This window comes from Geobacillus sp. CCR (genome assembly GCF_052906625.1).
Window position 1 is genome coordinate 56512 of the sequence record NZ_JBREBQ010000010.1, and the last position, 43116, is coordinate 99627.

The 43116-nt window shown below is 53.1% G+C and carries 45 protein-coding genes, 1 rRNA gene and 1 pseudogene (1 of these 47 only partly in view); 32 read left to right on the forward strand and 15 right to left on the reverse strand.

Annotation, left to right across the window (positions count from 1 at the left end):
* The 8 genes from ACVBDQ_RS07195 to ACVBDQ_RS07230 form a co-directional block, all read left to right on the forward strand.
* Positions 1 to 671 carry the 3' end of a protein adenylyltransferase SelO gene (locus tag ACVBDQ_RS07195; RefSeq protein WP_446663122.1) on the forward strand. It extends 787 nt beyond the left edge of the window, so 671 of the gene's 1458 nt are visible here — the last part of the coding sequence; its start codon lies beyond the left edge, outside the window; it ends in the stop codon at positions 669 to 671.
* A gap of 80 nt (positions 672 to 751) precedes the next feature.
* Positions 752 to 1036: a hypothetical protein gene (locus tag ACVBDQ_RS07200; RefSeq protein WP_011229941.1), complete on the forward strand. Its 285-nt coding sequence runs from the start codon at positions 752 to 754 to the stop codon at positions 1034 to 1036.
* 112 nt (positions 1037 to 1148) lie between these two features.
* The gene (locus ACVBDQ_RS07205; protein WP_014194904.1) at positions 1149 to 1937 is read left to right on the forward strand and encodes a MerR family transcriptional regulator; all 789 of its coding nucleotides are present in this window, start codon (positions 1149 to 1151) and stop codon (positions 1935 to 1937) included.
* 249 nt (positions 1938 to 2186) lie between these two features.
* Positions 2187 to 3893 carry an ABC-ATPase domain-containing protein gene (locus ACVBDQ_RS07210; protein WP_110107427.1) on the forward strand — a complete coding sequence of 569 codons (1707 nt, stop codon included), beginning with the start codon at positions 2187 to 2189 and terminating at the stop codon, positions 3891 to 3893.
* A gap of 431 nt (positions 3894 to 4324) precedes the next feature.
* Entirely contained in the window at positions 4325 to 4693 is a 369-nt protein-coding gene (locus tag ACVBDQ_RS07215) for a DUF2294 domain-containing protein (protein WP_011229945.1), read from the forward strand.
* 333 nt (positions 4694 to 5026) lie between these two features.
* Positions 5027 to 6532, forward strand: a complete 1506-nt coding sequence (locus ACVBDQ_RS07220) for an NADH dehydrogenase subunit 5 (protein WP_110107425.1) — start codon at positions 5027 to 5029, stop codon at positions 6530 to 6532.
* Positions 6525 to 9137 (forward strand): DUF2309 domain-containing protein, encoded by a 2613-nt coding sequence (locus ACVBDQ_RS07225; RefSeq protein WP_047757543.1) that lies wholly within the window; start codon positions 6525 to 6527, stop codon positions 9135 to 9137. The genes ACVBDQ_RS07220 and ACVBDQ_RS07225 overlap by 8 nt, the downstream gene beginning before the upstream one ends.
* A gap of 151 nt (positions 9138 to 9288) precedes the next feature.
* Positions 9289 to 9606: a DUF3870 domain-containing protein gene (locus tag ACVBDQ_RS07230; protein ID WP_011229948.1), complete on the forward strand. Its 318-nt coding sequence runs from the start codon at positions 9289 to 9291 to the stop codon at positions 9604 to 9606.
* A gap of 84 nt (positions 9607 to 9690) precedes the next feature.
* On the opposite strand, the gene ACVBDQ_RS07235 is transcribed toward ACVBDQ_RS07230, so the two are convergent.
* Positions 9691 to 10890 carry an acyl-CoA dehydrogenase family protein gene (locus tag ACVBDQ_RS07235; protein WP_047757544.1) on the reverse strand — a complete coding sequence of 400 codons (1200 nt, stop codon included), beginning with the start codon at positions 10888 to 10890 and terminating at the stop codon, positions 9691 to 9693.
* A gap of 107 nt (positions 10891 to 10997) precedes the next feature.
* The gene (locus ACVBDQ_RS07240; protein WP_047757545.1) at positions 10998 to 12182 is read right to left on the reverse strand and encodes a CaiB/BaiF CoA transferase family protein; all 1185 of its coding nucleotides are present in this window, start codon (positions 12180 to 12182) and stop codon (positions 10998 to 11000) included.
* A 484-nt stretch (positions 12183 to 12666) separates the two neighbouring features.
* On the opposite strand from ACVBDQ_RS07240, the gene ACVBDQ_RS07245 reads away from it, so the two are divergent.
* Complete coding sequence (locus tag ACVBDQ_RS07245) at positions 12667 to 13497, forward strand: glycosyltransferase family 8 protein (RefSeq protein ID WP_011229951.1); 831 nt, start codon at positions 12667 to 12669, stop codon at positions 13495 to 13497.
* A 109-nt stretch (positions 13498 to 13606) separates the two neighbouring features.
* Here ACVBDQ_RS07245 and ACVBDQ_RS07250 read toward each other — a convergent pair whose 3' ends face one another.
* The 4 genes from ACVBDQ_RS07250 to ACVBDQ_RS07265 all read right to left on the reverse strand — a co-directional run bounded on the left by ACVBDQ_RS07250 (position 13607) and on the right by ACVBDQ_RS07265 (position 15857).
* Positions 13607 to 13792: a YfhD family protein gene (locus ACVBDQ_RS07250; RefSeq protein ID WP_011229952.1), complete on the reverse strand. Its 186-nt coding sequence runs from the start codon at positions 13790 to 13792 to the stop codon at positions 13607 to 13609.
* An 89-nt stretch (positions 13793 to 13881) separates the two neighbouring features.
* The gene (locus ACVBDQ_RS07255) at positions 13882 to 14010 is read right to left on the reverse strand and encodes a YfhE family protein (protein WP_078172606.1); all 129 of its coding nucleotides are present in this window, start codon (positions 14008 to 14010) and stop codon (positions 13882 to 13884) included.
* A gap of 130 nt (positions 14011 to 14140) precedes the next feature.
* Positions 14141 to 14695, reverse strand: coding sequence for a GNAT family N-acetyltransferase (locus tag ACVBDQ_RS07260; protein WP_047757546.1), 555 nt, complete (start codon positions 14693 to 14695; stop codon positions 14141 to 14143).
* Positions 14696 to 14939: 244 nt separating this feature from the next.
* Positions 14940 to 15857, reverse strand: a complete 918-nt coding sequence (locus ACVBDQ_RS07265) for a TIGR01777 family oxidoreductase (protein WP_014194913.1) — start codon at positions 15855 to 15857, stop codon at positions 14940 to 14942.
* Between the two features lie 93 nt (positions 15858 to 15950).
* Between ACVBDQ_RS07265 and recX the strand changes: the two genes are divergently transcribed.
* Both recX and ACVBDQ_RS07275 read left to right on the forward strand, forming a co-directional pair.
* Entirely contained in the window at positions 15951 to 16760 is an 810-nt protein-coding gene (gene recX / locus ACVBDQ_RS07270; protein WP_011229956.1) for a recombination regulator RecX, read from the forward strand.
* Between the two features lie 168 nt (positions 16761 to 16928).
* Positions 16929 to 17270, forward strand: a complete 342-nt coding sequence (locus tag ACVBDQ_RS07275; protein WP_011229957.1) for a YfhH family protein — start codon at positions 16929 to 16931, stop codon at positions 17268 to 17270.
* A gap of 75 nt (positions 17271 to 17345) precedes the next feature.
* On the opposite strand, the gene ACVBDQ_RS07280 is transcribed toward ACVBDQ_RS07275, so the two are convergent.
* From ACVBDQ_RS07280 to fdhF, 5 genes are all read right to left on the reverse strand, one after another.
* Complete coding sequence (locus ACVBDQ_RS07280) at positions 17346 to 17507, reverse strand: YpzG family protein (RefSeq protein WP_011229958.1); 162 nt, start codon at positions 17505 to 17507, stop codon at positions 17346 to 17348.
* A 67-nt stretch (positions 17508 to 17574) separates the two neighbouring features.
* A complete protein-coding gene (locus ACVBDQ_RS07285) occupies positions 17575 to 17736 on the reverse strand; it encodes a small, acid-soluble spore protein K (protein WP_011229959.1) in 162 nt (53 codons plus the stop codon).
* Positions 17737 to 17843: 107 nt separating this feature from the next.
* Positions 17844 to 18827, reverse strand: coding sequence for a metal-dependent hydrolase (locus ACVBDQ_RS07290; protein ID WP_011229960.1), 984 nt, complete (start codon positions 18825 to 18827; stop codon positions 17844 to 17846).
* Between the two features lie 512 nt (positions 18828 to 19339).
* The gene (locus tag ACVBDQ_RS07295; protein ID WP_011229962.1) at positions 19340 to 19828 is read right to left on the reverse strand and encodes a DUF1641 domain-containing protein; all 489 of its coding nucleotides are present in this window, start codon (positions 19826 to 19828) and stop codon (positions 19340 to 19342) included.
* Complete coding sequence (fdhF, locus tag ACVBDQ_RS07300; protein ID WP_446663123.1) at positions 19821 to 22784, reverse strand: formate dehydrogenase subunit alpha; 2964 nt, start codon at positions 22782 to 22784, stop codon at positions 19821 to 19823. The genes ACVBDQ_RS07295 and fdhF overlap by 8 nt, the downstream gene beginning before the upstream one ends.
* 266 nt (positions 22785 to 23050) lie before the next feature.
* Here fdhF and ACVBDQ_RS07305 point away from each other — a divergent pair, with 266 nt between their 5' ends.
* From ACVBDQ_RS07305 to mutY, 5 genes are all read left to right on the forward strand, one after another.
* On the forward strand, positions 23051 to 23398 hold the full coding sequence (locus tag ACVBDQ_RS07305) for a DUF2294 domain-containing protein (protein ID WP_011229964.1): 348 nt from the start codon (positions 23051 to 23053) through the stop codon (positions 23396 to 23398).
* A 67-nt stretch (positions 23399 to 23465) separates the two neighbouring features.
* Positions 23466 to 23720, forward strand: coding sequence for a hypothetical protein (locus tag ACVBDQ_RS07310; RefSeq protein ID WP_169740295.1), 255 nt, complete (start codon positions 23466 to 23468; stop codon positions 23718 to 23720).
* On the forward strand, positions 23659 to 24450 hold the full coding sequence (gene fdhD / locus ACVBDQ_RS07315) for a formate dehydrogenase accessory sulfurtransferase FdhD (protein WP_033024728.1): 792 nt from the start codon (positions 23659 to 23661) through the stop codon (positions 24448 to 24450). The genes ACVBDQ_RS07310 and fdhD overlap by 62 nt, the downstream gene beginning before the upstream one ends.
* 16 nt (positions 24451 to 24466) lie before the next feature.
* A complete protein-coding gene (locus tag ACVBDQ_RS07320) occupies positions 24467 to 25732 on the forward strand; it encodes an L-lactate MFS transporter (RefSeq protein WP_014194917.1) in 1266 nt (421 codons plus the stop codon).
* A 105-nt stretch (positions 25733 to 25837) separates the two neighbouring features.
* Positions 25838 to 26938 (forward strand): A/G-specific adenine glycosylase, encoded by a 1101-nt coding sequence (gene mutY / locus ACVBDQ_RS07325; RefSeq protein WP_020279373.1) that lies wholly within the window; start codon positions 25838 to 25840, stop codon positions 26936 to 26938.
* On the opposite strand, the gene ACVBDQ_RS07330 is transcribed toward mutY, so the two are convergent.
* Positions 26935 to 27159 (reverse strand): hypothetical protein, encoded by a 225-nt coding sequence (locus tag ACVBDQ_RS07330; RefSeq protein ID WP_011229968.1) that lies wholly within the window; start codon positions 27157 to 27159, stop codon positions 26935 to 26937. The genes mutY and ACVBDQ_RS07330 overlap by 4 nt on opposite strands.
* Before the next feature lie 60 nt (positions 27160 to 27219).
* On the opposite strand from ACVBDQ_RS07330, the gene fabL reads away from it, so the two are divergent.
* The 7 genes and pseudogenes from fabL (at position 27220) to nikC (ending at position 32451) form a co-directional block, all read left to right on the forward strand.
* The gene (fabL, locus tag ACVBDQ_RS07335; RefSeq protein ID WP_011229969.1) at positions 27220 to 27969 is read left to right on the forward strand and encodes an enoyl-[acyl-carrier-protein] reductase FabL; all 750 of its coding nucleotides are present in this window, start codon (positions 27220 to 27222) and stop codon (positions 27967 to 27969) included.
* 58 nt (positions 27970 to 28027) lie between these two features.
* Entirely contained in the window at positions 28028 to 28219 is a 192-nt protein-coding gene (locus ACVBDQ_RS07340; protein WP_011229970.1) for a gamma-type small acid-soluble spore protein, read from the forward strand.
* Positions 28220 to 28446: 227 nt separating this feature from the next.
* On the forward strand, positions 28447 to 28656 hold the full coding sequence (locus ACVBDQ_RS07345) for a YgaB family protein (protein WP_011229971.1): 210 nt from the start codon (positions 28447 to 28449) through the stop codon (positions 28654 to 28656).
* A gap of 134 nt (positions 28657 to 28790) precedes the next feature.
* Complete coding sequence (gene ntdP, locus ACVBDQ_RS07350; RefSeq protein ID WP_011229972.1) at positions 28791 to 29324, forward strand: nucleoside tri-diphosphate phosphatase; 534 nt, start codon at positions 28791 to 28793, stop codon at positions 29322 to 29324.
* Positions 29325 to 29633: 309 nt separating this feature from the next.
* Positions 29634 to 30461 (forward strand): annotated as a pseudogene (locus ACVBDQ_RS07355) (ABC transporter substrate-binding protein); the annotation flags it as partial.
* A 70-nt stretch (positions 30462 to 30531) separates the two neighbouring features.
* Positions 30532 to 31536 (forward strand): ABC transporter permease, encoded by a 1005-nt coding sequence (locus ACVBDQ_RS07360; RefSeq protein ID WP_014194923.1) that lies wholly within the window; start codon positions 30532 to 30534, stop codon positions 31534 to 31536.
* Positions 31537 to 31551: 15 nt separating this feature from the next.
* Positions 31552 to 32451: a nickel transporter permease gene (gene nikC / locus ACVBDQ_RS07365; RefSeq protein WP_446663124.1), complete on the forward strand. Its 900-nt coding sequence runs from the start codon at positions 31552 to 31554 to the stop codon at positions 32449 to 32451.
* A gap of 13 nt (positions 32452 to 32464) precedes the next feature.
* Here nikC and ACVBDQ_RS07370 read toward each other — a convergent pair whose 3' ends face one another.
* Positions 32465 to 33544 carry an FUSC family protein gene (locus ACVBDQ_RS07370; RefSeq protein WP_014194924.1) on the reverse strand — a complete coding sequence of 360 codons (1080 nt, stop codon included), beginning with the start codon at positions 33542 to 33544 and terminating at the stop codon, positions 32465 to 32467.
* 128 nt (positions 33545 to 33672) lie between these two features.
* Entirely contained in the window at positions 33673 to 34959 is a 1287-nt protein-coding gene (locus ACVBDQ_RS07375) for a glutamate-1-semialdehyde 2,1-aminomutase (protein ID WP_013146305.1), read from the reverse strand.
* A 393-nt stretch (positions 34960 to 35352) separates the two neighbouring features.
* On the opposite strand from ACVBDQ_RS07375, the gene ACVBDQ_RS07380 reads away from it, so the two are divergent.
* From ACVBDQ_RS07380 to perR, 7 genes are all read left to right on the forward strand, one after another.
* Positions 35353 to 36357 carry an ABC transporter ATP-binding protein gene (locus tag ACVBDQ_RS07380; protein WP_011229976.1) on the forward strand — a complete coding sequence of 335 codons (1005 nt, stop codon included), beginning with the start codon at positions 35353 to 35355 and terminating at the stop codon, positions 36355 to 36357.
* The gene (locus tag ACVBDQ_RS07385; RefSeq protein WP_011229977.1) at positions 36350 to 37141 is read left to right on the forward strand and encodes an ABC transporter permease; all 792 of its coding nucleotides are present in this window, start codon (positions 36350 to 36352) and stop codon (positions 37139 to 37141) included. The genes ACVBDQ_RS07380 and ACVBDQ_RS07385 overlap by 8 nt, the downstream gene beginning before the upstream one ends.
* 3 nt (positions 37142 to 37144) lie before the next feature.
* A complete protein-coding gene (locus ACVBDQ_RS07390) occupies positions 37145 to 37930 on the forward strand; it encodes an ABC transporter permease (RefSeq protein ID WP_011229978.1) in 786 nt (261 codons plus the stop codon).
* Positions 37931 to 38075: 145 nt separating this feature from the next.
* Entirely contained in the window at positions 38076 to 39029 is a 954-nt protein-coding gene (locus tag ACVBDQ_RS07395) for an L-lactate dehydrogenase (RefSeq protein WP_011229979.1), read from the forward strand.
* A gap of 169 nt (positions 39030 to 39198) precedes the next feature.
* Positions 39199 to 39603: a potassium channel family protein gene (locus ACVBDQ_RS07400; protein WP_011229980.1), complete on the forward strand. Its 405-nt coding sequence runs from the start codon at positions 39199 to 39201 to the stop codon at positions 39601 to 39603.
* 66 nt (positions 39604 to 39669) lie between these two features.
* Complete coding sequence (gene bcp, locus ACVBDQ_RS07405) at positions 39670 to 40146, forward strand: thioredoxin-dependent thiol peroxidase (RefSeq protein ID WP_011229981.1); 477 nt, start codon at positions 39670 to 39672, stop codon at positions 40144 to 40146.
* 224 nt (positions 40147 to 40370) lie between these two features.
* Entirely contained in the window at positions 40371 to 40829 is a 459-nt protein-coding gene (perR, locus tag ACVBDQ_RS07410) for a peroxide-responsive transcriptional repressor PerR (RefSeq protein WP_020279379.1), read from the forward strand.
* 24 nt (positions 40830 to 40853) lie between these two features.
* Here perR and ACVBDQ_RS07415 read toward each other — a convergent pair whose 3' ends face one another.
* The gene (locus tag ACVBDQ_RS07415) at positions 40854 to 41207 is read right to left on the reverse strand and encodes a YgzB family protein (protein WP_011229983.1); all 354 of its coding nucleotides are present in this window, start codon (positions 41205 to 41207) and stop codon (positions 40854 to 40856) included.
* Positions 41208 to 41582: 375 nt separating this feature from the next.
* Here ACVBDQ_RS07415 and ACVBDQ_RS07420 point away from each other — a divergent pair, with 375 nt between their 5' ends.
* Positions 41583 to 42446, forward strand: coding sequence for a nucleotidyltransferase-like protein (locus tag ACVBDQ_RS07420; protein WP_033845649.1), 864 nt, complete (start codon positions 41583 to 41585; stop codon positions 42444 to 42446).
* A 452-nt stretch (positions 42447 to 42898) separates the two neighbouring features.
* A 16S ribosomal RNA gene (locus tag ACVBDQ_RS07425) occupies positions 42899 to 43116 on the forward strand; the annotation flags it as partial.

The following is a 43116-nucleotide window of genomic DNA, read 5'->3' on the forward strand; positions in this document are numbered from 1 at the left end:
CGTGCGCGTTTATGGACACATACAGCCTGGAGACGGTGTTCAGTTCGATTGATACGGAAGGGCGGTATGCGTACGGAAACCAGCCGTACATCGGGGGCTGGAATTTGGCAAGGTTTGCGGAAAGCTTGTTGCCGTTGCTTGATGAGAATGAAGAAAAAGCGATCGCGCTTGCCCAAGGGGCGCTTGATGAGTATCCGAAGCGGTATCACCACCATTGGCTTAGCGGGATGCGGGCGAAGCTCGGCCTTGCCGAGGAGCAGGAAGGGGATCAGGAGCTCATTGCGGATTTATTGCGGCTGATGGAGGCGCATCGCGCTGATTACACGAACACGTTCCGGGCGTTGACGTTAGGCGAGTATACGGGAATGGCGCTGTTTGATTCCGCTGAGTTCCGGGAGTGGCAGGAGCGCTGGCAGACAAGGCTCAGCCAAGAATCGGTGTCAAGGGAAGAAGCGTATGAGCGGATGCGCCGCCATAATCCAGCTGTGATCCCGCGCAACCACCGGGTTGAAGAGGCGTTGGCCGCCGCGGTCCATGACGGCGACTACAGCGTGATGGAGCGTTTCCTTGAAGCGCTGTCTGACCCGTACGCCTACTCGCCGGAACAAGAGAAATACGCGGAACTGCCTCCGCCGTCCGACCGCCCGTACCGGACGTTTTGCGGGACGTAATGGTGATGGCGTTTTCGTTTAGCGGCAAAGGAGAAACGAATCACCTTTTGCATCGTCTAATTTGGATAGAGGTGGTGTGAGTGAAGCGAAGTGTTCTTCTCTTTGCCGTGGTGGGAATGTTGTTTGTATGTGATGCCGTCTTTCCTTCGCAATTGGCTGAGACGGACAAAACAAAAGAACCATATGCGTCGTTTCGCCAGCGTATCATCATCCGCGATTCGGTTGATCAGCCGCTTTCTCCTCATGTGAAACAAGCAGGGGCGATGGAAACAACTAGCGAACCACAGCTGTTGCCTAACGTCGATTTGAACCATTCGATTGTGATAACGAAGATGCCGCATATCGAGGAAACGAGGAAAAATTGATGAAAGGCATCGCTTTTAACAAATGAAACAGCGATTGTTCAATGGGGGGCTGGGCTTGAGCCCTTTTTTCTTTTTTCCTCTTTACTTTTACGTTGCGTCAAGGTGTATCGTCATGAATAGGGAGGTGAGGGAAGTGGAGTACACGGTGCATGAGCTGGCGAAACTGGCGGGGATCACGAGTCGGACGCTTCGATATTATGATGAGATTGGCTTGCTGAAGCCGGCGCGATGGAGCGAAGCCGGTTATCGGCTGTACGGGCCGCGCGAAGTCGATCGTTTGCAGCAAATTCTCTTTTATCGTGAACTTGGCGTCGATTTGGAAACGATCAAACAAATCATTCATTCCCCGTCCTTTGATGAATTGAAAGCGCTAAGGGAGCACCGCCAACAGCTGTTGGAAAAAAGACGCCATCTGGATGCGTTGATTGCGAGCGTTGAAAAAACGATTGCCGCTAAAGAAGGAGGAATCATGATGAGCGACAAAGAAAAGTTTGCTGCGTTCAAGGAGCAGCTGATTGAAGAAAACGAACGGAAATATGGAGAAGAAATTCGCCAGAAGTATGGCGATGAACAGGTCGATCGTTCCAACGACAGACTGCGGAAGATGACGAAGGCACAGTTTGATGAAGCGGAACGGCTCAGTCAAGATGTGCTTGAGGCATTGAAAGAAGCGATGCAAGATGGCAACCCGGCCGGAGAGGCGGCGCAACGGGCGGCGGATTTGCACCGCCAGTGGCTTGGCCTCTGGTGGGATCATTATTCCAAGGAAGCGCATGCCGGACTGGCGCGTTTGTATGTCGAGGACGAACGGTTCAAAGCTTACTATGACCAAGTGCATCCGGGAGCGGCTGAGTTTTTCAAAGAAGCGATTTGGATCTATACGGGGATGAAAGACCGTTAGGCAGCAGGCGGCTCGCCCTAAGAATAGGCGGGCCGCTGTTTTTGCTGGTGATGGATGAAGAGGATGGGTTTGCGGTACAATCAAAATGGTGCATAGGGGTCGTTTTAGAACAAAGGCAAGGACTGAACATTGCTATGGAAGTGTCACGCAGAATCCATTAGGCATGGCTGGGCATTCTTGGAGTTGGATCCAATTCTGAAAGGTGTCTGTTAGAAGTAGGAGTCAAGGGAAAAAGAAAGGGATGGTTGGATGGAAACACTGAGACAACGGCTGCGGTCGATCGACCAAAAAGGCTATAAGGCATATAAAGCGATCGAAGGTACGTATCGGTTCCCAACGTTTACGCTTGCAATTGACCATGTGCAAGGCGATCCGTTTGCCGAACCGTCCAAGGTGCGGGTGATCGTGCCGCGGGCGAAAACGGCGCTGGCAGCGGAGTGGACCGATACGAAACCGCGCCGCACTCGCTGTGAGGATTTGCTTTTGCGCCGCGTCCACCGCGAATTGCGGCAATGGCCGCTGCGGGCGCGCGGGTCGGGAAAAAGTGGACTCGTCTTGATTGATGCGCCGGGGCAAAAAGTGCTCGAGCGAACGGCGGTGCAAGTGGCTGACGAGACGATTACGGTTTGTTTATCGGTCGGTTTGCCGGCGAATGGACGGCGCATTTTGGCGAAAGAAGCCGAGGCCATCTTTTTCGAGCAAATTCCATCCGTCATTGAGCGAGCGGTGTACGGCCTTCGGGAAGAAGACATCCGCCCGGCGGTGGAGCTGGCCGATCAGCAGCACGCCATTCGCCGTTATTTGCGCGAGCATGGTTTGGTGGCGTTTGTCAAAAACGGTGCGGTTTTGCCGCGGGAGAGCGGAGTGAGCGACAAGCCGCTGCAACGTGGAGCGGTGCCGTTTCAAAGTCCGCCAGAGCTGGAGATTGCGATCCCCGTTCCGCATCGCGCTGAACCGATCAAAGGCATGGGCATCCGCAAAGGGATTACGCTGATTGTCGGCGGCGGCTACCACGGCAAATCGACGCTGCTTCAGGCGTTAGAGCACGGCGTGTATGACCATATCGCCGGCGACGGGCGGGAGTTTGTCATCACCGACAGCGGGGCGGTGAAAATTCGCGCCGAAGACGGCCGGAGCGTCGCCAGTGTTGACATTTCGCCGCTCATTGGCGCGTTGCCGTACGGCAAAGAGACAACGCAGTTTTCGACGGAAAACGCGAGCGGCAGCACCTCACAGGCCGCGAGCATGATCGAAATGATTGAAGCGGGGGCATCGGCGTTTTTGATTGACGAAGATACAAGCGCAACGAACTTGCTCATCCGCGATGGACGCATGCAGGCGCTCGTGGCGAAAGAAGCCGAACCAATCACGCCGTATATCGACAAGGCGCGTCAACTATTTCGCGATTACGGCATTTCGACGGTTCTTGTCGTCGGCGGGTTGGGGGATTACTTGGATATCGCTGATTGCGTGATCAAAATGGAGCAGTACGTCCCGTTTGATGTGACCGGGGAGGCGAAGCGGATCGCTGCAGAGATGCCGTCGGGACGGAAAGCGGAAGGCGGAGAGTCGTTCGGCCGCATTCGCGAGCGCATTCCCCTGCCCGAAAGTTTGAACAGCCAAAAAGGAAAAAAAGCAAAAGCCGTCGCGCGCGGACGGCACGTTATTCAGTACGGGCAAACCGATCTATTGCTTTATGCGCTTGAGCAGCTGGTCGATGACAGCCAGACTCGGGCGATTGCCGCGGCGCTGCTGTATATGGAACGAAAAGGATGGCTCGACGGGAAGAAAACCATCCGCCAACTACTTGATGCGATCGAAGAACAATGGGACCGTCAAGGGCTAGGCTCAGTTTCGTTCCGAAAAGGGAATCCGGGTGAACTCGCTCGCCCGCGCCGCTTCGAGCTGGCGGCGGCGCTGAACCGGCTGCGGTCGCTCCGGTGTATCCAGCAGTAGCCAGCTTGGAAAGGAGAAAGCCGGTTTGCTTTTTCTTGGCGACGTTTCCGTGCAGGTTGGATTACGGGGTTATTGGGGAGGAGGAATGGCTTGGTTTTTGTTTTTCCCAGCTGCAACAAAAAATAGGGCCGCAGGATGTGAGGCAAGGGCGTTTGTTTTCCCTGCTGGCCAACGGAACAACGGACGCTCTTGTTTCAACAGGGGCGGCCGTGTGCCGGTATCGACCCAGGCGCGATCGGTGCGGGGCCGCTGCTCTTGTTCCAATAGACGATGCCTCATGCCTCAGGCAAAACGCGAATGAATCCGCTTTCTGTCGGCGCCTTGCCCATTTTGCTCTAGCGCTATCCACCAATTACGGCTATAATAATGTTTATCAGTGCAACGTGGCGGATGGCGGCGGGAAGCCGCGGGTTGGTTAGGGGGATCAGGGCATGAACAAGTCAAAAGGTTGGATGGAATCGGAAATCAGCAAAGCGTTGACGAAATGGGAAAAAGATTTTCTCGGCCGCGGCTCGGTGTCGGTGAAAACCGATATTTTGCGTGATATGATTATCGTTTCCCTGCATGGCATCTTGACACCTGCTGAGTACGCTCTTTGTGAATCGAAGGAAGGGATGCTGGCGGTGAAACGGTCGCGGACGAGTTTGGTGGAATCGGGCGTCGATGATTTGAAGAAGATGATTTTGGAAATCACGGGTGAAAAAGTAAAAAGCTTTCATACCGATTTAAGCACCCGAACGGGTGAGCGGATTATTGTCTTTAAGCTGTTCAACGATTTGGAGAAACAGTTGACAAAATAAATTTTTCCATGACAAATCAACAAAGTTATTGTATAATTGAAACAACTTTTGTATAGTAAGTATAGAATAAAATAGTGGACGATGCTGTCGGGAGCCCTTCAAAAAACCTACGTGGGCTTAGGTTCGTTGAAGGGAAACCGACCGTCGCCTGCCGCGCGACAACGAACGGGAGATCTTCAAACAATCGAGCGATGATTGGTTGAAGGTAAACCGGCTATGGGCAATCGATAGGCAATGGAACGGCCTTTTTCGGCCGTTTTGCCTGATTGACATAGCCGGTTTTTTCTTTTTTCTCTCGAACGATGTGCAAGCAGATGAGGGGAGGAGATGGCAATGGGGAACGAATGGTTCGCATGGGGATGGCTGGCGGCGATTGCGGTCGTTTTCCTAAGTGCGATCGTGTGGCTGTTTCCGCGCGTGTCGGAACGATATGTGCATGTGCACGTTTGGCTGTTGCTGTTGCCGGGGGCGGCAGCGCTATTCGGATGGATCGGCGCCGGCGGCGCGGTCGACATCGGCCCATGGCGGTTTGATGCGACGAGCTGGCTGTCCGCCGTTTATATTTCGCTTCTCAGCTGGGCGATTCAACGGTTTGCGGTTCGCTATTTGCACGGCGACCGCCGCTATCGGCTGTATTTCTCGCTCTTGACATGGACGTCATTTGCCGCTTCGCTCACGTGGGCGGCCGGCGACTTGCGGTTGATCGCAGTGTGCTGGGGGCTGCCGCTTGTGGGGCTTGTGGCGTTGACCGCGTTGAAAAAAGAATGGGAGCCGGCTCAGTTCGTTGCCTGGCAGATGGGCATGCTGTTTTTGGCAAGTTGGATTGCTGTGGCCCTCACCGCTGTTTGGCTTGGGGCGAGAGTCGGTGAATGGACGCTCGTCTCGGCGTTGTCGGCGGAACGTTTAGCTCGTCTCGCTCTATGGGAAAGGGCGGTGATGAGCGGATTGCTCATGTTGGCTGCCGTCATTCCAGCTGGGCAATGGCCGTTTCATCGCTGGCTGATGGAATCAGCCGTGACGCCGACGCCGGTGTCAGCGGTGATGCATGCCGGTCTTGTCAACGCTGGGGGGCTCTTGCTTTGGCGCTTTTCTCCGCTCTTTAACGAAACGTGGGCGCATGTGGCGCTGTTTCTGATCGCTTTTGCCTCGATTTTGATTGGCACGGGCGTTAGCTTTGTTCATGTTGACTATAAGCGCCAGCTCGTCGGTTCGACGATGGCGCAAATGGGCGTCATGCTTGTGCAATGCGCCCTGGGCGCTTACGGGGCCGCAGTAGTGCATTTAGTGTTGCACGGGTTGTTTAAAGCGACGCTCTTTTTGCAGTCCGGGTCCGTCGTGCCGCGAGTCGGTCGGGCAGGATTACGAAAAACAGGCAGTTCGTGGCCGGGCGGCATCATCCTCGGCGTGCTGTTTGGGTGGGGCTTTTGGCAGGCGGCTCCGCACGAACCGGCCCGGTTGTTGAGCGCGCTTTTGCTTGCGGCCTCGGCAACGGTTGCCTGGGGACGGCTTACGGATTTTCGCGAAGGCCGTTGGCTGGGCTTTGCGGTTGTCGTTGCTTTGGCGTTGGCGTCCGAAACGGTGCGCCATCAATTTATGGCGCTGCTTCATAACGGGATGCCGTCCGCGTTTCTGCCGCCCGCTTCGTTCGAATGGCTTGTCTGCGCTCTGTTTGTTGCCGCGGCGCTGGTTGCTGTATGGATCGCGAACCGGCGCAGTTCCATGCTTGCCATTCAGCTGTACATGTGGCTTGTTCACCTTGGTGAACCGCGTCCGGCGGCGACCGAAGCACACCCGCGTTATTTGGCGTCCTATCTAAAGGAGGGGATGGCTCATGAGTAGAAGCGTCATATCACTTGAACGGTCAACGGAGGCAAAAAAAGCAGCCGCTTGTCCGCTCGAGGCGATCGTCAGCGAAGCGGCGAAGGTGATCGCTCCGCTTTGGCCGATTTCCGCGTTTATCGCCCGCCATCCGTGGATGGGGATGGAAAACAAGTCGTTTGTCGACGCGGCTGACCGACTGCAAGAAGCTTACGGCATCGACTTGTATCCGCCAATGGCCGTTTTTCATGCGGCGCTATCCAAAGGGGAGATTGACGTTTCCTTCATCGAGCGGCGTCTGCAACGATGGTTGGATGACGAGCCGCTTCCTGCGCCGCGCCATGAAGCGGAACGGCTATGCCGCGCCCTCCTTTGGAACGATGCGGTGCCCGAAGAAGCGCTTCAGATGCCGAAACTGATCGAGTTGGCCGCCGCTATGCCGCTGCGCTCTGTTTCCATCCGCACGCGGTCTGTGCGCCTTGGTTTGGAAAAGCGGTTGGATCAACAAATGATCAAATGGTGCAAGCTGTTTTACGATCGGGGAGAGGCGGTGTGGGCGCTGCCGCATCGTGAACACGGCTTTTACGGGTCTTGGCGTCGTTTGGCGCCTCTTGATCCGTCCTTGTCCAAGGAGGAGCGGAAACGGCTTTTCGATTGGCCTCACCATCCAGAGGAGGCGCTGCAACGGGCGCTTGAGCAGCTTGGGGTGCAGGATGAGGAAGCCGTGGCCTATTTAGAAGCGCATTTATTAGCTCTGCCCGGCTGGGCGGGGATGATGGTCTGGCAATCGCGCCGTGCAGGTGACGAAATCGGCGGGCTGATCAACTACTTGGCCGTTCGTTTGTCGCTGGAGTGGGTGTTCACAGCGCCCCATCTGCCGCTGAAGGAGGAAGAAAACGAAGACGATCGTGCGGTTGGGCCGCTGTTGGCCGCCTGGATCCACTGGGGCGGCATGACGCTGGACGACTGGCGGCGCCTTCCGCTCGAAGACCGCCAAGCTCGTCTGGTGTTCGCCGATCGGTTCTGGCGAATTGGCCGCCGCCATCTTTGGCTTGAGGCGTGGGAAGATACGTATGAAGCGAAGCTGAAAGAAGCGGTTCTCACCCGTCAACCTGAGGAGCCAAAAGAGCAGGCGGCAGCGCAGCTATTGTTTTGCATTGATGTGCGCTCCGAGCCGTTCCGCCGTCATGTAGAGGCGGTCGGCCCGTTTGAAACGTACGGTTGCGCTGGCTTTTTCGGCTTGCCGATCCAAACGCGCGTGCTTGACGGCGATGACGCCCATCCGTCTTGCCCGGCGATCGTCGCGCCGCGGCATGAAATCAACGAAACCGCTTCTCCCGAAACGGCGGCGCCGTACCGCCGGCGGCGCGATCTGTTCCGCTTTGTCGGCCGGACGTTTAAAAAAATCAAGCAGCATCTGCTGGCTGGTTTGCTGCTTCCGGAAATGAGCGGCCCTTGGCTTGGTTTGCATACGATCGCCCGCAGCGCAGCGCCGGCTTGGGCTGGGCAAGTCATTCATCAGGCGGAAATGTCGGCGCAACAAAAACCGAAGACGACGCTGTCGCTTGATTGCCAAGGGCATGACGAAACGACTGGGCTGCCGATCGGGTTGACAAAAGAAGAGCAAGTGCAATACGTAAAACAGCTTCTCGTGAACATCGGCCTGACGTCTTCATTTGCCCCGCTTGTCGTCGTCTGCGGCCATGAGAGCGAGACGACAAATAACCCGTATGCGTCCGCGCTCGATTGCGGGGCGTGCGGCGGCGCGGCTGGGGCGTTCAACGCCCGCGTATTCGCCGCGTTGGCCAACTTGCCGCACGTGCGGGATGGATTGGCGAAAGAGGGAATCGTCATCCCGGATGAGACAGTGTTCGTCGCCGCTGAACATATCACGACCGTTGACGAGTTGCGTTGGGTGGAAGTGCCGCCGTTGTCCGAAGCGGCTGAGGCGGCGTTTCGACAGCTGAAACAGGCGCTTGCCGGCGTCAGCCGCCAAGCCAATGCTGAGCGGATGGCGAAGCTGCCGCATGTCGGCGCCATGCCGCGCGATCCGGTTGCCGAAGCCCGACGCCGCGCCGTCGACTGGAGTGAAATTCGTCCGGAGTGGGGATTGGCGGGGAACGCCGCTTTCCTGATTGGGCGGCGGGCGTTGACAAAGGGCGTTCATTTAGACGGCCGGGTGTTTTTGCACAGCTACGATTGGCGCGAAGATCCGACCGGTGAGGCGCTGGCCGGCATCATCGCTGGGCCGGCCACGGTTGGGCAGTGGATCAACTTGCAATATTATGCTTCGACAGTGGCACCGAATTACTATGGAAGCGGCGACAAAACGACCCAGACGGTGACCGGCGGCATCGGCGTCATGCAAGGGAACGGAAGCGACTTGCTAGCCGGCTTGCCGTGGCAGTCCGTCGCCGCATCTGACCGTGAGTGGTTCCACTCTCCGCTTCGGTTGCTCGTCATCATTGAAGCGCCGTTTTCCTATATCGAGCGGTTGCTCGATGAAAACAGCGAATTTCGGCGCAAAGTCCAAAACGGCTGGCTCCGTCTCGCCTCGATTGACCCAGACAGCGGGGCGTGGGTGAACTGGGAGGCAGGCCGTCTTGCGTCGGTACAGCAGCGCTAAAAAGCAACGATATGCCGCTTGCCGGGTTTGTCTGGCCGGCGGCTTTTTTTCGTTGACTGCCAAATGAGGCAGGGAAAATGGATGCACGCCGCGAAATAAGATAGCAGCTGGTATAACAGCAACAGGAAAGACGAGGAAAGAGGGAAAGCGGATGAAAACGCAGTTTATCGCCGGTCATGCGCGGCTGCCGGCCGGAATGGCGGCGAAAAGCCTTTACGATACGCTGACGATCACAGCGGAAATTGATAAAAAATACGGGGTGATCGTGGAGGCATCATGCACACTGGCTACTGAACATGGGCGCGATTACGTGGCCCGCCTGCTTCGCGGCCATTCGCTGCGCGATGGCATCGACGGTCTGCTCGCCGAGCTTGACGAAGGGTATTTAGGGAAAGCCCATTCTGCTCTGTGCGCGGCGCTAAAAGATTTGTACAAACAATATTGCAAAATGGAGGAGAAAGAGCCATAAGCCGCTGCCCCTCATCGGTTGATGGGGGGCAGCGGCGTTTTGGTGCGGGTCAGCGGCTTGGCCGCCCATGATTTCGTTGGTGATTCAGTTTTCAGCCGGCCGCCATGCCGGCAGCGTTTTGCGCAGCGGTTTGTCTTGGCGGTAACCGAGCACATATTCGGCCTGCATGATCGTATGAATTTCCCGTGTTCCTTCGTAAATGACCGGCGCTTTCGAGTTGCGCAAGTAGCGCTCGACCGGGTATTCGTTCGAATAGCCGTAGGCGCCATGGATTTGCACGGCATCGTCGGCCGCCTGGTTCGCGTAGTCGCAGGCGATCCATTTGGCGAGCGATGTTTCTCTCGTGCAACGCCGGCCTTCGTTTTTGAGAAAGCCGACTTTGTAAACGAGCAGGCGGCTGATTTGCAAACCAGCTTCCATGCGGGCGATCATTTGCTGGACGAGCTGATGGCGGCCGATTTCTTTGCCGAATGTTTTTCGTTCGTGGCAGTATTTCACGCTCGCCTCAAGACATGCCATAATGAGGCCGACCGCGCCGGCGGCGACGGTGAAGCGGCCGTTGTCAAGCGCTGACATGGCGATTTTGAATCCTTCGCCTTCTTCCCCGAGCAAGTTTTCTTTCGGGACGCGGACGTTGTCAAAAAACAGCTCGCCCGTATTGCCAGAGCGGATGCCAAGTTTCCCTTTAATCGGGCGCGACGAAAAGCCGGGCATCGTCCGTTCGACGATAAAGGCGGAAATGCCGCGGTGCTTTTTCGATTTGTCCGTATAGGCGAATACGAGAAAATGGTCAGCGATGTCAGCGAGGGAAATCCATGTTTTTTGTCCGTTTAAAATGTAGTCATCTCCGTCGCGGACGGCTGTCGTCTGGATGGAAGCGACGTCTGAGCCGGCATTCGGTTCGGTCAGGCCGAATGCGCCGATTTTTTCCCCGCGCGCTTGTGGGACGAGATATTTTTGCTTTTGTTCTTCAGTTCCCCACTGAAGGAGCGTCAAACTGTTCAGCCCGGTGTGAACCGATACGGCGGTGCGAAACGCCGTATCGCCGCGTTCGAGCTCTTCGCAGACGATGGCAAGCGAGTTGTAATCCATGCCCATGCCGCCATATTTTTCGGGAATGCAGATGCCCATTAAATTGAGCTCAGCGAGCCGCTTGAAAATGTTGCGGTCAAATTCGCCGCGCTCATCCCATTCTTTGATATAAGGCATAATTTCTTTATCGACGAATTTGCGCACCGTTTGCCGCAGCATTTCTTGTTCGGGTGTAAAGTCGAAGTTCATCATCGTTTCCATCCCCCTATGCAACTGTTTGTTTTTCATGGTTTTCGTGTCAACGTTCGTTTCCCTTGTTTCAGCGGGCGCTGAAGCGGTTGAGGAGAACAACGGTTTATTCATTGGTTTTTGTCGTACGGACCGTTTTCAGCGGCCGGTTTGCCTTGCCATCCAGCTTCGACCTCGCGGTTATGCTCGCCGGCCAGCGGGGGCGGCAGCCGATAAGACACCGGCGTGTCAGACAGTTTCAGTGGGCTGGCGACAAGCGTTAACGGACCGACGATTGGATGGTGCACCGTGACTGTCATCTTGCGCGCCGCCGTTTGCGGATGGCGGAACAGTTCATCGAGCGTCTGCACCGGTCCGCATGGAATGCCTTTCTCGGCGAGAAGGCGCTGCCACTCGGCCCGCGTCCGCCGCTTGATTTCCTCGTTCAGCCGCCGGTTTAGCTCTTCGCGATGGGCGACTCGGCCGGGATTGGTTTGAAAGCGCGGATCGGTTCCAAGCGAGTGATCGGACAACAACGAGCAAAGCGCTTGAAATTGTCGGTCATTGCCGACGGCGATGACGATCGGACCGTCGCTTGCCATGTACGTTGAGTATGGCACGATGTTCGGGTGTTCATTGCCGAGCGGCTTCGGGACGTCGCCGGATAACAAATAATTGGCGGCGACATTGACAAGCGCACTCACGGCGCAGTCAAACAGTGCGAGATCAATTTTTTGCCCGCGCCCCGTTTTCTCGCGGGCCAAAAGCGCCGCTTCGATCGCGATGGCGGCATACAGGCCGGTGAACACATCCGTGACGGCGACGCCGACTTTGAGCGGGCCGGTGTCCGCAGTGCCGTTAATGCTCATCCAGCCGCTCATTGCCTGAATGATATAGTCGTAGCCGGCTAATGGAGCGAGTGGTCCTGTCTCGCCAAACCCGGTGATGGAGCAGTAGATGAGACGTGGGTTGAGGCGTGACAACGATTCATAGCCAAGTTCCCACTGTTCCATCGTTCCGGTCTTAAAATTGTGAATGAGGACATCAGCTGTTTCGGCGAGGCGGCGAATCGTCTCTTGTCCTTCTGCCGATTTTAAATTGACGGTGATGCTTCGTTTGTTTCGATTGACGGCGGTATAGTAAGCGCTCATGCCGTTTTGGAACGGCGGCCCCCAAAACCGGGTGTCATCCGACCCCCCGGGCGCTTCGACTTTGATGACATCAGCGCCTAAATCGCCTAAAATCATCGTCGCATACGGACCAGCCAACACGCGCGACAAGTCGAGCACGCGCACGCCATCGAGCGCTCCTGGCATCGATTTCCCTCCTTTCTGTTTACATGCAAAAAGCCGGTTCCTATACAGCGTGCAAGATAGGAACCGGCTTGAACGGACTGAGAAGGCATTCCGGCGCGGAGATGCCGTCAGGCCGTACAGTTCTTTTTGTGGTCGATGCATAAAAGCTGCCAACGCTGCCTGTCAGGCAACGGGGCTATCGGACAGATGGCAGGGGCCGTCCGGTCTGCACAAGCGGCCAAGCTGGCAGGAGACGGCTTATACGTTTATTATAGTGATTTGTTTGATAATTGTAAATAGTCGAACAAGAAATTCGCCAGCGAAAGCCGGCTGGCGAGGAGAAGATGCACGTAGCCGCGTGAATAGCTCTTCGATACAAATGAATGAAAAGAAATCGATCGCGCGGTCGGACAATTTGGCATGAAAAGAGCGCAACATTCACCTAAATTTCTATATAATTGTAGAGAAAGGGGAATCGATGACGCAAAAAAGGAAGTGATGGTGCGTGTTCCATGTGTTAGTGACGACAGACGCCAATTATCTTCCGCCGCTGAGAGTCTTGATGCATTCGCTGTTTTGCAACAACCGGCGCCCGTTTACGTTTTACTTGCTTTACTCGCGCATTGCCGAGGAAGAGATTCAGGCGCTTGGCGAGTTTGTTCGCCGGCAGGGGCATGAGCTCGTGCCGATTTACGTTGATCCGCAACTGTTTCATGATGCGCCTGTTTTCCGCCACTATACGGTGGAGATGTATTACCGTCTGGCGGCGCATTTGTTTTTGCCGCCAGACGTCGACCGTGTCTTGTACCTTGATCCGGATATTGTGGCGATCAACCCGATGGATGAGCTGTATGACATGGATTTCGAAGGGAACTTGTTCATTGCGGCTGAGCATACCCATTCGACGAAGGTGGCAAACTTGTTCAACAAGTTGCGGTTAAAAACGCCGAACGCGAAAGGGTATTTCAACACGGGTGTGATGATGATGAACATTGCGATGATGCGCGAACACGTTCGGCTTGCGGACATTTACCAGTTCATTCGCGACAACCGGTTCAAGCTTGTTCTTCCTGACCAAGACGTGTTAAATGGGTTGTACTGGGACAAAATTAAACCGGTCGACTGCTACCGCTACAACTACGACGCGCGCTATTATGACTTTTTGCAGCTTTTGCCCAACCCGAAACACGATTTAGCTTGGATTGAGGAAAACACCGTTTTTATCCATTATTGCGGCAAGGAAAAACCGTGGAAAGACAATTACAAAGGGGAGTTGGGGCGGTTTTACAAACGGTACAGCCAAGTGTTGGAGCTCGAGGGCGAGGCGACGGTGTAGCGCGGCTTGAGAGACGCGTTTCACAAAGAAAGTCTCTCACTCCAAGCAAAGCGAAGTGGAAGCGGTTCACAGGAAAAAGGCGCCCCATCAAAGCGGGCGCCATGTTCGATTACTGTTTGCGCTCTTGCCGGCGGATGCCAGCAGCGGCCGCGCGCGCCTGCGCCTCGAGGTCTTCATGGTCGGCAAATTCCGCCGAATATTCGACGTCAATGCCGTCAGATTTCAATTGTTTGGGAACCTGCGGCAAAGTTGCCTTGTTTTTGTCGCGCGTCCGTTGTCCGCGAGATCGGCCCATCGTCCATGCCCCCTATAAAGAAGTGTGAATCGTACGATTCATTCATTAGCATGGCATGGACGGCGCCGCCATATAAATAGCAATCATTTCTAATGGCGCGCTTTTTTGGCAGTGTAACCGCCCGCTTGGTCCGCCATTTTAAAATCGCGGGCATAGCTTACTTCTTGGGCGCTTGTCAACGTATGCTTCACTTTTTCACGTTTTCGTTTTTCCGCCATCGCTCGTTCCCTCGCTTTGCATCAATATTCCTTTAGTTCCATTTTGCGCAAAACCAGCCGTTTTTATGCGTAAAAAAGAGGATGTCCGTTTGGACAGCCTCTTTTTGCATCAGATGCGCTCTTGCGCGGCTTATGCCTCTTTGCGCTGTTCTTCATTGTGGGCAAAGGAAGGATGGCGCATTGTATAGAGCGTGTAGTTGTCTTTTGTAATTTCGTACAAATTGTATACATCCGCGCCGATTTGCTCGAGCAGCGCCCGCCGCGTTTCATTGGCCGGCGTGACGTACGGCAGTTTTTCCGCCGCTTTGATCGAGCGCACATTGACTTTGCGGATGCGCAAAAACACCGTTTCGATGGAAAGCTCATAAAACAGTTCGTGGAAAAACGCTTCCTTGGCGCGCTGATTGTAGCCGCGCCCGTGGTACGGTTTGCCAAGCCACGTTCCTAAAAAGCCGGCGCCGTCTTGAATGTCAAAGAGGCTGATCGTGCCGATCGGGTTTCCCCATTCGTCCAAAATCGTGCGCGAAATGAGCTCGCCTCGTTCTTCCGCCTCGATGAGCTGTTTCGTCATGAACAAAAACTCCTCATACGAGCCGGCTTTTTGGCGCACAAAAGGGAAGACATCCGGGTGCACCATCAGCTCGTACAGCGCATGACAGTCTTGCAGCTCGCGTTTTTTCAACATGGCCAATCCCTCCTTTGGATGCCGAGGGCAGCCTCCCAGCGGGAACCCACCCTCGAAATTTTTTTATTAAAACTTCATTAAAAAAATTTCGGGGTGGGAATCGAACCCACTAGGACCAGCGCGAGCGCTGGTGACGCACCATTTGCCTTCCCCTTGTTCCTGTCCGTATGCGATTATGACGACAACTAGCCTAAGGTCTCCTTTATCATACACGATCGGAAGAAAAAAGGGAATTGTTTTTTTGTTAATTTTTTTTGGATATTTTTTGTCGGTCATGGGGCAAAAGCAAATCGGTGAGACAGCCTTCCAACGTTGGAAACGAAAAGCGGAAGCCGTCTTGCAATAGCTTCTCTGGAATGACGCGTTGCCCTTCGGTGACAAGCATGCTCATTTCGCCAAGGAGAAGGCGAAGCGCCCAAGCGGGAACCGGAAGCCAATGCGGGCGGTGAAGAAGCCGGGCGGCGGTCAGTCCAAATTCTTCCATTTGTACTGGATGGGGCGCGGTGAAATTGATGGGGCCGGACAATTCCTCGTGTTCGATGATGTACGAGACCGCGCGCACGACGTCTTCAAGATGAATCCACGACAGCCATTGCCGTCCGCTGCCGATTGGGCCGCCGACAAACAGCAGATACGGCTTGATCATCATCGGCAAGGCGCCGCCATGTCGGGCAAACACGACGCCAAAGCGAGCGTAGACGGTGCGGATGCCAAGCTGCTCAATCGGACGGGCCGATGCTTCCCATGCTTGGACGGTCTGGGCTAGAAAGTCGCCGCCGTAATCGGTCGTTTGCTCGGTAAATGTTGCGGAGTCCGAAGTGCCGTAAATGCCGATGGCGCTGGCGTTGATAAACAACGACGGGGGGCGGGACAGTGAATCGATGCAGCGGCCCATCGCTTCGGTGGCGCGAAGGCGGCTGTCAAGGATGATCTCTTTTTGCTTCGCCGTCCAACGTTTTCGATTGAGCGGCTCCCCGGCTAAATTAATGGCGACATCGACAGCTTCAGGCTTTCGGTGGTTGTCGAAGGAAAGGTAATGAATGTTGCCTTCGGAAGGTTTGGGAGAGCGGGTGAAAATGTAGATCTCATGTCCTTGTTTGGAAAAATGGCGGGCGAGCGCCTGGCCGATCAGCCCAGTGCCGCCGTTGATGGCGATGCGCATCTTGATTCCCCTTCCATTGGTTTATTTTATGACTTCGCTTTTGGTGTCAGAAGTTCCTGCTTATGATACGATAAAAGATAAGGGGGACAAACAATGGGAACGATTGCCGACATTGCCGCAACCGAACAAAATGCTGAACGATTTTGGATTGTCGTGCACCGTGACGGCGCACCGTCGTTGAGATTGACAGTTGATCAAGATGTATTGCTTCAATTCCGCTTGAAAAAAGGGATGGAGATCAGCGACGACCTGCTTCAACATATTGTGTATGCCGATGAGGTGAAAAAGGCGTATCAACAGGCGCTTTACTTTTTGGCGCACCGGATGCGTTCGGAGCATGAGGTCGCCGCACACTTGCGAAAAAAAGGCGCTCCGGATTCGGTGATTGATGAAGTGCTCAAAAAACTTCGCGCCGAGCGGTATGTCGATGACGAGGCGTTTGCCGCCGCTTATGTGCGCACGCAAAAAAAGACGGCGGCGAAAGGGCCGCTTCTTGTGCGCGCCGAACTGGAACGGCTCGGCGTTCCCGACCGCTTGATCGAGCAGAGTTTGGCGGAGTATACGTTGGATGAACAGATGGCCATCGCCCGCTCGCTTTACGAAAAAGCGAAAAAACAGCGCCGGGATGAATCGGCTCGCGCGTTTTTGGAACGGGTGCGGCAGCAGCTGATGCGCAAAGGATTTCCGCATGAGGTGATTGCCGCCGTTTTGGCGGATGGCGGCACTCATACTGAACAAGAAGAACGGGAGGCGCTCAGTGTTCAGGCGGAGAAAGCGCACCGCCGTTATGCGCACCACCCGCGGCCGCTTTATGAGCAAAAGATGCGCCAAGCCCTGTACCGAAAAGGATTCGCACTTGACTTGATCAATGAATGGCTGCGCATGCACGGTAATGACGAGTGATCTCGAATGAAAGGATTTGAAAAAATGGGATATATTATCAGTTTTGTTGTTAAATGTTGATCACAAAATCGTTCCAGTTCCATAAATCAAGAGATGTTCTGAGCCTTTTGCCGAGTTCCATGTGGATGAAAACGATCCATCGGGAATGCTCAAAAAGGAGGCTTGCCTATGATCAAAGGAGAACAAAAACGGTACAGCGAAATGACGAAAGAAGAACTGCAACAAGAAATCGCCATGTTGACGGAAAAGGCACGCAAGGCGGAGCAGATGGGGATGGTGAACGAATACGCCGTCTACGAGCGGAAAATCGCCATGGCGAAGGCGTATATGCTTAATCCAGCTGATTTTCATCCTGGGGAGATTTATGAAATTGAAGGGGCGCCTGGAGAGTATTTTAAAGTGCGCTATTTAAAAGGAGTGTTTGCCTGGGGATGGCGGTTGAAAGGAAACGGAGAGGAGGAGGCGCTGCCGATTTCACTGCTTCGTAAACCGAATTTGCCTCAATCATGACGGGCGGGACAAGTTCACAGTCGGACGGAAAGCGAGCCTAAAAACCTAGGGAGGGTGTCTCCCTAGGTTGTTCCGCTACGACTGCTTGCGCGTCTGCCGCTCTAAAATGATGAGGTCAAGCGTTTGCTGCGTTTCGCCGTTCACTTGCGAGTGGGCGTGTTTTGGATTGGCCCACGGCTGCTGAAACGGGTTCGAATAAAAGTTGTCATAAAATTTTTTGTGCCGATGGTGACCCATGATTGTTCACCTCGCTGCGGAATGTGCCGGGGGAGTGCGGCGAACGATGCCGCGCTCCCCCTTCATGTTAAAAGAAATCGCTTCGTTCGCCGGAGGCGCGCATCCGTTCTTGCGGGTGGGTGTTGGTCGTGCCGTCGGCCCGCTTCGAGGCGTACTCGGCCTTGGCGCGCGGTTCGCCTTCGAGCTTGTTGTTGTTTTGGTTCGGGAAGTTGTGCGCTTTGTTCCGCACGGCACATTCCCTCCTTAACGGCGTGCTCGTGTTGGATGGCCAACACGTATTTTTATTATGGGACACCCTGTAGCGCTTATGTGTGGCAATGATTGGGGCGGAGCCCATCAGCCGTTTGGAGCAAGTTCGAGCTTTTTGCGCAGTTTGCCTTCGCTGAAAATCCAGCCGGTGTATGAGCTGACAATATTGAGATCGCGGTCGAGCTGGACGACAGCGACAAACGGGTAATACCCTTTGCTTCGATAGCGTAAATCAGTAAAGCGCACTTCGTAGTAATCATCGTATTCGTTCATTTCCCAACGGTAAACCGGGGAAAAAGATAAGAAAGCGGCGATATTTTCGTCGCGTTTGGCGGCGTTCATCACCGGATGGTCGGGAAGCGCACGCTTTTGGAAGCGGTCAAGGATGATGAGCTCGCCGCGTTTGACGCGGGCGACGTAAAATTTGTCGCAGGTTGAAATGGCTAAATGCCATTCGCGCGGCCGCCATGTCGGTACGGTGATGATCTCGGTCACCCCGGCGATCGAGGCGTGCACGAGCCGTTTGATGTTGGCCTGCTGGCGGAAGCGAAGCCCATAATACGCAGCGATAAGCACGTAGACGACAAGAAACGTATAACCGGGATGGGCGCCGAGAAACAAGCCGCCGACGCCGACCAAATGAAGCCCAAAAATGACCGGATCAAACGTATGAATCACGCCAAGGGCGATCCATTTTTTTGTAAACGGACGCAACGCCTGGGTTCCGTAAGAGTTAAAAATGTCAACAAATACGTGCAAGGCGACGGCAACAAACGTCCAAAGCCAAACGCGAAGCCAATCCGTTTTCGGATAGATGGCAGCCATCACGCTGACGATGAGCAACGGCCAAAGAACGACGGCGGGAATCGAATGGGTGATGCCGCGATGGTTGCGAATATATTGGGCGTTGTTGCGCAATTTGAAAATCGTGTCGATATCCGGCGCTTGCGAGCCAGCGAGCGCGCCGATCAACACAGCGTGGGATAAGAGCGGATCATGGGCGATCGCAGGGTCAAGTGAAGCAAGACTGCCGAGCGCCACCCCCATCAAAACATGTGTGCCTGTATCCAACGTGAAGGCGCCTCCTTCTTGCAGCATCGTTGCATGTTCGGATGGAAACTGTCTGTTGTCTCTCGGCCGGAGCACATCTTTCTTTTTCATGCAACTATTAGTATGCCCCACCTTGTGTTCAGCCAATAACCGTTTGAGGCATTGGCCGAAAGGAGGCGAGAGACAAACAAGGTTATGGCTAGTGTATCATAGAGCGACAATCGTTGGCGAGAGGCGGAACGACCAATTTCACAACGATTCAAAAAAGGAAACGATTGATAGACAGTGGAGTGAGAAAAAGAAACAGGAAGCAAGCCGTTCGTCAGACGAAAAGGGAAGCGCTTCAACCAAAAACGAAAAGCGCCCCGCATGAGGCGGGACGTTTTGTTGATCATCTCGGACCGAGAAGCTCCCCACTTCAACGTCTATATAGGTGTAAGTGGGGAGCATTCCATGCTGATGGAAGATCGGTTCACCATCCGTTCTTTTGGCGGCTCATTGGTCAACTGTCCTTTTCTCTGCAAGCCGATCGATTAGCCGTCATTTCTGAACCGTTTGCCGATCGCTTTGAGAGCGGACAGGAAAAAGCGGATCGCGCGGTTGATGTCCGGGTCATTGAGCGCTTTAAGCAAATCAAACAACCCGATTTTTTTTGTTTCGGCGGAGTTTTGTTCGTACGCCTCCAGCGCGCCGGCGGCGATGTGCTCAAGCAGTTTCGCCGTTTTCTCCGGATCAAGTGAAGCAACAAGGCCAGCTATGGCGAACGCATGGTTGATCATCGTTGTCACCGGTTTTTGGTTGAGCTGGCCGACGACGATTTTCGCCACGTCTTCCCGCGCTTTTAACAAGGCGTTGGCCGCTTCGAGCAGGCCGCTTTCATGGAGCTGCTCGATGAACGCCAAGAGCTCGCGAACTGCCTCTTCACTGTCGCCGACAGCGGCTTTTAGCTTGGCCAGCGCTTCAGTTCGTTTTTCTTCCTCCGTCATTTGGCGCTTTTGAATGGTGGTAATCGGCTTAGCCACCGATCGTCACCCCCTTGTTTTCCTCGGTGAGCGGCACGTAGTCGCTTCGCCGCCACTTCCGCTCCACCTCGACGCCGTTTTGCGGATGCCGCTTTTTAAAGCGCGGATTTGTGCACGGCAGCGGCGTCTTGCCGGACCGTTCAATGACTTCCATGCGCACTCGGGCTTGTTTGTAAGCCGGCGTGTTCGTGCGATGGTCGGTTTGCGGGCCGGTCAGCATGTTAATGGCGCTCTCATTGGCTGTGGAGTGCATCGGCAAGAACAGTTCATTGCCTCTGACTCGATCGGTGACGAGCACGCGCACTTTGACGCGGCCGTACGGCGAGATGAGCCGAACGAGCGCCCCATCTTCAATGCCGCGTTCTTTGGCGAGTTCAGGGGATACTTCGACAAACACTTCTGGGAATTTATGCTCGATGCCTTTGGATTTGTACGTCAAGTTTCCTTCATGGAAATGTTCGAGCAATCGGCCGTTGTTCACAAGCAAATCGTACTCTTCCGGATATTGCACCGGTTCGACCCAATCGGCTAACGCAAAGCGGGCTTTGCCGTCCGGGAAGTTGAACCGCTCTTTGTACAACAGCGGCGTGTCAGCCCCGTCATGGCTGCCCCAGCATAAGCTGTTCCAGCCCTCGAGCCGGTCGTAATGCGCTTGTGAGTACAGTGGGGCGAGGCTGGCGATTTCATCCATGATTTCTTTCGGGCCAGCGTAATTCCAATCGGCGCCAAGCCGCTTCGCGATTTCTTGAATGATCCACCAGTCTGGCTTGGAGTCGCCAAGAGGCTCCAGCGCTTGGTAAAACCGTTGGATGCGGCGCTCGGTATTCGTGAAAGTTCCTTCCTTTTCCAAACTTGGCGCTGCTGGCAAGATGACATCAGCAAATTGCGCTGTTTTTGACAAGAAAATGTCTTGAACGACAACAAAGTCAAGCTTCGCCAACGTCTCTTGCACATGGTTGGCGTTGCAGTCGACGAGCGCCATATCTTCGCCGACGATATACATCGCTTTCAGCTCGCCCCGTTCGGCTGCTTCAAGCATTTGAATGTTGTCAAGGCCTGGTTTCGCATCGATGCGGACGCCGTACGCTTGTTCAAACTTCGCTCGTGCCTCATCATCGGTGACATGTTGGTAGCCAGGCAGCCAGGCAGGAAGCGAACCCATATCGCAGGCGCCTTGAACGTTGTTATGGCCGCGCAGCGGGAATGCGCCGGCGCCCGGACGCCCGTAGTTGCCGGTGGCAAGAAGCAAGTTTGAGATCGCCGCTGACGTGTCGCTGCCGCCCGTGTTTTGCGTGACCCCCATGCCCCAGAGGACGCACGTGCCGTCTGCTTCGTGGATCATCTCGGCGATGCGGATGAGATCGGCTTTGGCGATGCCGGTCACTTGTTCAGCATAGTCGAGCGTATATTTTTCGAGCAATTGTTTAAACTCTTCAAAGAAATGGACGCGCTCGCGAATGAATGCTTCATCATGCCAGCCTTGGTCGATGATGTATTTTGTCACCGCCATGAGCCACACTTGGTCGGTTCCTTGTTTCGGGCGGATGAACAAATCGGCGCGCTCCGCCATTTCGTTGCGGCGCAAGTCGGCGACGATCAGTTTTTGCCCGAATAGTTTATGCGCCCGTTTGACGCGGGTAGCGAGCACCGGATGCCCCTCAGCTGGATTGGCACCGATGATGATGACAAGCCCCGCGGTGGCGATGTCGTGAATCGTGCCGGAGTCGCCGCCCATGCCGACCGTGCGGAACAGGCCGTCCGTCGCCGGCGACTGGCAGTAGCGCGAACAGTTGTCGACATTGTTCGTTTCAAATACTTGCCGTGCCAACTTTTGCATTAAATAGTTTTCTTCATTGGAAATTTTCGATGATGAAATAAAGCCGATGGCGTTGCCGCCGTATTGCTGTTTGATCGCGCCGAGTTTTTCCGCGACCAAAGAGAGCGCTTCATCCCATGTCGATTCGACGAAGACGTCGCCTTTGCGGATGAGCGGTTTCGTCAGCCGTTCTTCACTGTTGACGAAATCCCAGCCGAATTTCCCTTTGACGCACGTCGAAATGGCGTTAACTGGTGCTTCGGAAACAGGCTGGATTTTTAAAATTTTCCGCCCTTTCGTCCACACTTCAAACGAACAGCCGACGCCGCAGAACGTGCAAACCGTTTTCGTCTTTTTGATCCGTTGTTCGCGCATGGCGGCCTCGATTTCAGAAATGGCGAAAATACTCGTATAGTTTGGCTCGACTTCCTTGACAAAATCGATCATCGGGTTGAGGACGTCTTTGTCCAAGCCGGTGAGAAAGCCCGCTTCGCCAAGCATCGATTTTTCCATTAACGCGTTGCACGGACAGACGGTGACGCAATGCCCGCAGCTGACGCACGACGATTCGTTGATCGGCACCCCACCGTCCCAAACGACGCGCGGCCGTTCCGCTTCCCAATCGATCGAAAGCGTTTCGTTCACTTGCAAGTTTTGGCAGGCTTCGACGCATTGCCCGCAGGCGATGCATTGATTCGGGTCGTAGCGGTAGAACGGATGCGACATGTCCACCTCGGACGGGTCGACTTTCGGCCGGTACGGATATGTTTGATGTTCAATTTGCATCATTTCCGCCGTGTTGTGCAGCTTGCAGTTGCCGTTGTTGTTGTCGCACACCGTACAGTACAAGAGATGATTTTCCAACAGGCGGTCCATCGCTTCTTTTTGCGCTGCCTTTGCCCGCGGCGAGCCGAGTTCGACGACCATGCCGTCCTCAACCGGCGTCGCACAGGCGCGAAGCAGCGTTCCGTTGACTTCAGCGATGCACGTGTCGCATGTCTGAATGGCGCCAAGCTCCGGCGTATAACAAACTTGCGGATGCGGAAGACCGTGTTCATTGACGACTTCCAAAATCGTCATCCCGGGCTTGGCGCGGTAGGCACGCCCGTTGATGGTTACCGTCACCATTTGCGCTTCCATCGTCGCTCCCCCTTTGTCAAAATAAAAAACTCCACCAGCGACGAGACGAATGCTTCATCGTGGGTGGAGTAGTTCTTTAGCATAACGATACTAAACAACCAATCCAAACTTTTTATATTTAGTAGAAAAATAACAAGGCCGCTTCTTGCCTTATTATTTTTCCACTATGTATACATTTGCTATAGTTTATTATAGTACGGCAAAACGAAGAACACAACGGATGGGCTGGAACTTTTTCTGGTGGCTTTCGGAAAGGGGGAAGAAAAATGTCCAAAAAAGAAGCCGCTTTCAACGATATTGTGCGCAAAGTGCGCAAACAGCTGTTTGGCAAAGGGCCGGAGCGGATTAAAACGTATTTTGTCGACAACTTGGCGATTACGATTTTGCATGGCAATTTGACGCCGACAGAAAAATTTATCGCCCGCACGCCGGAAGGCCGAGAGATGGTGCATGCAGCGAGAACGAAAATGATCCAAGACGTGTACGCCCAACATGTGCCGGACGGCATGGAAGAGCTCATCGGTTCGAAGCTTCTTTATTTGTTCAGCGACATTAAAGTGGAAGAAGATATGGCCGTATCGGTGTTCGTGTTTGAAAAACCGATTGAATTGTGACGATTTTGTGAACAGAAACAATTGTTTTTCGTTACTGTTCGTGGTATGCTTATGAATAGTTAGCACGATGAAAATAGTAGAAGCCTTGCCGGCTAAACGGTTTCGCCGCTTGGCAGGCAGGTTTCGGAAACGGATGTGCGTTGGTTTCGCTGCAGAAGTGCTGGGCGCAAACTACCGCCGCTTTTCGCTGACAGGGGCGAGTTTGTCCTCTTGTCCGGAAGGCGGCGGTTTTATTTTGCATGGAAAGGGGGAATGGCAAGGTGAGCGGGTTTGCGGCGAAATGGCGACCGATTGCGAAATACCGGAACGGGCGCTTTGTTGAGGAAGAGGACGAGATCGCGCTCGAGTTTCCGTTGACCATAACGGTCAATGGCGAGGAGTTTGCGACGATCGTTTGCACGCCGGCGCATCTAGATGAATTGGTAATCGGATTTTTGGCTTCGGAAGGAGCCATTCGGACGTGCAGCGACATCAAAGGGATGACCATTGATGGTGAGCGGGGCTTTGCTTATGTCGAACTCGCCGCAGGCGGACTGCCGGCCAAACAGTTTTATGCCAAGCGGTTCATCGGCTCGTGCTGCGGAAAAAGCCGGCAATTTTATTTTTACAATGACATGAAGACGGCGAAAACGATCGTCGGCGGCATCACGGTGAAGGCGGATGACTGCATTCGCCTCATGAAAGCGCTGCACGAGCGGTCGACGGACTTTGCGGCGACGGGCGGTCTTCACAACGCCGCGCTCGCCACACCGGATGAGATGGTCGTGATTCGTTCTGACATCGGGCGTCACAACGCGCTCGATAAGCTGTATGGCTATTGCCTGCGTCATCAAGTTGCGATGAAAGACAAGCTCATTGTATTCAGCGGCCGCGTTTCATCGGAAGTGCTGTTAAAGGCGGCGAAAATGGGAGTGAGCGTCCTGCTCTCAAAATCGGCGCCGACGACGCTGGCCTTGGATTTGGCGGATGAACTCGGCATAACCGTCGTTGGCTTTTTGCGCGGGCAGGCGTTTAACGTGTATACGCATGAGAGTCGGATCATCATCGGGTAAAAGGGGAGGAGAGGCTGTGAAAAACCGTTGGCTCATTGCGTTATCGGCTGTCGGCATTCATATTTCGATTGGGTCTGTTTATGCGTGGAGCAATTTTACCAATCCATTAAAACAATTGTTTGGATGGTCGGACCAGGAAGTGGCGCTCACGTTCAGCATTGCGATCTTGTTTTTAGGATTGTCGGCTGCGTTCCTTGGCCATTTTGTTGAAAAGCACGGACCGCGGAAATCCGGACTATTGGCCGCCATCTTCTTTGGCCTCGGGGTGACTGGTTCTGGATTAGCTGTTGCTCTCGGTTCCAAGTATCTGCTTTATCTGTTTTATGGCGTTTTAGGTGGGATCGGGCTCGGCGTCGGGTATATTGCGCCAGTGTCAACGCTTGTCAAATGGTTTCCAGACCGGCGCGGGTTGGCTACAGGGCTGGCGATTATGGGATTCGGTTTTGCCGCAGCGATCGCGAGTCCGGTGATGAACAGTTTGATTGCCTCCGTCGGCGTCCAAAATACGTTTTTCATTTTAGGCATTACGTATTTTGTCATTATGACGTTATCTTCTCTTTATTTAGAAAAACCGCCAGAAGGATGGCTGCCGGAAGGATTTCAGGAAAAAGTGAAGGCCGGAAAAGCCAAACCTTCGCTTGATTTGGCGCAGTTGACGGCCAATGAGGCGGTTAAAACAAGACGTTTTTGGTATTTATGGTTCATGTTGTTTATTAACGTGACGTGCGGCATTGCCGTTTTAGCGGTGGCCAAACCGTTGGCGGTGGAAAGCATCGGCATCAGCCAAACGGCCGCGGCGGCATTAGTTGGCGCCATTGGGGTGTTTAACGGGTTAGGGCGCATCGGTTGGGCATCGGCTTCTGATTATATTGGGCGACCGAATACGTATACGACGTTTTTCGTTTTGCAAATCTTGATTTTCTTCCTGTTGCCGAACGTGTCCATCAAATGGCTGTTTGTTGTGATGCTGACGATTGTGTATACGTGCTACGGCGGCGGATTCGCCTGTATCCCGGCGTATATCGGCGATTTGTTCGGCACGAAGCAGCTTGGCGCCATCCATGGTTATATTTTGACCGCTTGGGCCGCGGCTGGTCTCGTCGGACCGATGTTTGCTGCGTATATTAAAGACACGACCGGTTCTTATGAAGGAAGTTTGGCCTTTTTTGGCGGATTGTTTGTCATCGCTTTCATCATCTCGTTGCTCGTGCGCATCGATATTCGCCGATTGCGCGCCCAGCATGAACAAATCGCCTATGTTTCGGCGGCTAAGGAAAGTTGAGAACGATTTCCTTCCGTCTTCCCTCGGCGTGCGGCAAGCCACGCCGGGGGTTTTTTGATATAATAAGGTGGATATGGATCATAGGCATCATGGGGGAAACGTTGAATGACAAGAGAAACAGAGCGATTTCCAGCGCGCGAGTTTCAGCGCGATTTGCTTGACTGGTTCGCCCGCGAGCGCCGCGACCTGCCGTGGCGGAAAGGCCGCGACCCATATAAAGTATGGGTGTCGGAAGTGATGCTGCAGCAAACGCGCGTCGAGACGGTCATTCCGTATTTTGAACAGTTTATCGATCGGTTTCCGACGCTGGAGGCGCTTGCTGACGCTGATGAGGACGAGGTGCTGAAGGCGTGGGAAGGGCTCGGCTATTACTCGCGCGTGCGCAATTTGCACGCGGCGGTGAAAGAAGTGAAAACGCGCTATGGCGGCAAAGTGCCGGACGATCCAGATGAATTTTCTAGGCTGAAAGGAGTCGGACCGTATACGGTCGGGGCGGTGTTGAGCCTCGCTTATGGTGTCCCGGAGCCGGCTGTTGACGGCAACGTAATGCGTGTCTTGTCGCGTCTGTTTCTCGTGACAGACGATATTGCCAAACCGTCGACGAGAAAACGATTTGAACAAATCGTCCGCGAAATTATGGCGTACGAAAACCCGGGAGCGTTTAACGAGGCGCTGATTGAGCTTGGCGCTCTTGTTTGCACACCGCGCCGCCCGTCGTGCCTTCTTTGTCCGGTGCAAGTCTACTGCCAAGCGTTCGCCGAAGGGGTGGCGGAAGAGCTGCCGGTGAAAACGAAAAAAACAGCGGTCAAACAAGTGCCGCTCGCAGTAGCGGTGCTGGCCGATGATGAAGGCCGCGTTCTCATTCGCAAGCGCGACAACACCGGTTTGCTTGCGAATTTATGGGAGTTCCCCAGCTGCGAAACGGACGGTGCAGATGGAAAAGAGAAGCTCGAGCAAATGGTTGGGGAGCAATACGGTTTGCAAGTAGAGCTTACAGAACCGATCGTTTCGTTTGAGCATGCGTTTTCCCATTTAGTCTGGCAGTTGACCGTGTTTCCCGGCCGCCTGATCAGCAGCGAGTCCACCAAGGAGCCTTTTCGGCTTGTGTCTGAAGATGAGCTCGAAGCGTACGCCTTTCCGGTGTCCCATCAACGTGTTTGGCGCGAATATAAAGAATGGGCGGGCGGAGTACGCCGCCCCGATTAATCAGGCACCGGCATCGTGCCGTGTGTATACGTTGCTTCACGGCGCCCAAGGCCGCCGCGCGCTTCGATTTCCTCGATGATTTCACGGTGAATCGTCTGCCCTTCGACGTTTAAATATGGAGCGATTTGTTGGAACGAATGATGAAAATAAGCGAGTTCGTCATCGGTCCATTCCGTTTTCGGAATCATCGACAGCTCAGTCATATCGCGGCCGACGTACATAGGCAGCCCCTCCCTCATCTATGGAATTCGGCTATATTATATGTATAAGGAGTGAAAAACATGAGCGGAAAAGTAGCAGTGGTCACCGGCAGCAGCCGCGGCATTGGCAAAGCGATCGCCTTGCGGCTGGCCAAGGAAGGATACGATATCGTGGTCAACTACGCCCGCAGCAAAACAGCTGCCGAAGAAACGGCGCGCGAAATTGAAGCGCTCGGGAGAAAAGCGCTCGTCGTCAAAGCGAACGTCGGCGACGTTGAGAAAATTCACGCCATGTTTGCCCAAATCGATGAGGTGTTCGGGCGGGTCGACGTGCTCGTGAACAACGCCGCATCCGGCGTCTTGCGCCCGGCGATGGAATTGGAAGAAACGCATTGGAACTGGACGATGAACATCAACAGCAAAGCGCTTTTGTTTTGCGCCCAGGAAGCGGCCAAAAGAATGGAGCAAGTCGGCGGCGGGAAAATTGTGAGCATCAGCTCGCTCGGGTCGATCCGCTATTTGGAAAACTATACGGCGGTCGGCGTCTCGAAGGCCGCGCTTGAAGCGCTGACCCGCTACTTGGCTGTCGAGCTGGCGCCGAAAAACATCGCCGTCAACGCCGTCTCCGGCGGGGCGGTCGATACCGATGCGCTGAAGCACTTCCCGAACCGTGAAGAGCTGCTCGCCGACGCGGCTGCGAACACGCCGGCTGGCCGCCCGGTCAAACCCGATGATATCGTCAACGCGGTTTTGTTTTTGCTCTCGGATGCAGCCGAGATGATTCGCGGGCAGACGATCATTGTCGATGGTGGAAGATCTTTACTTTTGTAACGTCAGCGGATAGAACGATCACCCCCGGGGCATAGTAAAGCACGTGGAGGTGAGAACAATGGCCAAACAACCGAACAAAACAGCAGCTGGCACAAACATTCAAGAAGTAAGACAACAAAATGCCCAATCGGCTCAAGCCGCTCAAGCTGGCCAATTTGCGACGGAATTTGCGGCTGAGACGAATGTGCAACACGTAAAACAACAAAATGCGCAAGCGGAAGCCCGCAAAGCGCAAAATGTCAATCAATAACCAACGATCATCCATGGCTGACGCCTGGCGGTTGTGACGACGGCGTATGTTGCTACAAGAGCGCAGGCGATAGGCCGAAGATGGAAGGAAAAAGCAGGGGCGGCGCGCCTCTGCTTTTTTTGTCGACAAAAGCTGTCATCTCTTTACAAGATTAGTGAAAGGGATTTGTGGGTGCGGGCGCGAAATGATGAAAGGAAATCACACGGCAAAGGGGAAGGGAGAACGGAATGGCGATGGAGCACGCATGGACGAATGTAGGCGACGAGGCGCTGTTTTTGCAACAGGAGATGGAGCGTTGCGAGGAGATCACCCGCCAGTTGGATGAACTTGAACGTGAAGCGCCGACCGCCGCCTTGCGCGAGGAAGTGCGGCAAATGAAACGGGAGGTGGAAGCCATCCGCCGCGCATTTTTAGGGCAGATGGCACCCGGTGTCTGACGGACAGGCTGCGTCCTTGAGCCAACGCGCCAGTTGCCTTTTCCTCAGTAAGGCGGCCTGCTTTTCTTTCCTTTTGCAAAAGGAACAGGGTATAATATAACGAAGAAGCTCCCATCGGAAAGTAGGGAAGAATGATGCCAGTTTACCCTCGGGAAGGGAAAATCATTCAAATCCATAGCTACAAACATAATGGGACGATTCACCGGATTTGGCAGGAAACGGTCGTATTAAAAGGGACGCCATCGTATGTGATCGGCGGCAATAACAAAACACTCGTCATGGAAGCGGACGGCCGGACGTGGGTGACGCGCGAACCGGCGATTTGTTTTTTTCATGCTAAGCATTGGTTTAACATTATCGCCATGATTCGTGAGGACGGGGTGTACTACTATTGCAATTTAAGCTCGCCGTTCGTTTGGGATGAAGAAGCGCTGAAGTACATCGATTATGATTTGGATATTAAAGTGTTTCCCGATATGACGTACATGCTGCTGGATGAAGATGAGTATGAGCGGCATCGCCGCGAAATGCACTATCCCGATGTGATCGACCGCATTTTAAAAAACAACGTTCAAAAACTGATCGGCTGGATTAAGGAGCGGAAAGGGCCGTTTGCGCCCGAGTTCATCGACAAATGGTACGGAGTGTTTCAGGCGTACCAAACGTAAATAGCGGCATGAAAAAAGCCTGTTCGGCATCGCTGGCAGGTTTTTTCTGCTTTTTTGTCGAAAGCGGCACGCATGAAGAGCTGATGGTGAGGCGGGGGATTGTCCTACGGCAGGCTGTCAGTCAAGCCATCCTCGTGCGTCCCACGGTTGGGCTGCCTTGCTAACGCTTATGCTTAAAAGCAGGGGTCTCGATTAGAGATGAGAAATAGCGACATGAAAAATCCTGTTCGCAAGTCGGCAGTTTTTCTGCTTTTTCCCGCATGCATGAGGAATGGCGACGGTCAAGCAGGAGTGATCAGTTGATTTGGAGGCGAAATCGACATCATGGAAGACTTGAATCCGACGGACTTAAAACAAGTGGAAGGAAACAAAGAGTTTCAAATTTTCAAGCGCCCGTCGATGAACGTCGCCTATGTCGGACTGACGGCGACGAGAGGGCCGCTGAAAAACAAGTTGGTTCGCCAAGCGTTGAACTACGCGGTTGACAAGAAAGCGATCATCGATGCGTTTTACGCCGGCCAGGCGGAACCGGCGAAAAACCCGATGCCTCCCAGCATCCCGGGATACAACGATGCGATTCAAGACTATCCGTTTGATTTGAATAAAGCGAAAGAGCTGCTTGCGAAAGCGGGTTATCCGAATGGCTTTGAAATCGAACTGTGGGCGATGCCGGTACCGCGTCCGTATATGCCGGACGGGCAAAAAATCGCTGAGGCCATTCAAGCGAATTTTGCCAAAATCGGCGTGAAAGCGAAAATCGTGACGTATGAATGGGCGACCTATTTAGACAAGCTCGCCAAAGGGGAAGCGGACGCCTTCCTGCTCGGCTGGACGGGCGACAACGGTGATGCCGATAACTTCTTGTATGCGCTCCTTGACAAAGACAGCATTGGCAGCAACAACTACACCTATTTCTCGAATGATGAGCTGCATAAAATTTTGGTCGAAGCGCAAACGGTGAGCGATGAAAACAAACGGAACGAGCTGTATAAAAAAGCGCAAGAGATCATTAAAGAAGAAGCGCCATGGATTCCGCTCGTCCATTCAACTCCGCTGTTGGCCGGCAAGGCGAATATCCAAGGCTTTAACCCGCACCCGACCGGTTCGGATAAGTTTACGAAAGTCGAGTTTAAATAATCGACTGAGAGAGGGGAAGGAGCGCATCTTCCCCTCTTTGTTTGCCGCATGTTAAGGGAGGGAGAGTCAGGTGCTGTCGTATGCTGTGAGAAGGGTGCTGATGGTGATCCCGGTGTTGTTTGGCATGTCGCTTGTCGTCTTTTTTATGATCCGAGCCATTCCAGGCAACCCGGCGCAAGTCATTTTAGGGCAAAAAGCGACGAAAGAGGCTGTAGCGGCTTTGACCCATAAGCTTGGGTTAGATGAGCCATGGTATGTGCAGTATGTCAAATACATCGGCGGCTTGCTGCACGGTGACTTAGGCGAGTCGATCCGCACCGGCGCCCCCATCGCCGAAGAAATTTGGCCGTATTTAGCGGCGACGATCGAACTGTCGCTGGCGGCGATGCTGATTGCGGTGATCATTGGCGTGAACGCCGGCATTATTAGCGCTTGGTTTCAAAATTCATGGTTTGATTATATTGCGATGGTGTTGGCATTGATTGGTGTTTCCATGCCGATCTTTTGGCTTGGCTTAATGGAGCAGTGGCTGTTTTCGATTGAACTTGATTGGCTGCCGACGTCCGGTCGCGAGGACGTACGCAACCCTGTTGAGCCGATCACTCATCTTTATCTGATCGATACACTTCTCTCTGGGAATACCGATCAATTTTGGCAAGTTATTCAACATCTTGTCTTGCCGAGTATGGCTCTAGCGACGATCCCGATGGCGATTATTGCTCGCATGACGCGTTCGAGCATGTTGGAAGTGATGAAATCCGACTACATTCGCACCGCTCGTGCGAAAGGATTAAGCATGTTTTGGGTCGTGTACAAACATTCGTTGAAAAACGCCATTATTCCCGTGTTGACGGTCATTGGGCTGCAAACAGGACTGCTGCTTGGCGGTGCGATTTTGACGGAAACGATTTTCAGCTGGCCCGGCATCGGACGCTATATTTATGATGCAATCGGGTATCGGGATTATCCGGTGATCCAATCGGGCATTTTGATCATTGCCACCATTTTTATTTTTATTAATTTGATCGTTGATTTACTTTATGCGATCATTGATCCGCGCATTAAGTACAATTAAGGAGGGAGGGCGCCTATGGCTGAACTAGCGCGCACGCCGGCAACACCGCCGGCGGCGATTAGGGAGACGGAATCGGTTTCTTTATGGAAAGAAGCATGGCGGCGGTTTCGAAAAAATAAAATCGCCTTGGTCGGTGCTGGGATCGTTTTGTTTTTTATCCTTGTCGCCATCTTGGCGCCGTGGCTGGCACCGTATGATTATAAAGACCAACAGTTGGCCGAGCGGTTGCAGCCGCCTTCTAGCGAGCATTGGTTCGGCACCGATGATTTTGGCCGCGACATTTTTTCCCGCGTGATATATGGAGCCCGCATTTCCCTGTGGGTCGGATTTTTTTCCGTGCTCGGCTCGGTCATGGTTGGTTCGCTGCTTGGCATTATCGCCGGCTACTATGGGCGCTGGATTGATGGGGTGATTTCGCGTTTGTTTGACATTATGCTGGCGTTTCCGAGCATTTTATTGGCGATCGGCATCGTCGCTGTGCTCGGGCCGTCTTTGCAAAACGCCCTCATCGCCATCACTGTCATTAATGTACCGAACTTTGGGCGGCTCATCCGTTCTCGCGTGCTAAGCATTAAGCAAGAAGAATACATTATGGCAGCGAAAGCGATCGGCATGAGCGACTGGCGCATTTTAATCCATCATATTTTGCCCAACAGCCTCGCGCCGATTATCGTTCAAGGGACACTGGCGATCGCCACGGCCATTATCGAAGCGGCCGCACTTGGCTTTTTAGGCTTGGGGGCGCAGCCGCCCAATCCGGAGTGGGGGAAAATGCTATCGGATGCCAAAGATTTCTTGACTCAGGCGCCGTGGACGATGATTTTCCCTGGATTGGCGATCATGCTGACGGTGCTTGGCTTTAACTTAATGGGCGACGGGCTGCGCGATGCGCTTGACCCACGGATGAAAAATTGAAGCAGGCGGTCCGCTACGAGCGGCCGCCTGCTGACTTTCCCAGCTCTTTTTCCAGCGTGTCATCGTAATGGTAATGGTGGAAACTATCGATAAGCTTGTCTAAATGTTCGAGGCGATCCCCATAATCCATGATCGCTCCGATTAAAGAAAACAACCGATAATCGCCCGGCGGCTGGCCGTCCGCATAAAAGGCGGAAGTGAGCCGCTCGCGCTGATGATGAATTTCCTCGGCCCGTCTGCTGTGAGGGAGCGGCTTTGCCTTATGGATAAATTTCAGCAACAGTTGCTCATGGTAGTCAAGCAAGCAGCCAAGGTGCAGGCAGACGGCTTGACGAAGCTCGGCGGGCAAGCGGCTGAACTCGTTTTCGAGCCGGTGCAGCCATTTTAAGACAGATAAAGCTCGATCGGCCGCTGCTATCATTTGCCGGTACAACACGAGTTTGCGAGATTTTTGGAAGCGTTGGCGTCGAAAATACGTGCGTTCTTCTTTGTACATAAAATATAGATGCTCGAGTTTGGTCATTTCTTCGTGTCGTGCTTCAATTTCTTCCTTCAAATGGTGATGGTCGGCTGCTTGCTGTTTATGCAGGCGGATCCATTTTAAAATGGCCTCTGTTTCTTCGCTGATTTTTTCATATACCTTTTTTTCGTATTTCGGCGGCAAGAAAATCAAGTTGACGACAAAGGCGGCGAAAATACCGAGCATCATCGTTAAAAAGCGAATGGCCGCAAATTGAATGAACTGGCGGTCTGTATATTCCATAATGGCAATGACTGTGACAAGCGCTACGGAAATCGTCGATGATTCAAGGCGCATTTTCAGGCAAAGGGCGATGACGATCATCAGCGTCAAACCGACGACCAACGGATCGCGCCCAAGAATGAAAACCGCCGCGATCGCGAACAAGGCGCCGATCACATTCGCTTGCACTTGCTCGATCAGCGATAAATAGGAGCGGTAAATGGTCGGCTGCATGGCGAACACAGCGGAAATGCCGGCGAATGACGGCGATGGAAACTGGAAGAGCGCTGCTAAGAACAAGGCGAGCGCCACTGCGATCCCCGTTTTGAAAATGCGGGCACCGAGTTTCATCTATGATCAAAACTCTCCTTTTTGTTTTGGTGAACCATTCAGTACTATACACAGTTTCATCCTATGTGCGCAAGGAAAAAATATAACGCCCCGCTGGTAAAGGCGGGGCGTTGAGAAATTTCTGGTGTTCAAAGCTGCCGGAACGCCTTGCCGACCGCGTCGATCGTGTAGGCGATGTCGTCTTCCGTATGGGCGAGGGTGATAAACCATGCTTCGTATTTCGACGGCGCGAGATTGATCCCTTGTTTGAGCATGAGCTTGAAAAATTTCGCAAACAACTCGCCGTCGCTGCGCTGGGCTTGCTTGTAGTTTTCCACTTTTTCGTCAGTGAAGAAGACGGTGAGCGCGCCTTTTAAGCGGTTGACGGTCACCGGCAGGCCGCATTGGCGAGCATGGGCCAGGATGCCTTCTTCCAGCATTGCTCCCAATCGGTCGAGATGCTCATAGACGCCCTCTTGTTTCAACACTTCAAGGCAGGCGATGCCAGCGAGCATCGACGCCGGGTTGCCGGCCATCGTCCCGGCCTGGTACGCTGGTCCGAGCGGAGCGACTTGTTCCATAATGTCTTGGCGTCCACCGTACGCCCCGATCGGCAAGCCCCCGCCGATGATTTTCCCCATCGCCGTCAAGTCGGGCTCCACACCGAGCAAGTTTTGCGCTCCGCCGTACATAAAGCGGAAGGCGGTGATCACTTCGTCGTAAATGACGAGCGCCCCTTCCTTGTGGGCAATCTCATTGATCGCTTCTAAAAAGCCCGGTTTTGGCAGGACGATGCCGAAGTTGCCGACGATCGGCTCGACGAGGACCGCTGCGACTTGCTCGCCCCAAACGTTCATCGCTTCGCGGAACGATTCGACATCGTTGTATGGCACGGTAATGACTTCTTGGGCGATGCTCGGCGGCACGCCGGCTGAGTCCGGCGTCCCCAACGTCGATGGCCCCGAGCCGGCGGCGACGAGCACAAGGTCCGAATGGCCATGGTAGCAGCCTTCGAATTTGACGATTTTGCTTCGTCCGGTGTAGGCGCGGGCGACGCGGATCGTGGTCATCACCGCCTCTGTTCCCGAGTTGACAAACCGCACTTTCTCGAGCGACGGGATCGCCTCTTTTAACATTTTGGCAAACGTGATCTCATGCGGCGTTGGCGTGCCGTACAACACACCGGTCTCGGCGGCGCGGCGGATGGCTTCCGCGATGTGTGGATGGGCGTGCCCGGCGATGATCGGTCCGTAGGCGGCCAAGTAGTCGATGTACTTGTTTCCATCCACATCCCAAAAGTAGGCTCCTTGCGCCCGCTCCATCACGACTGGCGCACCGCCGCCGACCGCTTTGTATGAGCGGGACGGGCTGTTCACTCCACCAACAATGTGCTGGAGCGCTTCTTCATATAATTGTTCTGATTTGGTCCACTGCATTGTTTGATCCTCCTGTTTCCGCTGACTGCCTCTTTATATAGTAAACCGAGAAGACTCAAACTTCAATGCTATAGGTGTAAAGCGGGAGACGGATCGGTTTCTCCCATCATTGACGTGCCGATTCGAAAAAATCCGACAGGAAATCGTTTGTTTCCGTATGGGCGGAACTGACATCCAACTGTTGCCGACGGTCGATCGGCGAGTGGGCATTGATTTAGGACAAAAGCATTTTGCCGTTCTTTCCAAATCGGAGGCGGCGCCTAACGCAATGGCGTCAACAGACTGGAAAACAAAAAAGATGAAAATGGCGGCGATTCATGTATAATGCAACATAGGAGAAGGGCGCAAGCCGCCTTTTTCCTTTGACGCCAAGGAGAGGTCAGGAGGAGAACGATGAACGCGATTGAAGTAGAACATTTGCGCAAAGAATTTAAAGTGCACAAAAGCCGCTCCGGCCTTGTCGGAGCGTTTCGCGATTTATGGACGCGCCGTTATACGCTCGTTCGAGCGGTTGATGACATTTCGTTTGCTGTTAAGCAAGGGGAAATCGTCGGCTATATCGGCGAAAACGGCGCCGGCAAATCCACGACGATCAAAATGTTGACCGGCATTTTAACGCCAACGTCTGGGCGCATTGTCGTCAACGGGATGAATCCCCATAAAGAGCGCGAAAAATTCGTGCGCACGATCGGCGTCGTGTTCGGCCAGCGTTCGCAATTATGGTGGGACATCGCTGTTCAAGAGTCGTTCCGGCTGTTGAAAAAAGTGTACCGCGTCTCGGACGAGCAATATCGCCGCCATATGGCCGAGGTGATTGACATGCTTGAGATCGGCCCGCTGCTTGATAAGCCGGTGCGCAAGCTGTCGCTTGGCCAGCGGATGCGCTGTGAGCTTGCCGCCGCGCTCATTCACAACCCGCCGCTGTTGTTTTTGGATGAACCGACGATCGGCCTTGATGTGCTTGTCAAACTCAACATCCGCCAGTTTTTAAAGCAATTGAATGAACGGTATGGCACGACGATCCTGCTGACGACGCACGATATGTCAGACATTGAAGCGCTTTGCGAGCGGGTCATTATGCTCGATGAAGGGAAAATCATTTACGACGGGTCGCTTGAGCGCCTGAAAGAAAGATGGGGCCAAGGAAAACGGGTCGCCTTTACGTTTGCCGAAGCGGTGACGGCCGCTTTTTTGCAGCAGTTGACTGAAGGGTTGGATGTTGTTTGGAAAAAAGGTGAACAGCCAAACGTTTGGGTCTCGCACGTTCCATCAGGAGGCGTGCCGGAAGTTGTCAGTCGCGTCGCTGCCCGTTGTGCGTTAAATGACATCCATATTCACGAAGTGCCGACGGAGGAGATCATCCGCAATATTTATGAGGAAGGTGCGGTTCATGGGTAAGTATGTCGAAATGGTCCGCATCCGCTTTTTAATGATGCTCGCCTACCGGACAAACTATTACACTGGCATTTTGATTTACGCCATTAACATCGCAGCGTATTACTTCCTTTGGTCGGCTATTTATGGCGGCAAATCATCGATGCAAGGGATGTCGCTTGGGCAAATGACGACGTATGTCGCCATTTCCTGGCTGGCGCGGGCGTTTTATTTTAACAACCTTGACCGTGAAATCGCCATGGAAATCCGCGATGGAAAAGTAGCGATTGAACTGATCCGCCCGTACAGCTATTTAGGGATGAAAGCTGTGCAAGGGCTTGGCGAAGGGCTGTTTCGCCTTTTCTTTTTATCGCTGCCTGGGCTTTTGGTCGTATCGCTTTTTTTGCCGCTTCAGTTTCCGGGACACGCCAAAACGTGGCTGTCTTTCGGCTTGTCGCTTCTATTCAGCTTTATCATTTTTTCGGAGCTGAACTTGCTTGCGGGGGTTGTGACGTTCTTTACGTTCCGAAATGAAGGGTTGCTTAGGGCGAAGCGGTTTATCATCGACTTGTTTTCTGGGCTCATTTTGCCGCTTTCCTTTTATCCTGATTGGGCGCAACGGGCGATGATGTATTTCCCGTTTCAAGCCATCAGCTACATCCCAAGCATGATCATGACAGAAAGTTTTAAAGGTGCTGCTGTCCGTGATGGCCTGCTTCTGCAGGCAACGTGGTGCATCGTATTGCTTTTTCCGATTGGATGGTTATGGAGAGCGGCGAAAAAGCGTCTTGTTGTGCAAGGGGGGTAAACGTTGTTTTACGTATCGGTTTTTTTTCAATACATGGCGCAATATATGAAGACAAAGCTGCAATATCGAGCCGATTTGTTCGTGGAGTGGCTGTCTGACTTTATGGCTCAGGCGGTCAACTTGGTATTTTTGCTGGTTGTGTTCGGCCATACGACGCTGCTTCACGGCTGGTCGCGCGATGAGATTTTGTTTATTTACGGTTTTTTTCTTGTTCCATATGCCGTATTTGGCGCCTTTTTTAACCTTTGGGATTTTAATGAACGATATATTGTGCAGGGGGAAATGGATCGTGTGTTGACGCGCCCGCTAAACAGCCTGTTTCAAATTGTTTTGGAGCGGATGGAGCTCGAATCGTTGCTTGGCGCTGTGCCCGGGCTGATCATTATGCTGTATGCCGGCAGCCGCTTGTCTCTTTCATTTCATTGGTATGATGTCTTCGTGTTTATTTTGTTTGTCATTGGCGGTGCATTGATTTATGCCGGCATTTTCATTTCACTGGCGACGATCAGTTTTTTTGCCGACGCCCGCACATCCATCATGCCGATGATGTACAACATCAGCAGCTATGGCCGCTACCCGATCGATATTTATCATCGCGTCATCCGCTATATTTTAACGTGGGTGCTGCCGTTTGCCTTTGTCGGCGTTTATCCAGCTGCTTATTTTCTTGATAAAAAGGAATGGTACAGTTATGCCTTTTTCACCCCAGTGGTCGGCATGGTTTGCTTCACCGTTTCGGTCATGCTTTGGAACGCCGGGGTGAGACGATATCGCGGGACGGGGAGCTAGGCGCCCCGCCCGTTTTTGTTCATTTGCCATCAAAATGACAAACAATGGTCAAGCAATCGACACAACCTTGTCTGTATCGTTAGCATGTTGTGGCGTAAAATAAAATGTGAATATATTCACAAAAAGGAAGAAGAGGTGAATAGTGATGAAAAACGGGAGAGGAAATCGGGTAGCGGTCGTCGGCACCGGGTTTGTCGGCGCCAGTTATGCGTTTGCCTTAATGAATCAAGGGATTGCCGATGAGATCGTGCTCATCGATGCAAATGAAAACAAGGCTGAGGGCGATGCGATGGACTTCAACCATGGGAAAGTATTTGCGCCGAAGCCGGCTGACATTTGGCACGGCGATTACGATGATTGCCGCGATGCCGATTTGGTTGTCATTTGCGCCGGCGCCAACCAAAAACCGGGCGAGACGCGGCTTGATCTTGTGGACAAAAACATTGCCATTTTCCGCTCGATCGTTGAGTCGGTCATGGCATCCGGATTTCAAGGACTGTTTCTCGTCGCCACCAATCCGGTCGACATTTTAACGTACGCGACGTGGAAATTCAGCGGCCTGCCGCAAGAGCGAGTAATCGGATCGGGCACGATTTTGGACACGGCGCGGTTCCGCTTCTTGTTGGGCGACTATTTCGCCGTCGCCCCGACGAACGTGCACGCCTATATTATCGGCGAACATGGCGACACTGAACTCCCGGTCTGGAGCCAGGCTGATATCGGCGGCGTGCCGATCCGCAAGCTGGTCGAGTCTAAAGGGGAAGAAGCGCAAAAAGAGCTCGAGCGCATTTTTGTCAATGTGCGCGATGCCGCCTACCAAATTATTGAGAAAAAAGGAGCGACGTACTACGGGATTGCTATGGGGCTTGCCCGCGTGACGCGCGCCATTTTGCATCATGAAAATGCCATTTTGACCGTTTCCGCTTACTTGGACGGCCCATACGGCGAACGCGATGTCTACATCGGTGTGCCTGCTGTGATCAACCGAAATGGCATCCGCGAAGTGATTGAAATTGAACTTGACGAGGAGGAGAAAAAATGGTTCCACCGTAGTGCTGCGACGTTAAAAGGTGTATTGGCGCGCTATTTTGCTCAGTAAAGCGCAACGATTGGCTTCATCTGACGGGACGCTGGCTTGTCAAATGGGTCGGGTGATCCGGTGGAATACAGGAGTGCTGCCGATTCAAGCAGGGTGCGGAGGGTCATGCGGTATAATCGCCCGGTTGTCCGCGTATATATGAACGACGGACAAAAATGGGGGGAACGTGATGGATTACGCCTTCCTTGGCATTGTTGCCGCCGTACTGCTCGGCAGCATCACCTCGCTTTGGACAGTGCGCGTGCAAGCGACGCATCGCCTGTCACTCGATAGCTTATGGGTTCTCGTCCAATGGTATTTAACGATGTTGCTCGGTTTTGCCATGATTTATATGATTTTGCAAGTAAACGGCCATGCTGTGTTTACCCCATCCCCAAATAGCGCATCGAAAGATCGTTTGTCGCTGCTTGAAGACAGCTTGTATTTAAGCGGTATGACGCTTTTGTCGGTCGGATACGGTGATGTCACTCCGATCGGCGTCGGGCGGTGGATCGCCATTGCCGAAGCGCTGCTCGGCTACATTATGCCCGCTGTCATCGTGACGCGCACCGTGTTTGACTGGGATCATCGCTGATATGAGTTGCAATTTCCCTTCGTCTTCGCTACGCTAAAAGAAAACGAAGAAGACGGGGGGAACGACATGACGATTGCCATTGGCCAGCCAGCTCCAGATTTCACCTTGCCGGCAAGCAATGGGAAAATGGTTTCGCTGTCTGATTTTCGCGGCCGGTATGTGGTGCTTTACTTTTATCCAAAAGACATGACCCCGGGGTGCACAGCCGAAGCGTGCGACTTTCGCGATCGCCATGCGCAGTTCGCTGAGTTGAACGCCGTCATTTTAGGAGTGAGCACCGACCCGATGAATCGGCATGAGGCGTTTATCGAAAAATATGAGTTGCCATTTTTGCTTCTTTCTGATGAGCGGCATGAAGTGGCCGAGCTGTATGGGGTATGGAAGAAAAAGAAAAATTTCGGCAAGGAATATATGGGCATTGATCGCTCGACATTCATTATCGCCCCCGACGGAACGTTGGTCCAAGAATGGCGCGGGGTGAAAGTGAAGGGGCATGTCGATGAGGCGCTTGCGGAAGTCGCCCGACTAGCGTCATCTAGGTAAGCGTCCAGACAATGTACATCGTTTGGCGTATGATACATAGTAACCTCCTCAAATGAATGACATAAGAGGCGGAAACAATTTCCGCCTCCTTTTTTTGTTAAAATGGCGTCTGAGCCCATATATTAATGGCATCTATATTGACAAATGGCATGTATTCTTTGTAGACTAATTATAAATATTATAAAGTGATAATTTTTTTCACCTTTGCACAGAGAGTGAGGTGCATGACGGTGTCTGACAACGAGCAACTGAAGGAAGCGCTTGACATGCTGAAAAAGACTGGCATACGCATCACGCCGCAGCGTCATGCGATATTGGAGTATTTGATCAGCTCGATGTCCCATCCGACGGCTGATGAAATATACAAAGCGCTGGAAGGGAAATTCCCAAACATGAGTGTAGCTACCGTCTACAATAACTTGCGCGTCTTTAAGGAAATCGGGCTTGTCAAAGAGCTGACGTACGGCGATTCGTCAAGCCGGTTTGACTTCGTCACTTCCAATCATTATCACGTCATCTGTGAAGAGTGCGGCAAAATTGTCGATTTCCACTATCCAGCGCTTGATGAAGTCGAGCAGCTTGCCGCTCACGTCACCGGCTTTAAGGTCGACCATCATCGCATGGAAGTGTACGGAGTCTGCCCTGACTGTCAAAAAAGCGGGGCGCCGGCGCATTCGCATTAAAAAGCTGATAGCACAAGGCGGCTATCAGCTTTTTCTTTTTTTGTTGTACTTTTCGTCAAACTCTTTTCCTTCCAGTTCGCGGTCTAACGTCAACGGTTCACGGCAAAACATGCATAAATCGACGCGTCCGAGCATTTTTGTCACTTTGCCGCACGACGGGCAAACAACTTGGACGGCTCTCGTCGAGAGTGTGCCGATCCAAAAATATACAATGCCACTGGCGACAAGAAACAACATCCCAAACAACATAAACAACGTCATGATGACCGGGGACGTACGAAAAAACAGCCCAAGATACATGACAATGACACCGATAAAAATCAAGCTTAAGGCGAAAGTGCGAATTTTGTTGATTTTGCTCGAATATTTGATGCTCATCACAGTCCCTCCTACATAGACCACTATACCATAAAACGGGGTCCCATCGCGAAGAAGAAATCAACAAAATCGACGTTTTAAAGAAAGGAATTCCTCTTTTTTTGTCGAATAACGAATGACGGCAACAAACGACAGCTTCATGGATGCAAGCATTCTGGTCTTTCTGAAATGAAACAGGCGTTGACAGCATTGTTTGAACATCTGCACAAACGCAATGTGATGATTGATGACGGTGGAAGGGAGGAAAAAACGTTGCAGAAAAAACAGCCGGCTCAAAATAGGAACGTATGGTTGTCTGTCAATCGATATGTTGGGATATCTGAGGGATTTGTCCGCCCGGATATCGCGGCCGGCTTTCTGCAACGGACGCGAGGTATGAAAGAATTGCTGCATCCCATCTGTCACGAATGGGCAAACCGCTGCAACACGCACGGAATTTTAATGATTGAAAAAACGGCTTGCCATGCAGCAACAACGGATACGTTTGATGTCGTGCTGCTCGTCATTGTCGACCCGCAAAGCGAGCCTATGCTTCTCAGACAGTATTCACTAAACGAGAAAAAGGCGGTGCTTTATGCAGTCAGTGAACGGCAGTTAAATGAATGGCTTGTTCTCGGGTCACATCGAAAGGCGGTCGACTGGGTGTTCAACGGAACGGTCGTGTTTGACCGAAACGGCTATGTTCAGCAGTTGCGCCAGCGCCTTGAGCAATTCCCGCCTAAAGAACGGCGATTGAAAATGGGACTCGAGTTTGCCAAACTGATCCGCCATTATACAGAGGGCAAGGCGCTGTTTGCCGCCAAGCATTGGCTCGACTCATACAACCATATGGTGCAAGCCCTCCATCATTTGGCGCGATTGACCGTGATCGAGCACGGACTTTACCCGGAAGTGACCGTATGGAATCAAGTCAAGCGAATGGATGGAAGGATTTATAAACTGTATGAAGAACTCGTTGGAAGTGAAGAACCGCTTCCGAAACGGCTGGAACTTTTGTTGCTGGCCAGTGAATTTTTGATTCATTCTTACGTAGAATCAGGTTCCTCTCATTTATGCGAAGCGCTGAAAGAAAAAAATGGTGCTTGGAGCATTGAGGAAATGACCGGTCATCCGCAGTTTGCGCCTTACTCGGTTGATCTTGTTATCATGCTTGAGTATCTTGTCGAAAGGAAAGTGCTAACCGTCGTGGAAATGCCGACAAAAGGAAATACAATGCTCGAACGGTATTACACGTTGTAAAAAAAAGAATTTTGACGGTCCCCTTCTGCTGATCCCCAAAAATGGAAGGGAGCCGGTGAGAGGATGGATGCTATTAGGAATTTCATTGTGTTTATACAAATGTCAGTTGCCAAGATCATTGAAGGAAGGAGGCAACCCGGCCGAAAAAAGCTCTTGACTTCCTTGTCGAACGATGATATATTTTAAATCGCTGTCGCGCCGGGAAAATGTTGCGGAGCGGTATGAATAAAAGGCTGTTGACAACGAACAATAAAAATGCTATGATGTAAGGGCCGCTTTAGGAAGCGGAAAACACATTTGCGTTTGAGGGAGTCCAGAGGAGTTGGATTCCTCGGCGCAAGATTGCAACGAAGCAAGTTCAAGAAGAGGTCTCGTTCCTTGAAAACTGAACGAAACGAAGCGCAATAGAAAAGCGGAGGCCGCATTGGCCAAAGCAAAAGCCAATCAACTTTCTTTTGGAGAGTTTGATCCTGGCTCAGGACGAACGCTGGCGGCGTGCCTAATACATGCAAGTCGAGCGGACCAAATCGGAGCTTGCTCTGATTTGGTCAGCGGCGGACGGGTGAGTAACACGTGGGCAACCTGCCCGCAAGACCGGGATAACTCCGGGAAACCGGAGCTAATACCGGATAACACCGAAGACCGCATGGTCTTTGGTTGAAAGGCGGCC

Excerpts from the sequence above, each read along its gene's own strand:
- ACVBDQ_RS07415 (WP_011229983.1), bottom strand. The coding sequence starts at position 41,207 with ATGAGCATCAAATATTCGAGCAAAATCAACAAAATTCGCACTTTCGCC.
- ACVBDQ_RS07385 (WP_011229977.1), top strand. The coding sequence starts at position 36,350 with ATGGGTAAGTATGTCGAAATGGTCCGCATCCGCTTTTTAATGATGCTC.
- ACVBDQ_RS07400 (WP_011229980.1), top strand. The coding sequence starts at position 39,199 with ATGGATTACGCCTTCCTTGGCATTGTTGCCGCCGTACTGCTCGGCAGC.
- ntdP (WP_011229972.1), top strand. The coding sequence starts at position 28,791 with ATGCCAGTTTACCCTCGGGAAGGGAAAATCATTCAAATCCATAGCTAC.
- ACVBDQ_RS07220 (WP_110107425.1), top strand. The coding sequence starts at position 5,027 with ATGGGGAACGAATGGTTCGCATGGGGATGGCTGGCGGCGATTGCGGTC.
- perR (WP_020279379.1), top strand. The coding sequence starts at position 40,371 with ATGACGGTGTCTGACAACGAGCAACTGAAGGAAGCGCTTGACATGCTG.
- ACVBDQ_RS07420 (WP_033845649.1), top strand. The coding sequence starts at position 41,583 with ATGAAAGAATTGCTGCATCCCATCTGTCACGAATGGGCAAACCGCTGC.
- mutY (WP_020279373.1), top strand. The coding sequence starts at position 25,838 with ATGACAAGAGAAACAGAGCGATTTCCAGCGCGCGAGTTTCAGCGCGAT.
- ACVBDQ_RS07345 (WP_011229971.1), top strand. The coding sequence starts at position 28,447 with ATGGCGATGGAGCACGCATGGACGAATGTAGGCGACGAGGCGCTGTTT.
- ACVBDQ_RS07240 (WP_047757545.1), bottom strand. The coding sequence starts at position 12,182 with ATGCCAGGAGCGCTCGATGGCGTGCGCGTGCTCGACTTGTCGCGCGTG.
- ACVBDQ_RS07210 (WP_110107427.1), top strand. The coding sequence starts at position 2,187 with ATGGAAACACTGAGACAACGGCTGCGGTCGATCGACCAAAAAGGCTAT.
- ACVBDQ_RS07305 (WP_011229964.1), top strand. The coding sequence starts at position 23,051 with ATGTCCAAAAAAGAAGCCGCTTTCAACGATATTGTGCGCAAAGTGCGC.
- ACVBDQ_RS07260 (WP_047757546.1), bottom strand. The coding sequence starts at position 14,695 with ATGTTGAAAAAACGCGAGCTGCAAGACTGTCATGCGCTGTACGAGCTG.
- ACVBDQ_RS07235 (WP_047757544.1), bottom strand. The coding sequence starts at position 10,890 with ATGATGAACTTCGACTTTACACCCGAACAAGAAATGCTGCGGCAAACG.
- ACVBDQ_RS07250 (WP_011229952.1), bottom strand. The coding sequence starts at position 13,792 with ATGGGCCGATCTCGCGGACAACGGACGCGCGACAAAAACAAGGCAACT.
- ACVBDQ_RS07265 (WP_014194913.1), bottom strand. The coding sequence starts at position 15,857 with ATGCGCATCGCCATCAACGGCGGCACTGGGCTGATCGGCCAGGCGCTC.
- bcp (WP_011229981.1), top strand. The coding sequence starts at position 39,670 with ATGACGATTGCCATTGGCCAGCCAGCTCCAGATTTCACCTTGCCGGCA.
- ACVBDQ_RS07275 (WP_011229957.1), top strand. The coding sequence starts at position 16,929 with ATGATCAAAGGAGAACAAAAACGGTACAGCGAAATGACGAAAGAAGAA.
- ACVBDQ_RS07255 (WP_078172606.1), bottom strand. The coding sequence starts at position 14,010 with ATGGCGGAAAAACGAAAACGTGAAAAAGTGAAGCATACGTTGACAAGC.
- ACVBDQ_RS07205 (WP_014194904.1), top strand. The coding sequence starts at position 1,149 with ATGAATAGGGAGGTGAGGGAAGTGGAGTACACGGTGCATGAGCTGGCG.
- ACVBDQ_RS07375 (WP_013146305.1), bottom strand. The coding sequence starts at position 34,959 with ATGCAGTGGACCAAATCAGAACAATTATATGAAGAAGCGCTCCAGCAC.
- nikC (WP_446663124.1), top strand. The coding sequence starts at position 31,552 with ATGGCTGAACTAGCGCGCACGCCGGCAACACCGCCGGCGGCGATTAGG.
- ACVBDQ_RS07215 (WP_011229945.1), top strand. The coding sequence starts at position 4,325 with ATGAACAAGTCAAAAGGTTGGATGGAATCGGAAATCAGCAAAGCGTTG.
- ACVBDQ_RS07340 (WP_011229970.1), top strand. The coding sequence starts at position 28,028 with ATGGCCAAACAACCGAACAAAACAGCAGCTGGCACAAACATTCAAGAA.
- fabL (WP_011229969.1), top strand. The coding sequence starts at position 27,220 with ATGAGCGGAAAAGTAGCAGTGGTCACCGGCAGCAGCCGCGGCATTGGC.
- ACVBDQ_RS07330 (WP_011229968.1), bottom strand. The coding sequence starts at position 27,159 with ATGTACGTCGGCCGCGATATGACTGAGCTGTCGATGATTCCGAAAACG.
- fdhF (WP_446663123.1), bottom strand. The coding sequence starts at position 22,784 with ATGGAAGCGCAAATGGTGACGGTAACCATCAACGGGCGTGCCTACCGC.
- recX (WP_011229956.1), top strand. The coding sequence starts at position 15,951 with ATGGGAACGATTGCCGACATTGCCGCAACCGAACAAAATGCTGAACGA.
- ACVBDQ_RS07395 (WP_011229979.1), top strand. The coding sequence starts at position 38,076 with ATGAAAAACGGGAGAGGAAATCGGGTAGCGGTCGTCGGCACCGGGTTT.
- ACVBDQ_RS07280 (WP_011229958.1), bottom strand. The coding sequence starts at position 17,507 with ATGGGTCACCATCGGCACAAAAAATTTTATGACAACTTTTATTCGAAC.
- ACVBDQ_RS07310 (WP_169740295.1), top strand. The coding sequence starts at position 23,466 with ATGAAAATAGTAGAAGCCTTGCCGGCTAAACGGTTTCGCCGCTTGGCA.
- ACVBDQ_RS07230 (WP_011229948.1), top strand. The coding sequence starts at position 9,289 with ATGAAAACGCAGTTTATCGCCGGTCATGCGCGGCTGCCGGCCGGAATG.
- ACVBDQ_RS07380 (WP_011229976.1), top strand. The coding sequence starts at position 35,353 with ATGAACGCGATTGAAGTAGAACATTTGCGCAAAGAATTTAAAGTGCAC.
- ACVBDQ_RS07225 (WP_047757543.1), top strand. The coding sequence starts at position 6,525 with ATGAGTAGAAGCGTCATATCACTTGAACGGTCAACGGAGGCAAAAAAA.
- ACVBDQ_RS07370 (WP_014194924.1), bottom strand. The coding sequence starts at position 33,544 with ATGAAACTCGGTGCCCGCATTTTCAAAACGGGGATCGCAGTGGCGCTC.